At 62.4% G+C, this 54,147-nt stretch carries 60 protein-coding genes and 2 pseudogenes (1 of these 62 only partly in view); 21 read left to right on the top strand and 41 right to left on the bottom strand.

Annotated elements, in window-relative coordinates; all coding sequences use genetic code 11:
• The 11 genes from argS to ACQKJZ_RS01680 all read right to left on the bottom strand — a co-directional run.
• Positions 1 to 1,356, bottom strand: the 5' portion of a protein-coding gene (argS, locus tag ACQKJZ_RS01730; RefSeq protein ID WP_029548034.1) for an arginine--tRNA ligase. Its footprint begins 390 nt before the window's first position; the window shows 1,356 of its 1,746 coding nt (coding positions 1-1,356); the start codon lies at positions 1,354 to 1,356; its stop codon lies beyond the left edge, outside the window.
• A gap of 27 nt (positions 1,357 to 1,383) precedes the next feature.
• Entirely contained in the window at positions 1,384 to 1,665 is a 282-nt protein-coding gene (locus ACQKJZ_RS01725; RefSeq protein WP_010339825.1) for a DUF427 domain-containing protein, read from the bottom strand.
• A 39-nt stretch (positions 1,666 to 1,704) separates the two neighbouring features.
• Entirely contained in the window at positions 1,705 to 1,980 is a 276-nt protein-coding gene (gene grxC, locus ACQKJZ_RS01720; RefSeq protein WP_010339824.1) for a glutaredoxin 3, read from the bottom strand.
• A 59-nt stretch (positions 1,981 to 2,039) separates the two neighbouring features.
• Positions 2,040 to 3,773: a cytochrome c biogenesis protein DipZ gene (locus ACQKJZ_RS01715; RefSeq protein WP_010339823.1), complete on the bottom strand. Its 1,734-nt coding sequence runs from the start codon at positions 3,771 to 3,773 to the stop codon at positions 2,040 to 2,042.
• Positions 3,774 to 3,891: 118 nt separating this feature from the next.
• Entirely contained in the window at positions 3,892 to 4,251 is a 360-nt protein-coding gene (locus ACQKJZ_RS01710) for a response regulator (protein ID WP_037525908.1), read from the bottom strand.
• A 16-nt stretch (positions 4,252 to 4,267) separates the two neighbouring features.
• Complete coding sequence (locus tag ACQKJZ_RS01705; RefSeq protein WP_010339821.1) at positions 4,268 to 5,872, bottom strand: sensor histidine kinase; 1,605 nt, start codon at positions 5,870 to 5,872, stop codon at positions 4,268 to 4,270.
• 129 nt (positions 5,873 to 6,001) lie between these two features.
• A complete protein-coding gene (locus tag ACQKJZ_RS01700; RefSeq protein ID WP_010339820.1) occupies positions 6,002 to 7,066 on the bottom strand; it encodes an NADP-dependent oxidoreductase in 1,065 nt (354 codons plus the stop codon).
• A gap of 12 nt (positions 7,067 to 7,078) precedes the next feature.
• Positions 7,079 to 8,344 carry a thiolase family protein gene (locus ACQKJZ_RS01695; protein WP_010339819.1) on the bottom strand — a complete coding sequence of 422 codons (1,266 nt, stop codon included), beginning with the start codon at positions 8,342 to 8,344 and terminating at the stop codon, positions 7,079 to 7,081.
• A gap of 333 nt (positions 8,345 to 8,677) precedes the next feature.
• Positions 8,678 to 9,424, bottom strand: coding sequence for a ferredoxin reductase (locus tag ACQKJZ_RS01690; protein WP_010339818.1), 747 nt, complete (start codon positions 9,422 to 9,424; stop codon positions 8,678 to 8,680).
• Positions 9,417 to 10,022: a sulfite oxidase-like oxidoreductase gene (locus tag ACQKJZ_RS01685; RefSeq protein ID WP_010339817.1), complete on the bottom strand. Its 606-nt coding sequence runs from the start codon at positions 10,020 to 10,022 to the stop codon at positions 9,417 to 9,419. Before ACQKJZ_RS01685 ends, ACQKJZ_RS01690 begins: the two co-directional genes overlap by 8 nt.
• A gap of 472 nt (positions 10,023 to 10,494) precedes the next feature.
• Positions 10,495 to 11,430 (bottom strand): VPGUxxT family thioredoxin-like (seleno)protein, type 2, encoded by a 936-nt coding sequence (locus ACQKJZ_RS01680; RefSeq protein ID WP_037525888.1) that lies wholly within the window; start codon positions 11,428 to 11,430, stop codon positions 10,495 to 10,497.
• A 263-nt stretch (positions 11,431 to 11,693) separates the two neighbouring features.
• Between ACQKJZ_RS01680 and ACQKJZ_RS01675 the strand changes: the two genes are divergently transcribed.
• The 4 genes from ACQKJZ_RS01675 to ACQKJZ_RS01660 all read left to right on the top strand — a co-directional run bounded on the left by ACQKJZ_RS01675 (position 11,694) and on the right by ACQKJZ_RS01660 (position 14,290).
• Complete coding sequence (locus ACQKJZ_RS01675; protein WP_010339815.1) at positions 11,694 to 12,167, top strand: TlpA family protein disulfide reductase; 474 nt, start codon at positions 11,694 to 11,696, stop codon at positions 12,165 to 12,167.
• Between the two features lie 3 nt (positions 12,168 to 12,170).
• On the top strand, positions 12,171 to 12,659 hold the full coding sequence (locus tag ACQKJZ_RS01670; RefSeq protein WP_010339814.1) for a DM13 domain-containing protein: 489 nt from the start codon (positions 12,171 to 12,173) through the stop codon (positions 12,657 to 12,659).
• Entirely contained in the window at positions 12,656 to 12,928 is a 273-nt protein-coding gene (locus ACQKJZ_RS01665) for a hypothetical protein (RefSeq protein ID WP_010339813.1), read from the top strand. The genes ACQKJZ_RS01670 and ACQKJZ_RS01665 overlap by 4 nt, the downstream gene beginning before the upstream one ends.
• An 81-nt stretch (positions 12,929 to 13,009) precedes the next feature.
• Complete coding sequence (locus ACQKJZ_RS01660) at positions 13,010 to 14,290, top strand: MFS transporter (protein WP_010339812.1); 1,281 nt, start codon at positions 13,010 to 13,012, stop codon at positions 14,288 to 14,290.
• Between the two features lie 18 nt (positions 14,291 to 14,308).
• Here ACQKJZ_RS01660 and ACQKJZ_RS01655 read toward each other — a convergent pair whose 3' ends face one another.
• From ACQKJZ_RS01655 to ACQKJZ_RS01625, 7 genes are all read right to left on the bottom strand, one after another.
• Positions 14,309 to 14,758, bottom strand: a complete 450-nt coding sequence (locus ACQKJZ_RS01655) for a hypothetical protein (protein ID WP_069335904.1) — start codon at positions 14,756 to 14,758, stop codon at positions 14,309 to 14,311.
• A 77-nt stretch (positions 14,759 to 14,835) separates the two neighbouring features.
• On the bottom strand, positions 14,836 to 15,408 hold the full coding sequence (locus ACQKJZ_RS01650) for a hypothetical protein (RefSeq protein WP_010339810.1): 573 nt from the start codon (positions 15,406 to 15,408) through the stop codon (positions 14,836 to 14,838).
• Positions 15,409 to 15,502: 94 nt separating this feature from the next.
• Positions 15,503 to 16,471 carry a magnesium and cobalt transport protein CorA gene (locus ACQKJZ_RS01645; RefSeq protein ID WP_069335905.1) on the bottom strand — a complete coding sequence of 323 codons (969 nt, stop codon included), beginning with the start codon at positions 16,469 to 16,471 and terminating at the stop codon, positions 15,503 to 15,505.
• Positions 16,468 to 17,172 (bottom strand): glutathione S-transferase N-terminal domain-containing protein, encoded by a 705-nt coding sequence (locus ACQKJZ_RS01640; protein ID WP_010339808.1) that lies wholly within the window; start codon positions 17,170 to 17,172, stop codon positions 16,468 to 16,470. Before ACQKJZ_RS01640 ends, ACQKJZ_RS01645 begins: the two co-directional genes overlap by 4 nt.
• A gap of 168 nt (positions 17,173 to 17,340) precedes the next feature.
• On the bottom strand, positions 17,341 to 17,844 hold the full coding sequence (gene msrA, locus ACQKJZ_RS01635) for a peptide-methionine (S)-S-oxide reductase MsrA (protein WP_010339807.1): 504 nt from the start codon (positions 17,842 to 17,844) through the stop codon (positions 17,341 to 17,343).
• 1 nt (position 17,845) lies between these two features.
• Positions 17,846 to 18,289, bottom strand: coding sequence for a peptide-methionine (R)-S-oxide reductase MsrB (gene msrB, locus ACQKJZ_RS01630; protein WP_010339806.1), 444 nt, complete (start codon positions 18,287 to 18,289; stop codon positions 17,846 to 17,848).
• A gap of 151 nt (positions 18,290 to 18,440) precedes the next feature.
• Positions 18,441 to 19,316 (bottom strand): LysR family transcriptional regulator, encoded by an 876-nt coding sequence (locus ACQKJZ_RS01625; protein ID WP_010339805.1) that lies wholly within the window; start codon positions 19,314 to 19,316, stop codon positions 18,441 to 18,443.
• A gap of 193 nt (positions 19,317 to 19,509) precedes the next feature.
• Here ACQKJZ_RS01625 and ACQKJZ_RS01620 point away from each other — a divergent pair, with 193 nt between their 5' ends.
• From ACQKJZ_RS01620 to ACQKJZ_RS01610, 3 genes are all read left to right on the top strand, one after another.
• Positions 19,510 to 20,841: a bifunctional alpha/beta hydrolase/OsmC family protein gene (locus tag ACQKJZ_RS01620; RefSeq protein ID WP_427729751.1), complete on the top strand. Its 1,332-nt coding sequence runs from the start codon at positions 19,510 to 19,512 to the stop codon at positions 20,839 to 20,841.
• A gap of 2 nt (positions 20,842 to 20,843) precedes the next feature.
• Complete coding sequence (gene msrA / locus ACQKJZ_RS01615; RefSeq protein ID WP_051125456.1) at positions 20,844 to 21,383, top strand: peptide-methionine (S)-S-oxide reductase MsrA; 540 nt, start codon at positions 20,844 to 20,846, stop codon at positions 21,381 to 21,383.
• 101 nt (positions 21,384 to 21,484) lie between these two features.
• The gene (locus tag ACQKJZ_RS01610; protein ID WP_010339802.1) at positions 21,485 to 22,264 is read left to right on the top strand and encodes a ZIP family metal transporter; all 780 of its coding nucleotides are present in this window, start codon (positions 21,485 to 21,487) and stop codon (positions 22,262 to 22,264) included.
• A 33-nt stretch (positions 22,265 to 22,297) separates the two neighbouring features.
• On the opposite strand, the gene ACQKJZ_RS01605 is transcribed toward ACQKJZ_RS01610, so the two are convergent.
• Together ACQKJZ_RS01605 and rpiA are read right to left on the bottom strand one after the other, a co-directional pair.
• A complete protein-coding gene (locus ACQKJZ_RS01605; protein ID WP_234791931.1) occupies positions 22,298 to 22,798 on the bottom strand; it encodes a MarR family winged helix-turn-helix transcriptional regulator in 501 nt (166 codons plus the stop codon).
• Between the two features lie 288 nt (positions 22,799 to 23,086).
• On the bottom strand, positions 23,087 to 23,773 hold the full coding sequence (gene rpiA, locus ACQKJZ_RS01600) for a ribose-5-phosphate isomerase RpiA (protein ID WP_029548028.1): 687 nt from the start codon (positions 23,771 to 23,773) through the stop codon (positions 23,087 to 23,089).
• Between the two features lie 255 nt (positions 23,774 to 24,028).
• Between rpiA and gap the strand changes: the two genes are divergently transcribed.
• From gap to ACQKJZ_RS01570, 6 genes and pseudogenes are all read left to right on the top strand, one after another.
• Positions 24,029 to 25,039 (top strand): type I glyceraldehyde-3-phosphate dehydrogenase, encoded by a 1,011-nt coding sequence (gap, locus tag ACQKJZ_RS01595; protein ID WP_010339799.1) that lies wholly within the window; start codon positions 24,029 to 24,031, stop codon positions 25,037 to 25,039.
• A gap of 191 nt (positions 25,040 to 25,230) precedes the next feature.
• Positions 25,231 to 25,749, top strand: coding sequence for a MarR family winged helix-turn-helix transcriptional regulator (locus tag ACQKJZ_RS01590; protein ID WP_051125455.1), 519 nt, complete (start codon positions 25,231 to 25,233; stop codon positions 25,747 to 25,749).
• A gap of 47 nt (positions 25,750 to 25,796) precedes the next feature.
• Complete coding sequence (locus ACQKJZ_RS01585; RefSeq protein WP_010339797.1) at positions 25,797 to 26,282, top strand: YkgB family protein; 486 nt, start codon at positions 25,797 to 25,799, stop codon at positions 26,280 to 26,282.
• A gap of 130 nt (positions 26,283 to 26,412) precedes the next feature.
• Positions 26,413 to 27,360 carry a TraV family lipoprotein gene (locus ACQKJZ_RS01580; protein WP_427729750.1) on the top strand — a complete coding sequence of 316 codons (948 nt, stop codon included), beginning with the start codon at positions 26,413 to 26,415 and terminating at the stop codon, positions 27,358 to 27,360.
• Position 27,361: 1 nt separating this feature from the next.
• Positions 27,362 to 27,859 (top strand): annotated as a pseudogene (locus ACQKJZ_RS01575) (conjugal transfer protein TraC); the annotation flags it as partial.
• Positions 27,859 to 29,121 (top strand): annotated as a pseudogene (locus ACQKJZ_RS01570) (conjugal transfer protein TraG N-terminal domain-containing protein); the annotation flags it as partial. The pseudogenes ACQKJZ_RS01575 and ACQKJZ_RS01570, both read left to right, overlap by 1 nt.
• 8 nt (positions 29,122 to 29,129) lie before the next feature.
• Here the strand turns inward: ACQKJZ_RS01570 and ACQKJZ_RS01565 are convergent.
• A complete protein-coding gene (locus ACQKJZ_RS01565) occupies positions 29,130 to 29,333 on the bottom strand; it encodes a hypothetical protein (RefSeq protein WP_010339768.1) in 204 nt (67 codons plus the stop codon).
• 69 nt (positions 29,334 to 29,402) lie between these two features.
• Between ACQKJZ_RS01565 and ACQKJZ_RS01560 the strand changes: the two genes are divergently transcribed.
• On the top strand, positions 29,403 to 29,723 hold the full coding sequence (locus ACQKJZ_RS01560) for a hypothetical protein (RefSeq protein ID WP_010339767.1): 321 nt from the start codon (positions 29,403 to 29,405) through the stop codon (positions 29,721 to 29,723).
• Positions 29,724 to 29,750: 27 nt separating this feature from the next.
• Here the strand turns inward: ACQKJZ_RS01560 and ACQKJZ_RS01555 are convergent, their stop codons facing one another.
• From ACQKJZ_RS01555 to ACQKJZ_RS01540, 4 genes are read right to left on the bottom strand one after another with little or no spacing between them, the layout of a single operon-like run.
• Entirely contained in the window at positions 29,751 to 30,617 is an 867-nt protein-coding gene (locus ACQKJZ_RS01555; RefSeq protein ID WP_010339766.1) for a restriction endonuclease, read from the bottom strand.
• A complete protein-coding gene (locus ACQKJZ_RS01550) occupies positions 30,614 to 31,498 on the bottom strand; it encodes a Shedu immune nuclease family protein (RefSeq protein ID WP_288806343.1) in 885 nt (294 codons plus the stop codon). The genes ACQKJZ_RS01555 and ACQKJZ_RS01550 overlap by 4 nt, the downstream gene beginning before the upstream one ends.
• 45 nt (positions 31,499 to 31,543) lie before the next feature.
• Complete coding sequence (locus ACQKJZ_RS01545; protein ID WP_010339764.1) at positions 31,544 to 31,933, bottom strand: type II toxin-antitoxin system VapC family toxin; 390 nt, start codon at positions 31,931 to 31,933, stop codon at positions 31,544 to 31,546.
• Entirely contained in the window at positions 31,930 to 32,172 is a 243-nt protein-coding gene (locus ACQKJZ_RS01540) for an AbrB/MazE/SpoVT family DNA-binding domain-containing protein (RefSeq protein ID WP_010339763.1), read from the bottom strand. Before ACQKJZ_RS01540 ends, ACQKJZ_RS01545 begins: the two co-directional genes overlap by 4 nt.
• 180 nt (positions 32,173 to 32,352) lie before the next feature.
• Here ACQKJZ_RS01540 and ACQKJZ_RS01535 point away from each other — a divergent pair, with 180 nt between their 5' ends.
• The 3 genes from ACQKJZ_RS01535 to ACQKJZ_RS01525 all read left to right on the top strand — a co-directional run bounded on the left by ACQKJZ_RS01535 (position 32,353) and on the right by ACQKJZ_RS01525 (position 35,383).
• Positions 32,353 to 33,618, top strand: a complete 1,266-nt coding sequence (locus tag ACQKJZ_RS01535) for a hypothetical protein (RefSeq protein WP_010339762.1) — start codon at positions 32,353 to 32,355, stop codon at positions 33,616 to 33,618.
• Positions 33,615 to 34,709, top strand: a complete 1,095-nt coding sequence (locus tag ACQKJZ_RS01530; RefSeq protein WP_010339761.1) for a tyrosine-type recombinase/integrase — start codon at positions 33,615 to 33,617, stop codon at positions 34,707 to 34,709. The genes ACQKJZ_RS01535 and ACQKJZ_RS01530 overlap by 4 nt, the downstream gene beginning before the upstream one ends.
• Positions 34,710 to 34,804: 95 nt before the next feature.
• Complete coding sequence (locus ACQKJZ_RS01525; RefSeq protein ID WP_010339760.1) at positions 34,805 to 35,383, top strand: hypothetical protein; 579 nt, start codon at positions 34,805 to 34,807, stop codon at positions 35,381 to 35,383.
• Here ACQKJZ_RS01525 and ACQKJZ_RS01520 read toward each other — a convergent pair.
• Entirely contained in the window at positions 35,358 to 35,855 is a 498-nt protein-coding gene (locus tag ACQKJZ_RS01520) for a DUF4411 family protein (protein ID WP_010339759.1), read from the bottom strand. The genes ACQKJZ_RS01525 and ACQKJZ_RS01520 overlap by 26 nt on opposite strands.
• Before the next feature lie 10 nt (positions 35,856 to 35,865).
• Positions 35,866 to 37,017, bottom strand: a complete 1,152-nt coding sequence (locus tag ACQKJZ_RS01515) for an ImmA/IrrE family metallo-endopeptidase (protein WP_010339758.1) — start codon at positions 37,015 to 37,017, stop codon at positions 35,866 to 35,868.
• Positions 37,018 to 37,138: 121 nt separating this feature from the next.
• On the opposite strand from ACQKJZ_RS01515, the gene ACQKJZ_RS01510 reads away from it, so the two are divergent.
• Entirely contained in the window at positions 37,139 to 37,999 is an 861-nt protein-coding gene (locus tag ACQKJZ_RS01510) for a hypothetical protein (RefSeq protein WP_010339757.1), read from the top strand.
• 32 nt (positions 38,000 to 38,031) lie between these two features.
• On the opposite strand, the gene ACQKJZ_RS01505 is transcribed toward ACQKJZ_RS01510, so the two are convergent.
• A complete protein-coding gene (locus tag ACQKJZ_RS01505; protein WP_010339756.1) occupies positions 38,032 to 38,562 on the bottom strand; it encodes a hypothetical protein in 531 nt (176 codons plus the stop codon).
• A gap of 104 nt (positions 38,563 to 38,666) precedes the next feature.
• On the opposite strand from ACQKJZ_RS01505, the gene ACQKJZ_RS01500 reads away from it, so the two are divergent.
• Positions 38,667 to 39,503, top strand: coding sequence for a GIY-YIG nuclease family protein (locus ACQKJZ_RS01500; protein ID WP_010339755.1), 837 nt, complete (start codon positions 38,667 to 38,669; stop codon positions 39,501 to 39,503).
• A 7-nt stretch (positions 39,504 to 39,510) separates the two neighbouring features.
• On the opposite strand, the gene ACQKJZ_RS01495 is transcribed toward ACQKJZ_RS01500, so the two are convergent.
• Entirely contained in the window at positions 39,511 to 40,068 is a 558-nt protein-coding gene (locus ACQKJZ_RS01495; RefSeq protein WP_010339754.1) for a hypothetical protein, read from the bottom strand.
• Positions 40,069 to 40,219: 151 nt separating this feature from the next.
• Here ACQKJZ_RS01495 and ACQKJZ_RS01490 point away from each other — a divergent pair, with 151 nt between their 5' ends.
• Entirely contained in the window at positions 40,220 to 41,626 is a 1,407-nt protein-coding gene (locus tag ACQKJZ_RS01490; RefSeq protein WP_037525882.1) for a hypothetical protein, read from the top strand.
• On the opposite strand, the gene ACQKJZ_RS01485 is transcribed toward ACQKJZ_RS01490, so the two are convergent.
• The 3 genes from ACQKJZ_RS01485 to ACQKJZ_RS01475 form a co-directional block, all read right to left on the bottom strand.
• Positions 41,594 to 41,980 carry an HNH endonuclease gene (locus tag ACQKJZ_RS01485; protein WP_394854293.1) on the bottom strand — a complete coding sequence of 129 codons (387 nt, stop codon included), beginning with the start codon at positions 41,978 to 41,980 and terminating at the stop codon, positions 41,594 to 41,596. The two genes, ACQKJZ_RS01490 and ACQKJZ_RS01485, sit on opposite strands and share 33 nt — an antisense overlap.
• Before the next feature lie 705 nt (positions 41,981 to 42,685).
• Complete coding sequence (locus ACQKJZ_RS01480; RefSeq protein WP_010339747.1) at positions 42,686 to 43,264, bottom strand: hypothetical protein; 579 nt, start codon at positions 43,262 to 43,264, stop codon at positions 42,686 to 42,688.
• A gap of 18 nt (positions 43,265 to 43,282) precedes the next feature.
• A complete protein-coding gene (locus ACQKJZ_RS01475; RefSeq protein WP_037525897.1) occupies positions 43,283 to 44,893 on the bottom strand; it encodes a hypothetical protein in 1,611 nt (536 codons plus the stop codon).
• A gap of 168 nt (positions 44,894 to 45,061) precedes the next feature.
• Here ACQKJZ_RS01475 and ACQKJZ_RS01470 point away from each other — a divergent pair, with 168 nt between their 5' ends.
• On the top strand, positions 45,062 to 45,484 hold the full coding sequence (locus ACQKJZ_RS01470) for a hypothetical protein (protein ID WP_010339745.1): 423 nt from the start codon (positions 45,062 to 45,064) through the stop codon (positions 45,482 to 45,484).
• 47 nt (positions 45,485 to 45,531) lie between these two features.
• On the opposite strand, the gene ACQKJZ_RS01465 is transcribed toward ACQKJZ_RS01470, so the two are convergent.
• From ACQKJZ_RS01465 to ACQKJZ_RS01425, 9 genes are read right to left on the bottom strand one after another with little or no spacing between them, the layout of a single operon-like run.
• Positions 45,532 to 45,990: a hypothetical protein gene (locus tag ACQKJZ_RS01465; protein WP_427729749.1), complete on the bottom strand. Its 459-nt coding sequence runs from the start codon at positions 45,988 to 45,990 to the stop codon at positions 45,532 to 45,534.
• Positions 45,984 to 46,199 (bottom strand): DUF5818 domain-containing protein, encoded by a 216-nt coding sequence (locus ACQKJZ_RS01460; RefSeq protein ID WP_126002492.1) that lies wholly within the window; start codon positions 46,197 to 46,199, stop codon positions 45,984 to 45,986. The genes ACQKJZ_RS01465 and ACQKJZ_RS01460 overlap by 7 nt, the downstream gene beginning before the upstream one ends.
• Positions 46,196 to 46,699, bottom strand: a complete 504-nt coding sequence (locus ACQKJZ_RS01455) for a hypothetical protein (RefSeq protein WP_046408775.1) — start codon at positions 46,697 to 46,699, stop codon at positions 46,196 to 46,198. Before ACQKJZ_RS01455 ends, ACQKJZ_RS01460 begins: the two co-directional genes overlap by 4 nt.
• On the bottom strand, positions 46,699 to 47,019 hold the full coding sequence (locus ACQKJZ_RS01450) for a hypothetical protein (protein WP_126002491.1): 321 nt from the start codon (positions 47,017 to 47,019) through the stop codon (positions 46,699 to 46,701). The genes ACQKJZ_RS01455 and ACQKJZ_RS01450 overlap by 1 nt, the downstream gene beginning before the upstream one ends.
• Complete coding sequence (locus ACQKJZ_RS01445) at positions 47,012 to 47,545, bottom strand: DUF2726 domain-containing protein (protein WP_126002490.1); 534 nt, start codon at positions 47,543 to 47,545, stop codon at positions 47,012 to 47,014. The genes ACQKJZ_RS01450 and ACQKJZ_RS01445 overlap by 8 nt, the downstream gene beginning before the upstream one ends.
• Before the next feature lie 59 nt (positions 47,546 to 47,604).
• Entirely contained in the window at positions 47,605 to 47,805 is a 201-nt protein-coding gene (locus ACQKJZ_RS01440) for a hypothetical protein (protein WP_046408815.1), read from the bottom strand.
• A 39-nt stretch (positions 47,806 to 47,844) separates the two neighbouring features.
• Positions 47,845 to 50,895: a MobF family relaxase gene (mobF, locus tag ACQKJZ_RS01435; RefSeq protein ID WP_126002489.1), complete on the bottom strand. Its 3,051-nt coding sequence runs from the start codon at positions 50,893 to 50,895 to the stop codon at positions 47,845 to 47,847.
• Positions 50,896 to 50,898: 3 nt separating this feature from the next.
• On the bottom strand, positions 50,899 to 53,202 hold the full coding sequence (locus ACQKJZ_RS01430; RefSeq protein ID WP_288806340.1) for a type IV secretion system DNA-binding domain-containing protein: 2,304 nt from the start codon (positions 53,200 to 53,202) through the stop codon (positions 50,899 to 50,901).
• The gene (locus tag ACQKJZ_RS01425; protein ID WP_010339736.1) at positions 53,192 to 53,482 is read right to left on the bottom strand and encodes a hypothetical protein; all 291 of its coding nucleotides are present in this window, start codon (positions 53,480 to 53,482) and stop codon (positions 53,192 to 53,194) included. Before ACQKJZ_RS01425 ends, ACQKJZ_RS01430 begins: the two co-directional genes overlap by 11 nt.
• Between the last annotated feature and the right edge of the window lie 665 nt (positions 53,483 to 54,147).

Genomic DNA, 54,147 nt, shown 5'->3' with positions numbered 1-54,147 from the left:
ATAGAAGACCGGGTTATCCCGTGAAGCCTCGACCGCCTTCGCGAAGTCGAAATCCATCGGCGCCTCTGCCTTGCGGGTCAACATGGTGAAGCGGACGGCATCCTTGCCGACCTCGCGCACGACGTCGGCGAGCGTCACGAAGTTGCCGGCACGCTTCGACATCTTGACCGGGGTGCCGTCGCGAAGCAGCCGGACGATCTGCACCAACTTGACATCAAAGCGGCTGCGGCCCTCGGTAAGGGCCGCGGTGGCCGCAACAATGCGCTTCACCGTGCCTGCGTGATCCGCACCCCAGATGTTGACCATCTCATCGGCATCGCGGGCTTTCTCGAAGTGATAGGCCAGATCGGTGCCGAAGTAGGTCCAGCTACCGTCCGCCTTGCGGATGGGTCTGTCCTGGTCGTCGCCGAAGCTAGTGGAGCGGAAAAGCGGCAGCTCGATCGGTTGCCATCCTTCCGGCGCGTCTCCCTTGGGCGGTTCAAGGACGCCGTCATAGATCAGGCCGCGCTCGCGCAGCCAACGCTCAGCGGCGGCGGGCTTCCCTGCAGCGAGGAGCTCGGCTTCTGACGCGAAGCGATCATGATGAATGCCGAGCAGAGCAAGATCGTCGCGGATAATCTCCATCATCGCGGCGACGGCGCGCGAGCGGAAAGTTACCAGCCAAGCAGCCTCCGGAGCATCTCGGTAACGGTCGCCGTAGTCCGCCGCCAGGGAGTAGCCAACGGACTTGAGGTAGTCGCCGGGATAAAGGCCCTCCGGAATATCGACGACGCTGTCGCCGAGCGCCTCGAGGTAGCGAAGATGCACCGAGCGGGCGAGGACGTCCACCTGGCCGCCAGCGTCGTTGACATAGTACTCGCGGATCACGCGGTGTCCGGTGAAAGCCAGCAGGTTCGCCAGCGCGTCCCCAACGACCGCACCGCGGCAATGGCCCATGTGCATCGGGCCTGTCGGATTGGCCGACACATATTCGACGTTCACCGTCTTGCCAGCGCCGGAGGCGGATCCTCCATATCGTTCGCCCGCTTCCACGATCGCCGCGAGCTCGTCGCGCCACGCGTCGTCGGTAAGGCGCAGATTGATGAAGCCCGGCCCAGCGACCTCGACACTGGCAACCTCGTTGATCGCTGCCATCCGGTGCGCCAGCTTTTCGGCGAGCTGCCGGGGGGCGACGCCTGCATCCTTGGCCAGCACCATAGCGGCATTGGTCGACAGATCGCCGTGAGCGGCGCTGTACGGCGTTTCCAGCGTCAAGCCGGTCCGTGCTAGCCCGGCCGGAAGGTCGCCAGACCTCTCCAGCGCATCGAGCGCGCGCTCAATTTGTCCGTAGACGCGAGCGTGAAGCGTCGCCGGCATCAAACGCCGCGCCCTGCGCGGAGCGGGCTACGCAACCTCGACGCCTTTCCAGAATGCGACATGATCTCTGATCGCTTCGGCTTTCGTGGTCGGGTTCGGGTACGTCCAAGCCGCGTTCGGATTGCGCTCTCCGCCCACCAGAACGTGATAATACCGCGCCCGACCCTTTATCGGACAGACGGACGAATGCTCGCTTTCCTCTAGCCGGCTATGATCGACCGTCTCAGGCGGGAAGTAGTGATTGCCCTCGACAATCACGGTCTTGTCGCTCGCTGCGATAGTGGCGTCGTTCCATACTGCCGAGACCATAATGTGCTCCTTCGCTCTCTGATTTGGCTGAGCGGTCCGTCATTCAGGTGCCGAGGCCTCGCCGGCGAGAAGCTTGTCGAGCCCGCCTCGGGCATCGAGCTCCAAGAGGTCATCCGAGCCCCCGATGTGCTCGCCGTTGATGAAAATCTGCGGAACGGTGCTTCTGCCTGACGCGTCCACCATCGCCTGCCGTTGAGCAGGGTCGTCCTCGATGTTGTGTTCAGTCCATTTCAGGCCCTTTTCGGTGAACAGAGCCTTCGCGCGCCTGCAGAAGGGGCACCAGCTGGTTGTGTAGAGGAGAATCTCAGGTGTCACGGCAAGTGTTTCCGATCGTTTGTGGACGAGGTAGATTGCGAGGATTCCTGCACCTCATCTCAGCCGAAGGTGAAGGCAAAAGCTTGAGCGCCGGGGTCAAGGAACTCAATCGCGAAGGTGCGCTCACGAACAGCGCTCTTCTGCCGCACTAGCTGATAGAGACGCTGCCCTTCGATCATGCCGTTCCCGGCGTCATTGATGTCCGTGCCGTGATCTCCCGCCGGTGGCTTGCCATCGATCGTCACCCGGAACCGTACCCGCCGGCCCGTCGCGGATGGGCCAAGCACGAGATGAAGGTCGCGGGCATGAAAGCGATAGACGATGCGAGCACCGGTGGATTGGGCCGTGGCATATTCCGATCCTACAAGCCAGCGGCCGGCCAAGGCCCAGGCATTCAGAGGCAGTCGCGGCGGTGCGACATACTCGTGTCCCGTGTCGCGTACGAAGCCGCCCGGCGACGCGAAACGCTCAGCTCGCAGATGCCCCAGATAAGTCTCGGCCGAGCGTACGTCGTTCCAGCTCGCTGCCGCGGAGGCTCCCTTAGTGCGTACAGTGACGGTCCGCATGTCGCCGACGGCACGACCATTCTCGGCCAAAAGCCTTTGGATGACCTTCTCGGACTCGGCGTAATTTCCCTCACCGAAATGATGATATCGGATGCGTCCCCGCGCATCGATGAAGTAGTGGGCTGGCCAATAGCTATTGTTGAAGCCGCGCCAGATCGCATGATTGTTATCGAGCGCGACAGGATAGGTGACGCCAAGATCACGCACGGCCTTCGCGACGTTTTCGGGATCCCTTTCGAAGGCGAACTCGGGCGCGTGAACGCCGATCACGACAAGGCCGGCCGCCCGGTACTTCGCTTCCCAGGCTCTGACATAGGGCAAGGTTCGCAGACAGTTGATGCAGCTGTATGTCCAGAAGTCGACCAGCACGACCTTGCCGCGCAATGCCTCACGCGAGAGTGGCGGGGAGTTCAGCCAAGCCGTCGCGCCGGAAAGCGAGGCTAATTCTCCCTCGAAGCCGAGCGGCCCGTCTCCCAGGGTGCTGGTCTGCTCCGAGCGATCGTCCGGCCGCAGGCTGTCCAGCAGCCTCTGTTCGACAGTCGATGTGCCGGCGAGCGAGAGCTTGGTCAGGAGGCCGGTATCGAGCCCCAGCGCGATGGCGGCCACGGCGAGAAGCACGAGCGCGCCAAGGGAGCGGCGGAACCACTCTCCGACACGGATCGACCGTTTCATTGCGGCGAACACGCGTCCGCCGATGAGCAGCGCAAATGCGAGCGATGTTGCTGCGCCGGCGGCGTAGGCCAGCAGCAGTAGCGATGTGCCGATGGTGGCGCCCTGTAACGCGGCCCCAGTTAGCACCAACCCCAGGATAGGCCCGGCGCACGGCGCCCAAAGAAGACCGGTAGCTACGCCCAGGAGCAGTGATGGCCAAAAGCTGGCGCCAGTCCGCTCGGGGCCGGCCGCTTCCGTAATCCGTGCGCCCAGACCGACGATCGGTCTCGTGGCTCGGTCGGCGAGCGCGGGGAACACCAGCAGCAGACCGAACAGCCCCAGTATCAGCAGAGCCACCGCTCTTCCGAGGCTGTTCGCCTGCACGGCCCAGCTGCCTCCAACGGCCGCCAGTGTTGCCACTCCGGCGAACGTCACCGCCATTCCCAACAGAAGCGGCAGACCGCTACGAATGAATGGTTGGCCCGCTCGCGCGAACACGAAGGGGAGCACCGGCAGGATGCACGGGCTGATGATGGTCAGCACGCCGGCAAGGTAAGATAGGATCAGCAGCAGCATGGCGAGGGATCCCTCTCCGACGACCGGAGTAGCTGAGGTTTGCGGTTACGAGCGGCCCGTCCCGTCATACGATTCGAGCTTGCGTCGGCGTTGATGCAGAGTGCGCAGGCGCGGACCATCATGCGGCCATTTTCCGGACCGTCTCCAGCACCCGGTCCTGACGATACGGCTTCGAGAAGAAGACCATGTCGTTGGGCAGCTTGGTTTCCGCTGGCCACGGCCTGCCTGACGTGATGATGATCTGGATGTCGGGCCAGCGCTCGCGAATGCAGAGAGCCAGCATGATGCCATCGATTCCGCCTGGCATATCCACGTCGGTAAAGACGACACGGACATCCAGGCGTGCTTCCAGAGTGACGATCGCTTCGGTGGCATCAGCCGCCTGAAGGACTTCGAAGCCGTCCTCTTCGATTATTTCTGAAGCGAACAGCCGAACAAGTGGCTCATCTTCCACGACGAGAACCACGGGGCTCACCATTATGCGCATTTCTCTGTCAGCCCCTCGTCAGATGGCGCATCTGGGCTTGCAAATCGGCCTCAAAGCCAGCCGGATCGTAGCGAACGTCCACGCCGCCAGTGCCGACTAGACCGATGCTGATGAGCTTCGAGCCGAAGCCGCGTCGCGCCGGTGGGATGACGAGAGGTCCACCCCATTCGCGCCATTTGACCGTGAGGCGCTCGTCGCCATTATTGCTTTCTATATCCCACGTCAGCGAGACGTTGCCGCTCTCGCCTTTTAGGGATCCGTATTTGCAGGCGTTTGTCAGAAGCTCATGCACAATCAGCGAGAAGGACATCGCGGCTTGTGGCCACAGCGCGACCGGTGGGCCGTCTATCTTGACGCGGTCCGTGAACCCGACCGCCTCAATGACGGTTGCCGCAATCGATGCAAGGTCGGCCTGCGCCCAGCTATTTTGGAGCAGAGCGTCGTGAGCGGCGCTCAAAGCCATCAGACGGCGTTCGAAGGCGTAAACGGACTCGCGGTCACTCGCTGATCGGAGCGTCTGACTCGCAATCGCTTGAACCATGGTCAGCATGTTCTTGAGCCGGTGCGCGATCTCACCATTTACAATGCGCTGCTGCTCCTCTGAGCGATGGCGTGCCACGCCGGCCTCGAGGCGATCAGCGACGGTGCGGAGAAACGCGATCTCTTCTGCGAGCCAATGCCTCGGGTTTGCCGAGTGGACAAAGAACAGAGCAGTCGTCCTGCCAGGGTCCCGCACCGGCACATCGACAAGCGCACGCACCCCATTGCGCATTGCGAGCGCTAGGTTGGGGGACGTGCGTTCGTCCGCGAGCGCGTCTGATACGACAAGCGGATCGCCATCGGAGAGAGGCTCTTGCAAGCCGTCATAATCGTCAAGCGCGTGACGGCCGGCGACGCTGAGGACGCCGGGAGCGGTCCAGTCTGTTTCGACTTCGAGCATCTCCACAGCGTCATCGATCAGGCCCAAGCCAGCGCGATCTGCACTCAGCACCCGCCCGACGATGGCGGCGGTAGCTGATGCCATCTGCCCGGCATCGTCACTATTGCGAATAGCCTCGCCGATATCGACCAAAGCGGCTTGCAACTCCGTCAGACGATCACTTGCCTTTGCGGTACGGCGAAGTTCGAGATTTTCGCTCGCGAGGCGGGCGAGCGCTCGCAGCATCGCTCGTTCCAACTCGTTCAGCCCTTCCGGCCGCGGCTCGGTGTCGATAACGCACAAGCGGCCGACGATTGCCCCTGAGCGTAGTATCAGCGGTGCTCCGGCATACGAGCGAAAGCGTCGGCCGCCGGTGACGAGCGGGTTGCGCTTGGTGCGCTGATCGGCGGTCAGGTCCGTGATTTCCAGCATGTCTCCATGATCGATCTCGATCTGACATACGGAGTGATCGATCTCGGTCTCGCGGACGTCCAGGCCGTACTTGGCTTTGAACCATTGCCGATCGACGTCGAGCAGGGTGATGAGCGCGATCGGGACGTTGCAAGCCTTTGCGGCCATAAAGACGAGGTCGTCAAAGGCTGGTTCCTCAGGTGTGTCGAGAACCATCAGGTCAGCAAGGGCGCTGGCGCGTTGAGCACCCCGGGCGATTGCGGTGTCGGCCCTCACGATCATTGGTCTGCTCTGAACAAAGCTTGCTGCGCTGGTGCGGCGCCGATCGGGGTACGGGCGACGCACCGCATGTTCAGCGCGCGTGCGAGCCGGCGGTGTGGCCGAGGAAGAAGCTGGTCAAAGGTCACAGCTTCAATGTCCGTGGATGCGCGGAGGCCAGTTTGTCGTGGCGTCCGCCTGCTTATGTCCCTGCTCTGCATCATCGACGGTGAGCACGATCTTGCCTTGAATGTGCCCGGCAGCAGCACGCTCGTGGGCCGCCGCCGCCTGGCCGAGCGGGAACGTGCTATCTACGGCGACACGTATCGTGCCATCACCGAGCAAGCGGCCGAGTTCGGCGAGTTGTCCGCCATTCGAGCGCACCTGCGTCGCGGATACCGTGATGCCAAGGGCGACCGCCTCGTCGTGACCGGCAAATCCCAGAGGGAAGATGGGAAATAGCGCACCGCCGTGCCGGATGGTCTGCAGAAAGCGATCGGCGGTGGGGCCGCCCACGGCATCGACAACCAGGTCCACGTCGCGCACGACGTTCTCGGGTGCGGTCTTTGTGTAATCGATGAACTCGTCTGCGCCGAGATCGTGCAGGAAAGCCTCGTGACGGCCGGACGCACTGGCGATGACGCGCGCTCCCCGGTATTTCGCCAGCTGAACCGCGAGATGACCAACTCCACCCGCCGCGCCATTGACGAGAACGGTTCGTCCCTCGAGGGGAACCGGCTCGTGCCTGACTGGCTGCAACGGATTGGCCTCGTCGTGCCCCAAGGCGATCAGGAATTGCCACGCCGTCAGCCCTGACATCGGTGCGGCGGCGGCGTGGATGTGATCTATCCCAAGAGGCTTGATGGCGAGATCGCCGGCAGGCGCAGAGACGTACTCGGCATATCCCAGGCTGTCGCCGAAGCTGGGAAAACGGATCATTCCGAATACACTGTCGCCGCGTGCAAAACCTGTGACGCCATCGGCGACGGCTTCGACGACGCCGGAGACGTCCGACCCGGGAATGACAGGAAATGCGACCTTCGGCCGCCACTCCGGTGGCAAAGCCTTATACCCTTCTCTTAGATACCAGTCTGGCGGGTTGATCCCTGCGGCGAGGACGCGGACCAGTACCTCTCCTGGCTTGATGTCTGGCATTGGGGCATCTTCGTATCGAAGCACGTCCGGGGTGCCGAATTCGTGGAATCGGATGGCTTTCATAGCTGAACTCTTTCAGACGCGTTCGAGAAGCGCGACGGTGCCTTGCCCGCCGTCGGCGCAGATGCTGACGATCGCACGTGATCCGACCGGCAGCGCCCACAGCTCTTTCACCGCCTGACTAAGGTCGCGGGCGCCGGTGGCGCCGAACGGATGCCCGATCGCCACCGAGCCGCCCATTGGATTGACGCGATCCCAGTCGAACGGGCCCAGGTCTTCCTCGACGCCGGCCTTGGCACGCACCCAGTCCGGATCGGTGATGGCCGCAACGTTCGCCAGCACCTGCGCTGCGAACGCCTCGTGAATTTCCCATAGCGCGATGTCGGGGTAGGCGAGCTGATGCCGTGCGAGCAGGCGCGGAATGCCATAGGATGGCGCCATCAGCAGGCCCTCGGTATGAAGATCAACGGCCGACACTTCATAATCAACAAGCCGGACGTGCGGCGTACCGGTCGGCAGTCTGCTTACGCCTGCCTCATTGGCGACCCAGCAGCCGGCCGCGCCATCGGTGATCGGCGAGCTGTTGCCGGCCGTAATGCTTCCCAGCCCGCTGTCCCGGTCAAAAGCCGGTTTCAGCGCGGCAAGCCGCTCGGCCGACGTATCGGCACGCGGATTGGCGTCGCGCGCCAGCTCAGGAAGCGAGATCACGAGATTGTCAAAGAAGCCGTCATTCCAGCCGTCGACCGCACGCCGATGGCTCTTGAGCGCCCATTCGTCCTGAGCCGCGCGCGAGATATTCCACGCCTTCGCAGTCTCCTCCATGTGATCGCCCATGGTTCTTCCGGTGATACGGTTCGCCCAACCCTTGGTCGGCAGAACAAAGTCCCGTGGCGTGAGCGACTGCAGCTCGGCCAGCGCAGCGGCGGCATCCTTCGCGAACAGGTCTGTAAGCCGCTTTGAAGATGCGGCCGTCAGCGCGAGCGACGGTCGGCTCATGACCTCGGCCCCACCGACTAGCGTCAGGTCGGCTCCGGCGCCCAGCATTCCCGCCGCAGCAAAGGTCGCTGTCATGCTGGTCGAGCATGCGAGAACTATCGAGAAAGCCGGGACGCTCGGATTGAGCTTGGCGTCGAGCCAGACCTCGCGCGCGATGTTGCTCCAGCCCAAGTTGGGGATCACGGTTCCCCAGACGAAGAGGTCGGGTTCTGCTTGCTGAGCCATCGCTTGCACCACCGGGACAGACAGCGAGACCGCGTCATAGGCCGCCAGCGCTCCGCCTCCGCGTCCAAAGGGCGTCCGAAGACCGGCAGCCAAGAAGACTGGTTTGGCGAAGCGACTCATGATGGTCTCCCGGAATTCTGGGATTGGATTGGGAAAGTTGCACCACGCAGCAGCCGGCCTGGCTCGAAAGGCGGCCTGTGCCTTTTGCCCCGGGCGATATGCTGACGCATGCAGGGAAGCACTGGAAACCGACTGTGGCGGACGAGGAGTTGCCTGACATGCAGAGCATTGAGAGAACGCTCGACAGCCTGAAATGTGGAGCGCAGGGGCAGCCTGTCAGGGCAGGTTTCTAGCTGAAGCTGTCGTGCGACGATCGTCATGGCGACAGCCCCAGCCCGGCGGGCGCCGCGGCATCGGGTCCTCGGCCCGTGGGGCAGGGCGGGATCTGCGCCGTTAGCCACCGTAGCGCTCGGTCTTGATTGCCGCGGTGCCCAGACCGGCGAGCAGCACGCCATCGGTCGCTATGTTGACAAAGCCGTTCGACCCACAGACGAAGACATGCGCCGGCGCGCGGGGAAGCCGACCGATGACCTCCTGGACCATTGTCCCATCGATCCGTCGCGCGAAGTCGGTCTCGCGTCTGGGCGCTTCACGCGTGATTGCCAACGACAGCACGAAGCCGGGATCATCGAACTCAATTGCTTGCAGCTCGTCGGCGAACAGGACGTCGTGAGAAGTGCGGGACGAAAGAAGCAGCGCGGTCGGCACAGTCTGTGCCGATGCGCGGCGTTGCCGGATCATCGCCATTAGCGGCACCAGGCCCGATCCTGCGCCGATCAAGAGCACTGGTTCGGCGACGTCCCCCGGCCAGAGAAAGTGTCCGCCGAGCGGGCCGCGAACCTGGATCTCGTCACCGACCGCCGCAACGTCGTGAAAGAAGGGCGATACCTCCCCATCGGTCAAGCGTTCGATGGCGAGTTCAAGAATGCCGGATTCATCGGGCGGCGAAGCGATCGAATAGCTGCGCATCGCCTTGTAGCCGTCAGGGGCCGTCAAACGCACGTCGACGTGCTGGCCCGCCACATGCGTGAATGGATCGCGCAACCGTAGGAAGAAGCTCTTGATGCCCGGTGTCTGCTGGACGATCCGATCAATCACCGACAGTTGCCACGACGCGGCTTGCACGGCGCTATCAATCATGAGTGTATCGTTGCTCGCGCCAGGGATCGCCGTAGATGTGGTAGCCGCGCAGTTCCCAGAAGCCGGCTTCATCGCGCATTGTGAACTGCAGCGCCTTTACCCACTTGGCCGATTTCCAGAAATACAGGTGGGGGACGAGCAGTCTTGCCGGGCCGCCGTGATCACGCGCAAGCGGCTGGCCCGCATATTTGAGCGCCACCATCGCCTTATCTGAGAGGAGATCCGCCAGCGGGACGTTCGTTGAGTAGCCGTCGTAGGAATGGGCCAGGACAAAATCGGTTGGGTGCTCGAGCCCGGCATCGGCCAGGATATCCTCGATCAACACGCCCTCCCATGCCGTATCAAGCTTAGACCAGGAAGTAACGCAGTGGATGTCTTTCTTTACCTTGGTCTGCGGCAGAGCGTTGAATTGGCTCCAGTTCCAGACCTTGACGGGCTTCGGTCCGATCTTAACCGTGAAATTCCACTTCGATGTGTCGACATCCGGAGTCGGCCCCGCCGTCAGAACCGGGAAATTCTCAACGAGATGCTGCCCAGGGGGGATCCGGCTGGACTGGTCGCCGCCGGATCCGCGTCCGGTAAAACCTCTTGTGACCATCCAGACCCTCCTTTTCGTCGCGACAGCACGGGCCTGGCTTTCCGTTCACTCTCCTGCGTTACAAGCCTTTCGCACGCGGATCCGTCCGACGACGAGTTGAGAGGAGACTCGGTACCTGAGCTCTGCCAAAGTAAATCAAACTTGTTTCGTCATGAATCGTGACGACTGCGCTATGACTATACCTCTGTGACAACGCCCATTCCAAATACCCGGTGGCTATAGTTTCAATAGCCGCGCGGGCGATCAGATCGCAGCAGATTGTCGTCCCCGGCGCGGGCTCGCTCGGGCAAAGGCCTAGGGGATCGAGCGACGGGCTTGGCTCTTTACGCTCGGAAATACGGGCTATTTTGACGTGTTTGCCGACGCGCCTGGCCTAAGCGGCAGCGCCTTGATCGACGCACAGCAGCCCGCTCGACGGCCAACGGCAACCGAAGCCAATCAAGCTTCTGAGGTTCGATGTGAGCCTTCCGCATCAGTCCACTTTGCGAGCCGCGCCAAGCTGCGCCCTCAGCGTTGACCAGCTATGGCGAATATCTCGGCCGTAAGTTTCTCCATCGCTCACACGCTGCAAGAGCGGGTCTGCGAGCCAAGCGGACTGCTGCGGGCTGAGCAAGTCGGTGATCGGGGTGCGATACGGGACGGCTAGGTTGATCTGAGTTCGCTGCGCCGCCGTCAGCGGGAGATGGCGCACGGGGTTCTTGCGCAGGTAGAATTGCGGCTCGCGATCCAAGCTGAAGCTGCCACGCTCTGCCGGAGCAAAGCCTTCCGCACGAGCATAAGCGTTCAGATCGGCAAGCGTGACCGCTTGCGGATCGAATCGAACCTGCACTGCTTCCTCGCCATCGACCCACCCCGCATCGGTCGTGATCACCGCCGGATGCTGAGCAAGGCTCGTCTCGCCCGACCAGAAACATGGCGTCGTGTAGATGGTCTCCTCGCTGAGGCCGGCCTCAGTGAGCAAGTCGCGCCCGAGCAGGTCGAAATACGCGGGAACGTTGCCGTCGAGCGTCCGCAGAGCGGCGCTGAGACTTTCGTGAAGGGCGAGCGCGTCGTAGCGATCGGCCAATCGGGGCAGCAGCTCGGTTCCGTCGGGTCGAAGAAAGTGCACAACCGGGTTGTTCCAGGATCGCTCGCCATAAAGGCGTAGGATATGGGCATCCGCACCGGGATGATTGTTGAAGATCGCCACCGGGACGAACCGATCGGTGATTAGCTCTACCATCAGCGGATGCGTCAGAACGTCCTGTCCGAAATGCACGCAGGTCGAACACCCTGGCACCTCCTGGAACAGTAACAGCACTGGTTTGCGCTGCGCGGCGGCCAGCGCTTTGCCGCAGTCATAGTCGCGCAGCCACGCGACATCGCCGAGCTCGCGATGCTGGCGATACGAAACTCCAGTGTCTGTCATGCCAACTATGTAGTGAAGCAAAACGGAAAACCATCGGCTGACGGTTTCGGCTATAGAAACTATAGCCGGGCGCTATTGGTAAAGAAAATGCACAGGCGGCATTGTAGAGACGCCCCAGTCAGCCTCGATGCCGAAAAAGGTGATGCAATGATCCCAGGTGCGATAGGTCATATGCAATAGCCGAGCAAACACAATTGCGGCCGCGTGAGGCGAAAACAACTTGTGAGTCTCAACCGGTAAACCGAAGGACAATGACGGTTACAATGACCTCTGCCGAACAACCCGCCCCCGAACTCCGTGTCAGGCAATGGATAGACGTTGACGGCACGCCGCTGGACGTCCCCGTCACGCTATCCGATCTGGGGGAAGGGCCGAAGATTCTCTTCGCGTTTCAGCACTGGTGCCGTGGCTGCCACCTGCACGGTTTCCCTACGTTACAGCGGCTCCATGCCAGTCTGGCCACAAGGGGAGTCGGCTTTGCAGTGATCCAGACGGTGTTCGAGGGCGAGCATGAGAACACCTTCGAAAAGCTTCGAGTGAACCAGGTGAAATATGATCTGCCTGTCTCGTTTGGCCATGATCCGATCCCGGAGGGAACGCGTCTTCCGACTTTTATGGAGGATTACCGCACACGTGGGACGCCCTGGTTCAGCGTGATAGACGCCGGCGGAGCAGTCATATTCTCAGATTTTCATCTCGATGCTGACAAGCTGGTGGCGCATCTGGAACGAGTTTGAGCGATGCGCCAAGGGCTCATCCTTGCCGCTACCCATGTTGCGACGCTGTCGCTGGGATTTGCTGCGGGCATCTACGCTCTTCCGATCCTGACGGCCCCGCCGCCGCCTGATGCAGCAGCTCTCGCATCGACCGAGAAAGAGGCCCTCTACACCGGGCGGTTCGAGCGTCGTCTGAAGGGCAGCGACTTCGTCCATTGGGGCGACGGGAACGTGATGGTGTTGCGCGACCGGGTAGCGCACATCGGCCACCTCTCCCCTGGCCCGGATTACAAGCTCTATCTCGCTCCGCGCTTCGCGGGCACGAAGGACGAGTTCCTTGCGATCAAGCACCTTTCGCGCCGTGTCGGTGACGTGAAAACCTTCGATGGCTTCATCGTTCCGGTCCCGCCCGACATCGATGTCGCCGCATACACTACTGTCGTGATCTGGTGCGAGGCGTTCGACCAGTTCATCAGTGCCGCCGAATACCAGCGACGCGCGAAAAGCTCATGAAGTCCAAAGCGACGCCGATGTCACGAGCTCAGAACCGCTATCTCCCTCTCGCTGTAATGAAAGGCGGAGCAGCACATAAGATCGGCATCGTTGAGCTCGACCGTAAGGGCGTCAACATCGCGCGGCGACTGATCCGGCACAGCCATCGGACCGTCGTCATCCACCGCTCGCCTAAGCTTCTGGCCGATTTCGTCCGGAAGGGTGCGGTAGGCGCCACGGGACCGATCGACGTGCGCAACAAGTTCGAGAATCGGAGATCTTCTGGGTGATGTCTCCAACCGGAAGGCGGGCGAGGGGATGATCGCCGGGGTCGCCCATCGGCCTGAGCGGGTCATCCGGCGGGGTGGGACATGACCCACTTGATGGATACGATGAAGGCGGCGGGCACCCGCGGGCTCGCTCTTGCGCCAGTGGCGGCTCTGCTGCTGAGCGTCGCCTTCCTCCTGCTGGGCAACGGGTTGCTCAGCACCCTGCTGATCGTCCGGGCGGGGCAGGCGGGATTCTCCAGTGGTAGTATTGCCGCGATGACGTCCGCCTACTTCTCGGGTTTCACCATCGGTGCGCTACTGCTGCCGCGCGTTATCACGTCCGTTGGCCATGTGAGGACGTTCGCCGGCTTCGCAGCCATCGCTTCGATGACGGCCCTCCTTCATGCCGGGCTGGTCGAGTCGTTTGCCTGGATGTCGCTGCGCATGATCACCGGCCTTGCTTACGCCGGCATGATCCTGTCGACCGAAAGCTGGCTCAATGCTCATGCGCTGCCGTCGACGCGCGGGCAGCTCCTCTCGATTTTCGGCGTGGTTTCCATGGGCTCCTGGGCCCTCGGGCAAGCGCTCCTCAATATCGCGCCCCCTGCCGGTATGACGTTGTTCCTGATCGGGTCTGTGCTGATATCGGCGGCCGTGGTGCCAATCACCCTGCTGCCCGGTCATCCGCCGACCGAGGTTGAACAGGATTTCGTCGCTTTCCGGGATCTCCTGAGGATCTCTCCTCTTGCGACAGTCGGCGTTTTCCTGGCGGGACTGGCCATCGGCGGGTTCTGGGGGATGGGTCCGACTTTCGCCCAAAGGATCGGCCTCGACGTCGGCGGCATCTCCGCCTTCATGGCCGCTGTCCTTGGGGGAACCATCGCGTTGCAATGGCCACTTGGCTGGCTCTCTGACCGGGTACCACGCAATCTGATCATCGCCGGAGCTGCCCTGGCGTCTGCGGCGGCTGCCATAGGCATAGTGTTTGCGGCCTCCGCTCCGCTACCTCTGCTACTCGCTGCAGGCGCGCTCTTTGGCGGATTCGGCATTCCAATCTACTCGTTATGCGCAGCCATCGCGAACGACGATCTCCCGGCCAGTCGGCTGCTGGGCACCGCGCGCGGTCTTCTGCTGCTCAACGGTGTCGGAACTGCGATAGGGCCCTTGGTCGGTGGGGCCGCAATGAATTTTGCGGGTCCCGGCGGTCTGTTCTTGTACGCTGCAGCGCTGCTGGCCATTCTCTCGGCGCTAGCCGTTGTCCGTAGATGCCCGGAGCACTCCGTGGAGGCGAGGGCCACCCGCTGCCCGAGCACGCCGATGATCACGGCGTCGCTCGACGCGATGATTCAAACCAGAGACAGTGGCCAGAGCGCGTCGCGCTAAGAATGCCGGGGTGGCGTCCTAAGCGACTTCCTCCACCAGAAGGTCCCGACCATTGAACTGTACGGTTTCTCCAGCTCGCGCGCCCTCGATGGCTTGATAGATCGGTGCCATCGTCGAGATCCCCATGAGCTCTTGCCCGTGGCACACGAATTTGCTCGTCGAGACGGCGATCACGAAGTAGCGGCCCGACAGCTTGACCAGAGCGCCTTCTGCGACAGTGGACTTCGGTCCGAAGTCGATCAACCTGAGCCTGTCGAGCTTGTCGGCATAATCGTCGAGTGTGTCATCGAGCGCTTCCGCTAGGTCGCTCGCGACTTCGGCTTGCGCCTGTTCGTCGTTTTCGATCGTCTCAGTCCGGTCGAGACGAGCGGTGGCAACATAGTCCAAGTAGTGATCGCGTGCACTGTGCAAGGCAGCCGTTTCAAGCGAGAGCATCGTTTCCCGGACGTGACCCTTATTCCAATCCATTATCACCTCGTCGAGTTTCGTTTAAATTCACTGGAAGACCATCCACAGCCACGATGGTGCGCTGCGTGCCGTCCGCACTATTCGTCTGTGATGACGTCTTCGCCCTGATAGGGGATGCGGATGAGTCGGGGGTCGCGAATGATGCTCGTGACCAGCCAGACGTAGGTCTGTTCTGCGGTGTCGAACCCAAGGATGCTGAAGGCCCCGCCAAACGGACAGTCTGGAAAATCCGGGAAGCCTTCGCGCAGGACGTAACGCTCGGGATCGCTGTCGAACTCGGCTTTGTAAACCTTGCGCAGGCCGTGCTTGCTCGGAACATCCTCATCACCGGTCGGCATCGTTTCGCGGCGCTCAAGGAGACGTTCGGCCAGATCGCGGTGACATGTCTCATCGAAAACGTCGAAAGCATCGATCAGCAGTCCCTTATGTTGAGTTGCGGGATCGGTGATCGCGTAAATGTTCGAGGCGTCTTCCGCATCGTCGCCACTTTCCAGGCGCAGAGCGGCATCCACCTGTACGGCGCAGGCATCCAGCGTCGATCCAAGCTCGAGGTCAAACAGGCGCCCGTCTTTCACACGATATTCGCGATCATAGCCCTTTGCGACGAAGGCCTGCACGGCCTCTAGGACGTCGGTCACTTGGCTTGTCATGGATGCACCTCTGTTTCTCGTTTGACCCGATCACTCTCAGCGGGGTCTGCGCTGTCGATTCGCTCGTGCTCGCGAGAGGTGCCGGACGCGGTCCTCACAGCCATTTTGCTTTCTTGAAGCGCATGAAAAGGAAGAGGCAGATCAACGTCATGGCACCGAGCACGACGAAGTAGCCGTAAGCCGTGTCGAGTTCCGGCATGTGTTTGAAGTTCATGCCGTATATGCCGGCGATTGCCGTGGGGACGGCGAGGATCGCGGCCCAGGCAGCGAGTTGCCGGGTGATGACTCCGATCCGCTGCGCCTCCAGCAGGCTGCTGAATTCAAAGACGGTGGATAGAACCTGCAGGAGGCCATCAATCATCGCCTGCACACGCGAAACATGGTCCGCGACATCGTTGAAATACGGTCGAACCTCGGCACTGATGCAGGGATAGTGTCCCCGCACGAGCTTGCGAACCAATTCCGCCATTGCGCCCAGCGTTCGCTGGAACCTCGTCAGCTCGCACCTCAGGCCGAAGATACGAGCGACCTCTTCACGGCCGAGGAAGTCGTCCAATGATCGACGTTCCATCGCCAGGACGTCGTCTTCGATCATTTCGAAGATCGGCAGGTACTGATCGACGATGCGATGCAGGATGGCGTGCAGGACGTAGTCAACGCCTTTGCCAAATTGCGCTGGCGCCGCCTCAAGCTGCTCCCGGAGATTCCCCAATGCGCCAGGCGTGCCGTGCCGCACGGTAATCAGATGATTATGGCCAGTGAAGATCGCTGTTTTGCCGTAGCGTATCCGGTCACCATCCAGCTCGGCCGTATTGGCGACCACATAGAGTTCGTCGTTGTAGACTTCGAGCTTCGGGGGACATTGCGGATGCATCGCATTGTCGACGGCCAGCGGGTGAAGGCCGTAAGTTTTCTGAAGCGAGTGAAGCTCATCCTTTGTCGGTTCAGTCAGGCCGATCCAGCAAAAGCCTGAGCGGCTCTTTTCAGCCGCGACGCGCTCATCGATCGCCACCTCTCTTACGCGCTTCCCCTCGTTGTAATAATAGCTTGCGATGACGGTCATGCAGTTCTCTCCGGAACGAGAAGACCGCGTTGCACCGCCGGTCGCGCGAGCCCGCGCTTGAGCCAGGCTGATATGTTGGAGAAGGTCTCGAACTCAAGCAGTCCGCCGACGTCATATGATGTGACGAGCGCGTTCACCCAGCCAAGCGTCGCGACATCGGCGATGGAATAGTCGCCAACGATCCAGTCGCGCCGATCCAGCTGGCGATCCAGAACCGTGAGTAGCCGCTTTGCCTCGCCCGCGAAGCGTTGCACAGGGCGCTCGTTTTCGGAAGCTTGGCCCCCCGACCGCAGGAAGAAGCCTAGCTGACCGAACATCGGACCGACCGCCGACACCTGGAAAAACACCCAGGCCAGCGTCTCGTATCGACTTTCAGGTGCGGTCGGAATGAGTTGGCCGGTCTTCTCCGCCAGATAGACCAGAATCGCTCCCGACTCCCACACGCCGATCGGCCTGCCGCCTGGCCCGTGGGGGTCGATGATCGCTGGTATGCGGCCGTTCGGATTGAGCGATACGAAGGCGGGGTCCTTCGACTCGTTCTTCGAGATGTCGACGAAATGCGGCTCGTAGGTCAGGCCGACCTCTTCGAGCATGATCGAGATTTTGACGCCATTTGGCGTCGGCGCCGCGTAAAGCTGCAGGCGATCTGGATGCGCGGCTGGCCATCGCCGCGCGATCGGGAACGAGGAGAGGTCTGGCATCCGGCTGCGATCCTCGGGGCAATTCGATTCTGACAGCATGCCAGATCATACTTCCCTCCGTGCCCGGATCGAACAGCGACGCGGCCACGAAGGGAACAGCTTAGTTTTCTGAAGGCGTGCGGGCTGCGCGTTCATTCCGCTCGTGCAGCAACTTGCGCCTCGCATGCGCTAGGCATCCTGGCGCTTCGGAAGCACCCAATCAGGTCGCGCGAAGTGACAGGTGTAACCGCCCGGCCGCTTCTCGAGATAATCCTGATGCTCAGGCTCTGCTTCCCAGAAGTCGCCGACGGGCTCGACCTCCGTGACAACCTTGCCATTCCAAAGCCCCGATGCATCCACGTCGGCGATCGTGTCTTCGGCGATGCGCTTCTGCTCCTCGTCGACGTAATAGATTCCAGACCTGTAGGAGAGCCCGCGGTCGTTGCCTTGACGGTCCTTCGTGGTCGGGTCATGAATCTGGAAGAAATACTCCAGAATGTTTCGGTAGCTCGTCACCTCGGGATCGAAGATGATTTCGATTCCTTCGGCGTGCGTGCCGTGATTTCGATACGTGGCATTGGGGACATCGCCGCCGGTGTAGCCCACGCGGGTCGAGACGATGCCCGGCTGCTTGCGGATTAGATCCTGCATACCCCAGAAGCAGCCGCCAGCGAGAACTGCGCGCTGATGCATGTTAAGCCTCCTCTACCTGATCGAGATATTCACCGTATCCCTCGGCTTCCATCTCATCGCGTGGAATGAACCGAAGCGCCGCCGAGTTGATGCAGTATCGCAGGCCGCCACGGTCGGCTGGACCATCGGGGAAAACGTGGCCGAGATGGCTGTCGCCATGAACCGACCTGACCTCCGTCCGCACCATCCCGTGCGAGCTGTCCCGGACTTCGTTTACGTGTGCCGGGATGATGGGCTTGGTGAAGCTTGGCCAGCCGGAGCCCGAATCGAACTTGTCAGTGGAAGCAAACAGCGGCTCACCCGACACGACGTCGACGTAGATGCCTGGCGCCTTGTTGTCATTGTACTCGCCCGTGAAGGGCCGTTCGGTACCATGTTCCTGGGTGATGCGACGCTGCTCAGGGGTAAGGCGATCGATCGCGGTCTGTGTTTTCTCGAACTTCATGATTAGACCTCCAATGCTAAGTCTAGAGTATTAGGCGCAATACGATCAGCCTGACTGAACTGTCACAAGTCGACTATCGCAGCCGCGCTCTCACTTATCCAATACGCCGTGAGCATAGTTTCCATAGCTCTGACGCTTGGCTCGATGTGGCTCACTGCCACTCATGTCGCGCTGCAAGCTGCGCGATTTTCCGGATTTCGACCGGAGCCGTCGATCCGGAGACCGTCACGATCACCACCTCCCTCTCCAACGTGAAGCCTTCGATAGGCCGCGTAACGAGGCCGGTCTCTGCGGCAGATCGTTCCGGGACGATGCATATCGCGCGACCTTCAGCGACGATGCGATGAACCCAATCTTCTCTTTCGGAACGAAAGCGGGGGCGCATCACGACGTCGCGGCGCGCAAAGTGCTCTTGTATCTGGCTGCGAAACTCGCACTTCAGGCGATCGACCAGCGGGTATCTGGCCAAGTCCTCTCCACAAACAATAGCTGCCGTTGCCAATGGGTGCTCACTTGCGCAGGCGAGTAAGAAGCGCTCTCGAAAAAGAGGACGGACATCCAGCTTTCGGTCGGGGCGGACCTCCCTCGGGAGGATGCAAGCGTGATACTTGCCGGATAACACCTCCGATGAATCCTCGCCTGATTGCAGCGAATGCAACCTGATCTCTATGGATGGGACCTTGTCCAAGGCACTTTCGAAAAAGGTGCCGAACGCTTTCGGACTGATCGTCGGCGCGACGGCGATGTCCAGCACTCGGTGCCGCCCCATCGTCCAGTTCTCCGAGTGATCACGCACGCTCCTCAACGCCAAAAGCATTCGGCGAAATTCTGCTTCAACGTCCTGGCCGAGACCGGTCAACCGGCTGTTCTTCCCGTCCCGATAGATCAGCGCACCGCCGAGTTCGTCTTCCAGGCGACGGATGGCACGAGTCAGGCTCGGCTGTGACACGCCGCTCAACCGAGCCGCCTCGGTGAAGTTCAGCGTCTCAGCCAAGTTTATGAAATAGCTGACCTGATTGAGTTCCATCACCCCTCGGCCCGTGAGTTTGTCGCACGCTATCCCGCGGACCGTCTTCGACAGACACGCTGGAGAAGTATGCACGACGCATATAGTTTTCGAGTTTGGACTTGTCTATATGCGTGACGCATATAAAAGCACGGGATCGTGGTGATGGGCGCCGATGCCTGATGCTGCCTGGCTCACGATAGCGTGCGAGGCGATGACAATCGTCTTGCTACCGGGCCGGCGGAGATCGTTGATCGGCGAAGGTGAGCGCCGGTTCTCGTCGAAACGGCGCTCATGGATGTTGGGAGGTATCGACGTGCGGGGTACTTCGTTCACATTTGACGGCGGAGAGGGCAAGCTTCTCTCCGGGGTTCTAGAGGCGCCGGAAGGCACCCCTCGTGGATGGGCGATCTTCGCTCACTGTTTCACGTGCGGTAAGGACAGCCTAGCGGCTGTCCATATATCCCGCGCGCTGTCGCGGGCCGGCATTGGCGTCCTGAGATTTGACTTTGCTGGTACCGGGATCGGCGGGTCCGAGGGTGAGGCAGTCGATTTCGCCTCGGACGTGACGGACCTGAAATCCGCCGCGAAGGCCATGACGGCGGCGGGAATGACACCCTCTCTTCTCGTGGGGCATAGCCTCGGTGGAACTGCCGCACTCGTAGCGGCGGTCGACCTGCCAGATATCGTAGCCGTAGCTAGCATCGGGGCGCCGGCGGAGCTCCAGCATATCCTGAAAATCTTCGACGCCAACGATCTCGATACGATCAGGCGTGAAGGCGAAGCGTCGGTCGAGATCGCCGGCCGGCCATTTCTCATCCGTCGCAGCTTCATCGACGCCGTTGAGGAGGTGGATGTGGAGAAGGCAGTTGCTGCGCTGCGTCGTCCCTTGCTCGTTCTCCACTCCCCCCTCGATCAGGTTGTCGCGATCGAGCATGCGTCGCGTATTTTCGGCGCTGCCCGCCACCCGAAAAGCTTCGTCTCGCTCGACTCGGCCGATCACCTTCTCGCCGAGGCCGCCGACGCGAACTTCGCTTCTGCGATGGTGGCGGCCTGGGCAAATCGCTACCTGCCGCCCCTTATGCCCGACCTTTCCCAGGTCGAGGCTGCGGACGGGGTCGAAGCCACCGAAACGTTGGCAGGCAAGTTTCAACTCAAGGTCCGCAGCGGCGAGCATTCGATTTTTTCAGACGAGCCAACATCCGTAGGCGGGCTCGGAAGCGGTTTGTCGCCATATGAGCTGGTCTCGGCCGGCTTGGCTGCCTGCACTGTGATGACGATGCGCCTGTATGCGAACCGAAAGGGCTTTCCGCTCGAACGAGCGAGCACGAGGGTCGAGCACAAGAAGGTGGCGGACATGATGCCGCCCGACCGGTTCACGCGAACGATTGTGCTCGAGGGGCCTCTGGATGACGAGCAGCGCGCGCGCATACTCGAAATCGCCGATCGCTGCCCCGTCGACCTTACGCTCATCCGCGGATCGGATGTTCAAACCGAGCTCGTTGACTCACCCGAATCCAAACCGGGTTCCGAGCCGGCAGCTTGATCATGGTGTCCAAACAGGGAGACCATGGTCGATTTACAAGTGAGCGAACGGAGCGAGCAATACTCGCCGGTGGCTGCTTTTGGGGCATGGAAGATCTGCTTCGCCAGCGAAGAGGGGTCATCTCGACAAGGGTCGGATACATCGGCGGTGAGACACCGGACCCGACCTACGATGATCATCATGGCCATGCGGAGGCGGTGGAGGTGGTCTTCGACCCCGCCGTTCTGAGCTATCGCTCCTTGCTCGAGCTTTTCTTTCAGATTCATGATCCCACGACGTATGAGCAACAGGGCAGCGATGTCGGCCCGAGCTACCGCTCCGCCATCTTCTACACCGACAAGCGTCAGATGGAGGTCGCGCTGGAGACGATCGCCGAGATCGAGGCGTCTGGTCGATGGCCTGGCCCGGTCTTGTCCGAGATCAACCCCGAAGAGCCGTTTTGGGAAGCGGAGCCGGAGCATCAGAAGTACCTGCTGCGGTATCCGAGGGGATACAGCTGTCACTTCGCACGTCCCGCTTGGCGCCTGGATAAAGATCGGTGAGGATGGGGCAACACCGAGAGACGCTCGCCCGTCTCACTGCCAACAGATGCGCAAGCAATCGATTGAGCGCGCCGACATCCTCAGAAAGGAGCTGAGCGCATATGGACCTTCCTGTTATCCCGATGCCGGCTTACGTCACAGCCGGACTGTGGGGCCTGGTGTCCGGAAGCGGCTTGCTCCTGGGCGCAATCGTGGCTGACGTTTTCTTCGGCAAGCTCAGCCATCGGATGGTTGCGGCTGTCATGGGCTTCGGTGGTGGCGTCTTGTTTGCCGTTATAGCCACTGAACTTGTCGTCCGACCAGATTCGGCCGGGGCGGCCTTATGGCCAACCGTTGCCTTGCCTGTAGGTGCTGCGGTTTTCAGCGGCATAAACTGGTATCTGGCGCGCCGTGGTGCGAAGAACCGGAAGCGCTGCGGCGAATGCGTCGAGCAGCCGGCCGAGGCGGAGCTTCACGGCAGTGGATCTGCAATCGCCGTCGGGAGTGTGCTTGACGGCATCCCTGAGGCTCTCGTGATCGGGATGTCGGTCGCCGGCGGCCGTGCGATCAGCCTGGCCGTGATCGCCGGCTTTTTCCTAGCGAACGTGCCACAGGGTCTGTCGAGTACCTCGGGCATGAAACAGGCCGGTCGTTCCCGTCGGTACGTCTATACGGTCTGGCTGGGGATACCGCTGCTCATTGGGGTCGCCGCTGGCATCGGCAACATTTTGCTCGGCCCGGCATCGGCGCAGGAGCCGGCGATCCTCTTGTTCGCGGCGGGTGCCGTACTAGCAATGCTGGCCGAAGCCATGATCCCCGAAGCGTTCGAGAATGCGCCCCCCTTCATAGGCCTGATTACGGTGCTCGGCTTTCTGGCCGCCTACCTTATCGCGCAGCACTGAGCCGGTATCGCCGGAGGAAGTTGAGCGTGGCTCTTACTCGCGATCCTGTCCTCGCTCGTGGAGCTCAGCGTCGATCGGACAGTCGGTGCAACCTTCATAGCAGCACAGGCGGCAGATGCGGTACGAGTGCTCAAGGTTCTCCAGGCGGTCGCGGAGGACGCGCTCGGCGATGTCGGTCAAGAACTTCATCTCGCCCTTGTTGAGGATCGACAACCCCTCGGCGATGACTTCATCCCTCGCTGCTAGGACCGCAGCACTGGCCTGCTGCCCTGCCGGTGTCAGATACAGGGAACGGACCCGCCCGTCGCTCGAGGTCGCCCGGCTCTCAACCAACCCCTGTGTAGTGAGGCGATCCGCAAGGCGGACCGTCGCCGCGTGCGACAAGCCCACCCCGACCGCAAGCATCCGCACCGAGAGTCCGGGCTTATGCGCGATCAGCGCTAGCGCCGAAGCGGCAGATCCTTCTTCTGGCGCCCGCGACGAACTAGCGCGAACGATGTTCTCGCTAATCATAAGCGCGAACGCACCGAACACGTTGCGGTCTCGACATTCATCCATTCGCACCGTTATATGTGCGTGGCGCATAGACAGCAAGCTTTGGCACACGCCAATCCACACAACAGGACACCGAGGAAGGTGCCCAATATCAGCGACTTACGCGATATATGCGACTTAGGGCGTGAGAGATTTTGCGACGAGCTGCCTAAAAGCACGATACGCTGTGGCTATGACAGCTATGTAATTGCTCCGCCTCGCACGGACTTGCCTCACCTCATCGAGACGCGGCGGTGAGAGCCTCCGACGGAAGCCGTGGGGCAGGGATCACGAACGATCCGTATGTCGGAACTCGACCGTGTCGGCGCGAGCGATGATCACGGTATCGATTTCGGAGGTGAAAAGGCCGTGCTCGGCAACGCCTGGAATGGCTGCGATTGCCAATGCGGTTTGCCGGATGTCCGTGATCGACCCAAACGCAACGTCCAGGATGTGGTTGGCCTGATCGGTCAAGAACGGCTGATCGCCCAACATCCGGAGGGAAACCGGAGCTCCGAGATCAGCGAGGCGCGCTCCTACGAAATCCGTCGCGAACGGGAACACCTCCACCGGCACCGGAAAGCGGCCGAGGCGCATTACAAACTTGCTGGAATCGACCACGGCTATGACGCGAGCCGATGCAGCAGCAATGACCTTTTCTCGCAGCAAGGCACCGCCTCCGCCCTTGATCGCGTGCAAACTTGGATCGATCTCGTCGGCGCCATCGATGGTGAGGTCGATTGAGCCGACACCTCCGAATGGGATAAGCGGTACAGACACCTTGAAGGCCACAGCTTCGGTCAGGCGCGAGGTCGCGACCGCTTTGATGCAGAGCCCGTTTGCGACCCGTTCGCCCAGGCATTTTACCGCGTAGGTCGCCGTGCTGCCTGTCCCCAAACCGACGATCATGCCGTCCTGGACCTCGTCGACCGCTCGTCTGGCCGCGAGTGCCTTTTCTGCTTCGAGGTCAGGCACCATCCAAGTTTCCCTTCTGCACTCGAGTGCCCACTTAGCGTACCGCATGCTCCCAGCGATGATATTGAAACAGCCGCCGAGCGGACGCCTGACGTGCTCTTTCCCCTTGGCACGTTGACCCGCTCGTCACCGGCCGATATGTATATGCGCCACGCATACATATCGCGGCGGTCTGAGTCTCGAACTTCTTGCAAACGGTGGCGAGGCTATGCCCGCTTCCAGCGATTATTCCTCGTCAACGGAAGGCAAATGCGCATGACAGTCAGGGTTGCGATCAACGGCTTCGGACGCATTGGTAGACTGACGTTGCGCTCTATTGTGGAACTTCGCCGTCAGGACATCCAAGTGGCTGCCATTAACGACCTCGCATCGGTTGGCACCTTGGCCCACCTTCTAAAATACGACTCCGTTCACGGCCCCTTTCCGGGTGAGATCGAAATTGGCGCCGACTGGATCGATGTCGGCTACGGAAGAATAGAAGTAACCAACCAGCGCGACCCTGCGAATTTGCCTCATCAGCGGTGCGGCGTCGAAATCGCCCTGGAGTGCTCCGGATTCTTCACTTCGAAGGAAAAGGCGAGCGCGCATCTTCGCGCCGGCGCCAAGCGCGTCCTTGTTTCTGCGCCCAGCGAAGGAGCCGACAAGACGATCGTTTTTAAGGTCAATCATGAGACGTTGACGTCCGAGGATGTAATCGTCTCGAACGGGTCCTGCACGACCAACGTGCTAGCACCTGTGGCTAAAGTCCTGAACGATCTGTTTCGTATCGAGCGTGGCTACATGACGACGGTCCACGCCTACACCGGTGACCAGCCCACGCTAGATGCCGTCCACACCGACCCATATCGAGGACGCGCAGCCGCACTCTCGATGATACCGACGTCGACAGGCGCGGCGAATGCCATTGGCCGTGTATTGCCGGAGTTGAAGGGCAAGCTGCACGGATCCTCGATCCGTGTTCCCACGCCTAATGTGTCGGTCATTGATCTGGCTGTCTCATCCATGCGCGACGTCACCGTGGAGGAAGTAAACGAGGCCATTCGGCATGCTGCTGATGGGCCAATGCAGGGCGTGCTCGCCGTCACCACCGAGCCGCTGGTTTCAATCGATTTGAGCCATCGGACCGAATCGTCGATCGTCGCGCTGCCACAGACCGACGTTGTCGACCGGAGATTGGTTCGCGTTCTCGCTTGGTACGATAATGAGTGGAGCTTCGCGACCCGCATGGCGGATACGGCACTTGAGTTGGCCAAACTGGACAGCTGACTTCTACGACAACGCGCTGAGGTAAGAACTGCCAACATTAGGCTCGGGCGTCGTCACGGCCGCAGCAGCTTTGCGACCTTACAGCCCGATCGGCGGTGACGCGGTCCGCGCAGCCGGAGAAACAAGCACGCGTCAAACCTCGACAGCGATCAGTTGAATGTGTATGCGTGACGCATATACCTTGTCGAGTCATGATGATGATGGACGAGCCTTCAGATCGACTGATTAACGTCTTCGGCGCACTCGCTCAGGCCGTCTCTGATCGGGTGCGGATTGCGATCGCCCAAGCGTTTACCGCGGGAGGGGAAACTGCCGCCGCGCTGATAGCGATCGGTCATGAGCCAGGGATGTCGATAGATCAGATCAGCCGGATTCTACGGCTCTCGCATGCCGGGGCGGTCCGCGTCGTTGAGCGGCTAGATGACCAAGGTTTTGTGGGAAAGTCGCAGTCGCCGTCTGACCGCCGCGTGGCACATATCACGCTAACGAGGCGCGGCCAGGCTGAACGAAGCAAGCTTCTGGGCCTGAGGAATGCAGCGGTGGCCGGCTTGTTGGTTCGGGTCACTGCCAGCGACCGCGTCATTCTGGAGCGGATCGCGGACACCATCCTCACTTCCTTGCTCGAAGATCCACAGAGCGCCGTGTCGACGTGTCGTTTTTGTGATCAGGCACGGTGCCTAGGCTGCCCGATGGGCACGCGACGCCATTGATTCTCTCGTCTTTTCCGTAATCGGCATTATTTCCCAAGGAGTTTCGAATGCAATTTCTGAACCGCTATCGCTTTCATGTTGCCGAGGAGAATCGAAGGGATTTGGCGCTGCTGCGGTGGGCGCTCGTCCTGATCTTTCTATGGTTCGGTGGCATGAAGTTCACCATCTACGAGGCTGAGGGGATCGCCCCGTTTATCGGCCACAGCCCGCTGATGAGCTGGCTTGGTATGTTCGGAACGCAGGGGCAGAGCTACTTCGTCGGTGTCATTGAGCTTTCGACGGCCGCGGCCCTCACCCTCGGCGCGTTTCGGCCGATTTTCTCCGCACTTGGTGCCCTGATGTCCGCCGCCACCTACCTCACTACGCTAACATTTTTCGTAACCACGCCGGGGGTCGCGGAAGCAAGCGCCGGAGGTTTCCCTGCCATTTCGGCAGCACCGGGCCAGTTCCTGCTCAAGGATGCCGTTCTCCTAGCAGCATCGCTTGTGCTGCTCTTGAACTCGGTGGACCGGCGGCCAGCGAAGTTGGCGTAATCCAATGTTTGGCGATGATGTGCGCAATGAGACCGTGATGAGCGTCAGCGTCTGCTTGCCACACAGGGCATCGGATCGCCGGTGATCACAGGATCGACAGTCCTATGCGCACCCATGTCGCACCAACCCAATGCGGCAGGGGACCGAAGGCGTATGCGCGCCGTCGTCGACGATCGACGATCGTGCGCTGGCGATCATCTCGGGCGACGCCGGCGATGTGATGATACCGGCCGGTCCCTATCAGGCGCCGCAGCCGGAGCGGCAGCCGCGCGCTGCCCGCACGGCGCTGGTTCCGCCCCGTGTCAGCCTCACGGAAGCGGCAGCGCCGCGGACGCGTGAAAAGGTGCTTAGAATAGTATTCCAGCCTTACATCGACGACCGCGGCCGCCTCCACGAGGCCAGCGCGGTTCGCGCGGTGGTTCAGTCGGAATGGCAAGCGCAGGCGCTCGCGGACGCCACGCCGATTCCGGACAAGAATTCGGCTGGGCCACAGTCTGCCGAGATGAGCCTCTCCGATGCTGTCGACCGTGCGGCACCAGGTGTCGTCGACGTGGCGGCCTTCGACCCGAACCTGCCGGATCCCGCTATCGTCGCGGCCGCGCGGGCCCGGGCGGTCGATCCGATAGCAGAGATAAAGGCGGACGTTGCGAAACGGCTGACCCCGCGAGCCGAGCAGGCCGCCTCGAGCGCGAAGGCTTCCGCTTCAAAGACGGGACGTGCTGCGGCGGGCGCTCCGGTGAGCGGGCCGACCGCTTCGGAGCCGGTGCTAGCGGATGGGCGCCGTGGCGGCACAGTTTCTCAAGGCGACACCATGCCGGGCGCCGCCAGCGACGGCGAGACGACATCGTCGGAATCGGCGGTGAAGCAAAGCGGGCTGTCGGTCGAGAGCAAAGCCAGCATGGGTGCTCAAGCGGCGGCGCAGGTTAAGGTGAGCGAGGCCTACCGCGACAGCGCAGCCAAGGTTCAAGCGGAGGCGAAGAACGCCGCGAAAGCCGCAGCCGTGCCCGGCCTTCAGCCCCTGACCAACCCCACTCTACGCGCCGCAGGTTTTCCGGCGGCGGTCCCAGAGGACAAGTGAGATGAGCGCCAAGAACGGCTTCTTCGACAATCTGCTCTCAGGGGTGTTCGGCGACAGCAAGCGGCCTGATGGGCAGCGGCCCGACCTCGCCGTGCCGATGCTCGCTCATTGGCTGCCGTATCGAAGCTACGACCCCAAGACGGCAATCTTTTACAACTCCGCCTCACGCGGGTTCGTGATCGAGGTCTCGCCGTTGGTGGGCGCCGACGAACGCACGGGAGAGATCCTGACCCAGTTCCTGTCGGAGGGCATTCCCGCGCCAGGGTGCCTCCAGTTTCACGACTGGATGAGCCCGCGAATCAGCGAGCGGCTCTCCCGGTGGTACCTGCCGCGCTACTCTGCGAGCGGCGTCTACGAGCGCATGGCCAAGCACCGCGTGGACTTTCTGACGGATGGCGTCTGGAACTCTCTCTCGGCGGATGCGCCGTTCTGTCTACGCAACCACCGCGTCGCGATTTCCTACTCGACCCCCGAGAGCTCGAGCGTATCGAACGAGGAGAGGTGTTCGATACCGGCGGCGCGATCTCGCGGCTCTCGTTCACTCCGACGGCCACGTCCGGCACGGTTGCCGAATGGCGGGAGATGGCGAGCGAGGCCCACCGGCAATCCCAGGCGTACGACAACGCGGCGCAGGAGATGCTCACCTGGACCAAAACCGACCGCAGCGCCTACGGCACGTCCAGCGAGCGATCGTCGGGATGGGATTCGAGCAGTGGCCGGGTGGCGAACACGTCGATTGAGCAGTTCGACCGCACGACGGGCAGTAACTCGCAAGGTCTTGAGGATAGGTCGTCGACCGGCCAGAGCCTGACCGTGTCGAACGGCCATGATCGGTCCGCGGGCACCCTCAACCAAGTGACGGGATCGTTGTCGGCGGGAATAGGCGGCGGTGGGGGTTCTACAGGTGGCGGTGGCAGCCGGAGCGGAATCGGCAAGGTTCTCGGGCGCCTTCCAGGAGTTGGCGGCAGCGTTTCGGCGCAGGGTCAGCAGAACGACTTCCTACGCCATGGCACGTCAGACACCCGATCATCGGACAGCTCGAGCACGGCAAGCAGTGGGGTGCGGGACGAGCACGCTAACGGGACGGGCGCAACATCTTCTGACGGCACCTATGATCGCTCGGGCGTGTTCAGCCGTGCGTCGACCTCATCTAGTTCCTCGCTGACCCACGAGCAGGCACTAGCGCGGGCCCGGTCTTACACGGAAACTGCGCGCAAGCTCGAGGAACTGTCGCAGCAGCTGTCGCGCGACGCCAGCTACGCCGAAACACATGGCATGCAGCTGAGTGAGAATATGAGTCAGGATCTCGCGCAATGGTATCGCGCGCAGCAGGCCTCCAACCCAGGCCTCGACGCTCCCGAACTCTGGGCGACCGATCTCAGCGACCATCAGCGCGCCGTCCGGCAGGAGATGGTGACGCGCTGGATTCGCGAGAAGCAGGATGACATTCGCGAGGAGATTGCCGGTAAGTTGCATGAGCCGGATCTCGTTCAGGTCGACCGGCCAGGTGTCGACAGCGCAGCGGATGTCACCGGCTCCTATCGCCCGCATGGAGTATCAGGCATTCCCACAGGCCCGACCGGAGGCGATCCCCGCGCGGCACAGGCGGTCATCGAGCGTGGAGAAGCAAATCTCGCCGATGATCGGGCCGCGGCGCAGGCCGCCCGGGCCAACTCAGTGCAAGGGTCTCTAGGCGTCCAGCAGGAGGTCCACCGCGACCACGATCGCGGCTTTTTCAGTGACCCGAAGCTGCGGGAGTGATCGCGATGCTAGAAAGCGAGAAAGAGGTAGCCCACGAAGCCGGCCAAGATCGCGTAAGCCACCAAGTAAGCGGCGGCGCTCGCTTTGCTCACGTTGCCGGCAGCATCGGCCACGGGGCCGTGCGGCTCGACGCCATCGTCTACAAGGAGCATCACGGGGCCACCAGGGTTGTCCTTGGTTGCCGCGAATGTCGCAGTGTCGAGCGTCAGCATAAAAACCTCCGAACCTTTCAAAGATACAAGGTTCGAGATTTGTTCGCAAGTGACTGAGGACACGGCTGAATGACAAGAAGTCAGCTTGGTCGAAAAGAGGAGACGAGCGCCGCGCCTGAGTTGGACATGGCCGACCGGGCTGTGTTCGGCTTTTCGTGGGTGCTTGTGATGGCGGTCGGGTTGATGCCGATCGTCGAGACGAGCCTGAGGCGATCGCCTTCCATTTCAATGCCGGTCGTGATCGCCTTCTTTGTAGCGGTCGCAAGCGGCCTTGCTCTCCGACGGCGCTATAGCTGGCTCGGGTTCGTGCTTCACATCACCGGTCGCGTCGCAATCTGGCTGTCGATCTTCTGCATGTCCTTGGCGGCCGTCCTGTTTGTGTCCGGCTAAAAAGGGCGCTCCACAGTCGGCAAGTTTTCAGGGTGTAAGCGCATCGACCGGAACGAACACCTCCCCGGTCTCGGCCGCGCGGCGCACCTTCAGCGCGAGCAGCCGATCGATGCCGATGCCGCGATCCAGCGCATCGTGCAGGTCCTTGCCTTCAACCCCGATCACGCGCTTGCCGCGACCGAACGCACGAAGCCCCTCGTCGGTGAAACCGCCAAAGCTGATGAACACGCCCCGGGCCCAGGATGCCTTCTGCTCGACCTTGCCGTGGAAGGTATGAAGCTCGGCGACGCCGATCTTGCGGTTGAGCCATTTGGCTTCGACCAGGTAGGTCTCGTCAGCGAGCTCGAAGCTGCCGTCGATCTGCTCGCCGTCTAGCCGAAACGGCTCGCGCGCCTTGAGCCGGAAGGCATCGAAAAGGTCAGTGAGGAAGCGCTCGAAATCATAGCCGCGACGATGCGGTTCCAGGTCACGGATTGCGAGTAGTCGGTCTCGCAAACGGGCAAAGTCGATCGCGTCGAGCATCGGCGCCGGCACGACGTTCGCGGGGATGGGCGGAGCGGTGCCTTCGAGTTTGGCGATCAACCCGGCGATCTGAGCGGCTGCCCTAGGTATGGTGTCCGGTGTGCCGGGCCCACGGAACGCCTCACGCTGCTCCCACAGAACGCGCAGCGTCCGGGCCGCGGTGCCATCGTCGACCTGCGCCAGAAAGCAGCGCAACCGCTTCGCTTTCGACGTCCCGTCGGTGGCATATTGCGGGGCGTCGATGTCGATATCGAGCTCGCGGACGAAAAACTCGCTGAAGGTCCGGTTAGAAAAATCGAGCACATAGCCCTTCTCGCCGCCGCGGAAGACCTCGTCGACCAGACCGAGCTCGATCGAGCGCAGGCTGCTCACCGCCGCTTCGCCTTGGACGGACGCGCTCGGTCGGCTGCGCGTATGACGCTTAGCACTGCCGGGTGTACGTCGCCGGCTTCCTCGTCGGTCGGCTCGGTTGCCCATTTCTCATTGAAGCGCAGCAGCTGATTGTTGCGCCACGCATCCATCTGGTAGCCGTCCGCCTTCAACCGTGTCTCGATCGATGCCGGCACCGAGAGGTGCTCGGGCAGGACATAAGCGAAGAGCAGCTTGGGGAAACCGTCCAGGCGCTTGATGGCATAGCCAGTCGAGCGAGGCGACAGCACGCACTTCTTCTCGCCCCATCCGGAGCGGTAGCTGCGCAGGAGCGAGTCATAGGTCAGGATCTTGATCTTCTGGTCGTCCTCGATGCTGGAGATACGGTCACGCTGTGCCTGGCTGAAATCCTTGCCGGTCGAGCGGCCGATGATCAGCACCCGGCGCAGCTGGATGCGATTGCGCGCCATGGGCGAAGGAACGAGCAGCGGCAGAAGACGCTCGCGCACCTCGGATTGGTGCTGCTCCCAATAGTCGCGCCACACCGCCGTCTGGGCAAGCGCTTCGTTGAACGCGGAGGAGCTGCCAACGTGTTTGCTGCTGGTCGTGAACAGCGGCTTGTTGGCGCGCTCGATCTCGACCAGCACCAGAATCCAGCGATCGGACGATTTCGTGAGATAGGCGAAGTCGGCGGTGCGCCCGGCGATCGGGAACTTCGCAACGACGCAGTTCATGTGGAGGCGGTGGTTTAGTAGCCAGGCGCTCGTGTCGAGCAGCTCGGTATTCTGCTCGAGGAACGCCTGGATGTCGTTCTCGTCCTTGCCGTCATCGGCAAGCAATTGCTCGAACGCGGAGGCGAGCGCTTCGTCCGGCGGTTGTCGCATGGGTGACCTTTGTCTCTCCGTGTTCGTTGATCGGATCGCTCGCGTTCAGCGGATCGCCACCACTTTCGCGCCGACGTCTGTAGCCACATCCTTCCACGCGCGGTCTGCGGTATAGGCCGGCACGCCAAGCCGCTTTGCGAGCGCCAGGCAGAAGCGGTCGCCGAGCGACAGCCCGGCCGCGCTGGTCGCAGCGCGCAGCGCGCCCGCCTCCCAGCCCAGCGCCTCGTCCGCGGGCACGACGGTGTAGGGCAAGGCACCCAGCATCGCCCTGATCTCCTCGGGCGGAGCGCCGAGGTGAACGAAATGGCTCACCACTTCAGCCTGATTGAAAACCCCCACCGCCGCGTCACTCACCACGCCGGCGACCTTGCTCCCTCCGCGCTCCCCCTTCAGCAGGGCAAGGATGGCGGAGGCATCGAGAACCGCCTCCGTCACTCGCCGCTGTCCGTCCGTCGTTTGGTGAGGAAAGCGTCCACGGATGCGTCTGGATGGCCGGCATATTTCTTTGCGATGGCCTGCGCCCGCGCCACGGCCTGATGGACGGTCCTGAGCACCACCCCATCGTCGGTTTCTTCCAGCAGCACGGCGCCGCCGCTTTCGAGACCCAGCCGCTTGCGGATGTTCGCCGGCAGGCTCATGCGCCCGTTGGGCGTGATGTTCACTTGCACTGTCATGAGTCGCATGATCCTAAACGTGGCATACGACAGACTCTGTACCAGATTGCTCCGCTTAGGGCCAGCGCTGCCAAACGTGACACGTTTTGCACGGGCGGCCACTGTTATAATTAGCGATAAATGTGATTCCCGCTAAAAACATGCTGGCCGAAATTCGGGGGTGTCGATACGATCCTGACCATGATCATCGACATCCCGACCGCCGACGAATTTCATGCCGCCGGCCTCAAGCAGGTTCACCTGGCGTGGCAGATTGCGATGGACTCGGTGCATGATTACGACGGTGCAACGTACTACAAGCTGGCCGACGAAACGCCCGAGGAAGCGGTTGAGGAATTTTGGCAGCGCTCGCAGCCCGCGCTCGCCAACGCATACAGCCTCATCCAGCAAGGCATGGAGCTGGCGCTCAAGGGTCGGATTGCGGCGGTATCGCCCTATCTCCTGATTGGTGGACCGAAGGATTGGCCGAAGGGCACCGCTACTGGGCCGGTCTCGTTCGGTGAATTCCGCACGCTCGACGCCACGGACCTCATACCCGTCCATAACAGTGTGGTTGCCGCTCCCTTGGGCGAGCCGTTCAAGACGTTTTGGGAACAGGTCAGGCGCGATCGCAACAAGATCATGCATTCATCGGCGCCGGGCACGTTCACGCCCGAGCAGGTGGTGAGGACGCTGCTGACAGCGATCGAAGCGCTCTTTGCGGAGGTCCCGTGGGCGCAACGGTTGATCGAATTGGAGGACGAGAGCAAATTCGCCTCGCTCGGCTTCGTCGACAATGCCCGAAACCACGTCCTGCGACAGATCGCCACCGCCATCCGTCATCTGAAGCCCGCTGAGGCGAAGCGCTTCTTCGGCTATGATGACGATCGGCGGGGCTATGTGTGCCCGCACTGCTATTTCGCGTCGAACCGCGATTGGCAGGACGACTGGCCCCGCCTTGCTCAGTTGACGACCAAAACGCCTGGGGCAACCGAGCTCTACTGCCCAGTGTGCGAGGAGATGACCTTTACCGAGCGCGCGCCGTGCGGTCAGACCGAATGCAAGGGCGACGTCATCGCCGAAGGGATCTGCCTGACGTGCACACATAGCCAGGACGAGTGTTTCGACGTCGCATCCGGCTTGGTGGATTCGACGCTCTCCAAGGCCGATCACTGCTACGATTTCGTGTTTGGCTACGGCACTGCTGGCGCGGGTGGCTACTTCGCAGGCGATGAGCAGACCCTTGCCAATGACGCGGACGCTAAAGAGCATGGCAGATTTGCCATGAGCGAGAAGCATCTTCAGCGGTGGAACACGGTCTCGATCATGCATGTGCAGCGGCGCAACTTCCCCGATCTCACCGATACAGATCGGGTGCTAGGTCACTGGAGCCGAAATGGCGACAATCTCGATTGGATCGACGGTGTTCGTGCCGATCGCCCAGATATGGGAGGCCTATCGGGATGAGCCAGAACGACGGCGAAAACCTCGAAGCGATCATGGCGGGCGCCGTCGTGGTGCTCGACCAGGTAACTTCCCTAAAGCCGTTTCTTCCCGACCTTTCGCCTGACGATCGCGAGCGGGTTGACGCTTATGTCGCGCGGGCCTCGGCCGAGGCGACGTTGCGCGCCTACAAATCCGACTGGCGGCTTTTTTGTGCGTGGTGCGGGGAGAATGGATACCGGCCCCTTCCGGCGGCACCCGCAACCGTTGCGGCCTTTTTGACCCTGCTTGCCGAACGCGGGTTCGTGCCAGCCGAGCCGCGGCGAACGAAGCGTGGCACTGTCCTCGAGCGCAGAGATCCCGTGCCGTTGGGCCGTGCCACTATCGGCCGTCGCTTGGCCGCGATCGTCTTCGCTCATCGCGCAGCGGACATGGCGCCTCCGACTACTCAGCCTGACGCCGCCCGCCTCGAGAAAGCCGTACGCGGCATTCGTAAGGACAAAAAGGGAGAGCTCCCCGGAAAGAAGCGCGCGGCTGATGGGGACGTCCTTCGTGACATGCTCCGCAGTATCACAGGCGAGGATCTCCGCGCCTATCGCGACAGGGCGCTGCTCGCCATCGGAATGGCCGGTGCAATGCGTCGCTCCGAATTGGTCGCGGTGACGGTCGGGCGGGTATCCGAAGATGGTCGAGGCCTGCTGATCCGCATTCCCTCCTCGAAAACCGATCAGGAAGGTCAAGGGCACACGGTCGCGATTCCAGACGGTCAGCGTCTCGAGCCGGTGCAGCATTATCGTGCATGGCTTGCTAAAGCTGGAATCGATAGCGGGCCAATCTTTCGCAAGCTGACACCGCAGGGTCGACTGACCGAGAAGGCAATGAGCGCGCAGGGCGTAGCACTGGTCGTCAAGGCGGCGGCTGTGGCTGCCGGCTATCCGCCGGAGCTCTTCGCAGGTCATAGCCTCCGAGCCGGTTTCCTGACCGAAGCAGGACGCCAGAACGCAAACCTCTTCAAGATGAAAGAGCATAGCCGGCACGCTTCGCTCGAGATGGTCGCGGAATATGTCCGCGATCATGAGCGGTTCCGAGAGCATGCAGGTGAGGGCTTCCTTTGAAGTCACGCGGAGCCGCGATCTCCGCTGCCGCGCGTGCGATTAGCGTCCGCGCGCGGGCGGCAGGTGTAGCTGTGCGCGGTTGGGGTAGCGAAAAAATGGCCCTGGTGCGTCGGCCAGTCCGCCGGCGCATCGCGCGAGCCAGGCGATACGCGCGCCGCACCTTCCTGCTTGGGTGGGGCGCAGCCGGATTGGCCATTATCGTTCAGCTCCTGACGCCCATGGCTCTGCTGTATCTGTGGTTGAGCTCGCCGACGGCATCGAGCCATCTACCAAGTGCCGTCCTGCCATATGCGACCGTCCTGGTATTTATGGCCGGATATGTGTGCATCATGGTGCTGGGGACCGCGGCAAGCATTATCCTGAAGGCCGCGATCAAGGGCTACAGCTCCGGCACACGCAGCCTCGTTATCTTCCTGATGAGTATCGGACTTTATCTCTTCGTCGCATTCATGGGTGCCGTGGTGGGGCGTGAGGCGCCGAAACTTCCGGGGCAGGTCCCTGTGCTGCTGACGTTCTACATTGCGCTCTACGTGATGTTTTCTGGTTGGACCACCAAGCACATCTGGGACCGGATTACCGACGACGGTCGGGACAGGCTGCACCTCTTCTTGGCTGGTCGCGCGATGCGACGCCGAGCGCAATCACGCCTTACGGCCGTTGCCAGGCGGTCGTGAAGTCGAGAGCCTCGATCATGTCGAAAAGAGAGCAGCACGGGACCCCGAAGTCACGACAGACATCAGGCACCTTCCGGTTGGCACCTTGCTTGCCGGGTTTCGATACCTCGAAGCTTACGACCGTGCGTTCACCCGGCTCGACGCGTCCGTAGGCCACCAGAAAGGGATCGCGCCCGACTAGCTCGACGCCGTTCTCGTCGAGGGGACCATAGCCTTGCAGGGTTGTATCGGCGACCAGCGCGGGGTCGAGATCCTCGGCCAGGATCAGCGCCGCGCGGCAATCTTCGGTGCAGAGCCAGTCCACGATGTCGCCCCGACCGGAGGTGACCTCCTCGAATTGCTCCAATGGAATTTTGACGTTGCCGAGGGTGCCTTGGTGTCGCAGCCACTCCCAAAACACGGGAAAGCGCCGGAGCGGATAGGCTCTGCGATCTCCAGTTATGAGCGTGTCGGCATCGAGCAGGTAGAGCAAGCGACCCTCGCTATGCCATCTGTTCGGTCATGCGACCGATCGCCGTGGGTTTTACGCCGAGCACCTTGCCCGCCTTGGTCGTCGTCAAGGCGCCACCCGCGACCATCCGATCAACAAGCGCGAGGAGACCCTGTCCAACCCGGTGGCGCCTTACGACATAATAGTCAGGCGCGCCTTTCGCTGGCTTTCGCGGAAACTCGAGACGGTCCTCATCGAACCGGGCGGCGAGCTGCCGGTACATGGCCGCATCGATGAGGCGCTCCCGTAAGAGGTTGTAGGCGACCATCTTGCGGCTGACTTTGCGAGCGTTTGCAAAGACTCCGATTTGGTCGATCAATCCGTCTAGGTCGGCGACACCGGCGAGCTCCTGCAGCTCCTCGCGGCCAAGAAGGAATTTTGCCGCCGCGTCATCGCACAGCCGCTCGATCACCTGTTCGCTGTCATATCCGCTGATACCGCTCTGCCCCAAAAGGATGTGGCCGAGCTCATGAAGAAGCGTGAACGGCCAAGCTGCCTTGGAGTCCGTTTCATTGACGACGATGAACGGCGCGACCTCGTCCGCGAGAGCCATTCCCCGGAAAACACCTGGGCTGAGATTGCTCGTCCAGTGGCCGAGATTGCCGATGAGCAGCACATAGACGCCCGCGGCCTCGACCGCATCGCGCAAGATCCGGAAGGCTTGCTCGATCGTCCGGGCCTGGCGGTAACCAGCTCGATCAAGGTTCAGCAGTTCACCCATCGCCTGGGCAAGGGCATCCGCACCCGCCCGTGGGTCAATGGACCCGACGAACGTCCGGATTTCAGCCTCTTCGGCGTCTTCCAATGCACCACGGACGAGGGACTGGCGGGTGCGAACGTCACGGACTAGCGCACCGACGGTCGCCTCCGCTCCGGCCTCCCGATCCGGAAGCGTCCGAAAGTCATGGGTTCGGGGGGCCGCTGCCGGTGGTTCGGGTAGGTAGAACGTGAGCAGTGGACGACGATAGCGATCCGCCATTTTGAGCAATTGCGGGCGGCTGGGCTCGCGATCGCCCGCCTCCATCTCCGCCAGGCGTGCAGCGGCGCTTTCACCGCCAAGACCGATCCCTTTGGCGGCATCCTCAAGCGTCAGGCCCGCGCTCTCGCGCGCCCATGACAGGATCTGAGGATTGACCTTCGGCATGCTTGGTGGGGCTACTCCGCTGATGATGTCCCCTTGCTATATGCCTATGGTGCAGGCCTCTGTCATCGCCGAAGCGCGGCGCGGACGCTAAAACCGTTGAAACAGCAGGAGTAATGTCGAGATGGGGCAGGCGAAGCAGCGAGCAGCCGCGCGTTCAGGAGCTCATGCGGAAATCGATGCTCGGCTGCGGGGGCTCGGCATCGACACCACCCAGTTCGGCTTTTTCGATCAGCCAGCCTTTGCGGCGGAGGAAGGTCGCGACGGCACCTTCCTCGATCAATATGCCTTGTGGGTGCAATCCCGCCCCCGCACCACCGAATATGATGAGCGGGTCCGTGCGATCGTGCCCCGGCTTGCCGAATTCCTGGCCGATCTGTTCGAACGTGAGAGTATGCAGCGTAGCTGTGTTCATGTCTCGTCGATGATGCAGCGTATCCTCGATCGGCTCGGCGTGTGGAGTTTCGGGCTGAAAGGCTCGATGATTGCCGAAGTAGCCAGCGCGGATCTCTGGCGCGGACAGTCGATGTGTGACCTCTCCGATTTCCCTGGCGCCGAATTGGGCCACGCCTGGGTCGTTGCGCCGCCATTCATGATCGTCGACGGAACGGTCCGGCTGCAAAATCCCGCCGGCGACCCGATGAACAGGTACACCCCAGCCATCGTCGCGGTGGAGCATACGACGATGGTGAAGCCGACCGTCGACGACGTCGTTTCCGCTCAGCTTCGCGCCCGGATCGCTCGTGATGAAGGACGAGAAGACCCCCAACTCCATCACCGCCTGGTCCCAAACCTAAAGGATTTCAGTCGCAATTTCCCAAGCAGTGAGATTCGCTACGGCGAACTGGTACTCCGCTACGTCCCCGCTGGCGTGCGGATCAGCGATGTCGGGCTGGAGCAGATAAACGGCGCGGGCGAGAAACTTCGGGGTGATGAGGTTTGGAACGACCATGTCGCACCCGCCTTCGCCGACTTCATCGTTTGATCCGGTTGGCTCGCACGGGTCGCGCTAGCTTTTTAGGCGGTGCCGGCGGGAGCGAGCGTCTCGGCGCTGATCATCCTGACCGCGAGCTCGCTATGTTCAGCAAGCTGTTCGAGCAGCAAAAGGCTGTGAGCCTCGGCATCGTCCGCGCTGGTGAACATCTCCGTTGTGTAACGCCCACGCGCCATGCTGCAGCCTGGTCTATCCTGAACTACCGAGACGTAGCTGTCCGGCCAGCGACAGACGATAAGCCAGGGCCAGCCGGTGGTGGGTGGTTCATAGCGAGAAATCAGCACATTGTCTGAGACCAGGGCCGATGGACGGTGGTCGAAAAAGTCTGGAGCCACGGGGCCCGGCCGGGGAAGGTCCAGAAGGCGTTCCGCTTCGGCTTGCTCGTGGTCGGTCTCCAAAATCATCGCGTAATAGCGTCCGAGCCCGAGACCGTCGCCGCGCAGCGGTGCGGGCACATCGATTAGGAGAACGCTTGGCGCTGAGATGATCGTCGAGGGATAGAGCGTTCTTCGTCGTGCAAGGTCATCGGACAGGCGGTAGGTCGCAAGGGTCATCTTTTCGTCCGTCGGTCGGAGCCATCGGCATCGGCTCATTGAAGCCGCCACCACCCTGCTTCACAAGCATCTGCAGATTCCGGCAAGAGGCAGACTATGATCATATGGCGCTGACTTTCAACGCGGTCCTCGACGGCGCGGGCATAAGGCCTGATTCCGTTCGTCTCCTGCGGCATCAAATGCATTCTGCGGGCCGGACGCCTTATTTGCTCTGGCGCGACGATCGGGCGGGCTTCCTCGTGTACCAAAGCCTTCAGACGGGCCAGAACCGCGCTCGGCTCGCCGCGCAATATTGGGCGAGCTTCGTGGTGACGCCGGCGGCCGCGACCCTGTTCGTGGGGCTTTACGAGATCTCGCTTATTGGAGATGCGCCCGACGACCTTGTCGACCCATTGCGTCACAAGTTGGCAACGGAGGGCGGTACTCGGCCGCTCGACCTCTACGCGCAGACGTCGGTTGGCGCGCTGGAGGACATGAGCGGCCGCCTGACCATCGACTGGGGTGCCGGTACGCGGAGTTGGATCCAGCGTGCCGGGAGCCAGTCAAAGGCTATACTCGAATTGAGCCGCACGTTTCAGGAGGAAGCGTTCCCAGGCTACGTGCGGTTCATCGGCAACCTCTCGGCGCTGGAAGCACTGCCAAAGGGCTGGATCGCCGCGCTTACCGCCGCGCGAGGCGTATACCTTCTGACCTGCCCGCGCACGCGCGAGCAATATGTCGGTTCGGCGACAGGCGAGAGCGGCTTCTTCGGCCGCTGGCTCACCTACGTCCGAGACGGTCACGGCGGCAATCTGGGTTTGAAAAGCCGCGATCCGAGTGACTATCAGGCCAGCATCCTCGAAGTGAGCGGTTCAAGCGCCACCGTCGAGGAGATCATCGCTGCAGAGCAGCTTTGGAAAGCGAAGCTACAAAGCCGGGAGATGGGCCTCAACCGAAATTGAGGCTGTTTCACCGACCGGCGTGAAGTGCCCGACGTGCCTCCTCGGTGATCGTGTAAACCGCTTGCCGCTGAGCGCCCCGATTTTGGTGATCCACCCGGTAGCCCTGATAATGCCGCCTGACGAAGCCGGCGCGAACCAACTCGGAAACGGCGCGGCTGACATTTGTGCGGCCGGACTGACGAACCCGCTTGCGAACCTGAGCGTCGACGATCCTGTTTGCCGCCACCGGATCGACCGGAAGGGCACACCTAGCCTCAAGGTCTTGTCGCACCTTGTTTGCGATCGCGAGACGACGGGGGTCGCGCTGAGCGACGGGAACCAGTGCGTCGCATAGCCAATCCCGGACGGGAATCCGGCGGTCACCCTCGCGGATGTACGGTCCCGCCGATCCCGTCTGAGCACTCGCCTGGGCGATCAAGTTGAGCACCATGAAGCTGTAACGCGGTCGCTCGCATACGATCGTCAGCCGCTCCAGAATGGCCGGTAGGTCAAGCGGGCGCGTAGGCTCTCCGGCTTCCACCGGCCGAGCACACTCCTCAAGGGAGAAGAGATCGGGCTGAAACATGGAACATTACAAGCACAGAGTGCCGGCAAAGTGAATCCCGCACAGGAGGGCCACAAAGACTTTGACCGCTCGTGGCACTTCACCGAGCGAGGTAAAGTGCCGCGAGCGGTACGGATTTTTGACGGCGGGGCGCGGCTAGAGGGTGATGAGGATGCGGCTCTTAAACAACTTACGCAATTGGATAGCCAACGCGCTCCGTGTTGAGGAGCCGGCCGAGACCGCCGCGCTCCAAGAAACCAGCGAGCGTGATCTCCATACACTCGACAGCTGGCGACAGATGTTGTCGGGTCTGCCGCGAACGATCGAGTGCCCGCAAATGACGTTGTTCGGGCGCGACGAGGAAGGCGCGATCTTCAAGGGTTCGGGTCGCATCGAAATCGTCAGCACGACCAAGATGCGGTTCTATATGCATGCGGCGCCTTCGGTAGATTTGCGGCAGGCACTGGAGGTGTTCAACCGGCAGAAGTCGCAGCCGTATGACGCCCGTGACCTCCTCCGCTTGTTTGCGACGGACTATCGCGGGGTCGAATGGGTGGGCGGCTATACCCAGGTGGACTTCTTCGCCGACCACAATAACGGGTGGCCGCTGAGCGGCGAAATCGACGCACTGCACGCGCTGGCTAACGGCTACTGGGTATCGAAGCGGAGCAATGTCGAGCTGTTGCTCGTGCCGCCAATTGACCTGCCAATGAGCGAGCCGCTGACAACCACGGCATTCATCGGCGAGCGTCGTATCTTGGCGAGCCGCGGGCCGGGCCAACACGTGATTGAGGTCCTCGGGACTAGCATCACCTTTTCGTATGAGCCGTCAGGCGAGGCGTTGTGGATCACTGCCGACGCGGGCGGGGCTCTCTCTCATCCGTTCTTGGAGAATTGGCTGACAGAGCCGCTGCGTATTCTGCTCGGCGTGCCGGTCTATCCGCGCATGGTCGCGCGCAACCTCGGTGACGGCACTGCGCATGTGTGGCTGCGGCCATCGCCGCGCCATCGGGAGCCGTCTGCGATCGGCTTGCTGCAGCCCTTCGCGATCGAACACGGACGGGCGGAAGCCTTTTGGAAGCTCTACGCCGACATTCTCACGTTCATCGTCAAGGCCGGATCTTTCGAAGCGAATCCGCTGACACGTTATTACGATGAGCTCGCCGAAGCCCAGCTCGGTTCGCGCTGGGTGCTCACGCTGACGCTCGCCGGCGCGGCTGAGGCACTGGCGAACGAGTTGATGACCGACGACGACAGACGGTCAGAATTCTCCGATGAACTTCTTGCGTCAATGAAAAAGCAGATCGAGGCGTGGAAGGACGACCCCGCCTTGCGCGGCCGAATGCTCTCCAACCTTGGGATGGTGAGCAAGCGCAGCGTCGTCGCCTTCATGCGCCAGCTCGGCAAGGCGGGCACGCTGGAGGCGGCGCACGTGCAGACTTGGTACGAGATTCGCAACTCGGTGATGCATGGCAATCTCGTCGAGCCGTGGTCCAGCGAGGAAGGCGACGCCCGGCTGCACCAGATGCTCGATCTCCTCCACGCGCTAACCCGCGCCCGGATCGCCGCTGGCCGGTGATGCATCCCGTGGCTTATTCTGGGCTCGGCCTCTGTCGACGGGTCCTGCCTGCCTCGGCAGGGGGAAAGTGCGATCACTGATGTAGTCGCTCAACGGCCAGAAGCCGTGCCACACCTTGAGAGCGCGCCGGGTCTGGACGTGGTCACGGTGCTCCGCCGGCGATCGAACCTTCGATCGGCGGACACCGTGGCGCTTCTGGTTACAATACCGACAGGCGGCCGCGATATTGGCGGCCTCATTGCCGCCTCCCTCGCATCTTGAACGTAGATGCTCTGTCGTAGCTTGATGGCGGGAGGATCGTCTCAGGGATAGGCCATACCGCCTCGCGAAAGCGCTTTGATCTGTGAGCCACATGGGCTGATCGCAGTAAATGCACCGCTCGCGCTGGCGATTGAAACTGACGGCGCGAAGTTTCCGAACGTTGGTCAACACCTGTCTCCTTTGCGGATCGAGGTGGTGCGCCGCGGCAGTGTGCCGGTCGGGAGTGAGCTGCCGCTCGCGCACAGACGGCCTTCGGCTCGTCCCACAGTCCCGTGACCGAGGCTCTTGCCGTCGATCGCGGAGATAATGCCATGCCGCCCTGCAACGGGCAAGAATCGCGTGGGCGTGAATGACGGCAGCTGAGGACAACCCCGCCTGAGACAACGCCGGGGCGTACAGATCGCTGCGACAGCTTGCCCAAAGGACCGGCCCTGCGCTGATTGCAGCTTCCCGTGCGGCTATACCGCACAAAAACAGGGTCACCGCCGCATCGTCAACGAGCGAGCATGAATGGGCGGTCGCCTCATGGAGCGCTCCCGCTCTCAGCCCCCCGCTGGCAAGCCGCTGGTCGATCTCGGGCACCCCGAAGGGCATCGTCCGGTACTCGGCGATGGGTGTCACGATGGAGCGAAGCTGGGCTATGTTCGCAAGGCGGGAATCGACGGAAGGCATAAAAACAAAGACTCGGAACGTTCCCTTTATGTTCCGCCATCCTTGTCTTTGGGTCAAGAGTTCGATCGTGTCGAGCTCCCGTCCGAGGACGACCCTTTCAGACCGCGCATCGCCTCGGCGGCAGCCCTAGTCCGTCCACTCGAAACAGCGACTACGCTCGATGAACATCCGCAGGATACGATCGGATCGCCGCACCAAGTCACGATCGCGACCGTGCTGGGGCGATTTCGCACCGTGAAACAGATTGCAGCGAACGCAATATATGGTCCGTAAGAGCTGCGGCCAGGTTGGAACATCTCCGTTTGTCCAGCCCACTGGTTGCATCCGGACGCCCTCGAGTCGACAGCGGTCGAACAGCTCGTCGCGGTCCTCCGCCCAGAAGGCATCACGACCGAGCTTCTGCCGCACGTCCCGGACGTTGAGCACCGGCCATAATTGCGAGAAGGCCATCACGCGTCGTTGAAAATCGTCATCCTGCATCAGCTCTTCATAGGCATCGGTAGCCCGCCGGTTTTCGGCAATCGCGGTGATCATGGCCGCGTCATGGTCCGCGCCGGTCACCGATTCCATCCAGCCGTTGAAGCCCATCCAAAGGCTCATAAATGACATGAAGGCTGAGCGTTGCCGGTCAGCGTTATCGATCAGCTCGTGTGCAAGATCCGCCGTTTCCGGATCGAGCGATCGAAAATTGCTGAAGTTCACCATCGTCGATATCCTTCCCGATTAGGCGATCGCCGCCGATATCTGGCGAAGCGTAGCCACGAAGGTATCCAGTAGCTGACGACCTTGCATCGCTGCAGGCGCGGTATCATCGACCCCTGCCCGCTCCTTGCCGCTGGCGATGTTGCTCGAACCAAGATGTGCGTCGGCGAGCCGAAGATCGTAGATCCCGAAGAGCGGCGCCATCATCGTGCTCGCGTCGTTCCCAGGCATTAGGCTGCCGAGGAGTTTCTCCAGCGCCTTATTCGAACCCGGCTTCCGACCATCCTTGGGTTTGGGCAGGTTAAGAGGCGCAAGGACGGCATCGACGTCGACCCGCTCCATGAAAAGGCGAGTGACCTCCTTGGCTAGCTCCAGCAAACCGTCTGCTTCAGCCGCCTGGAAGCGGTGCGCGCGGCGCAACAGCCGAGGCACGGCCTGGTCGTCGCGGAGGAGCGGGACGCCATATTTGCCGCTGAAAGCCGCGTCGATCTCCGCAAGCGCCGCGGCCAGCTGCGATTCTGGTGCGATCGTACTGGCCGGTGTCACATCCATCTGAGCGGCGAACAACTCCTCTGCCACGCCGCCGTCGGGCGTTACGTTATGAGCGCTCCACAGCCGCTGCTCCCAAGGATCGAGTGCTCCGATGTCTTTTGCGAAGACCGTGATCAGGCCGAGCCGGTTGACCCCGAAGTGGACACCGGTGCTGGCGCCCAGGCCTCCGGTTTCCGCGCTGTACCAATGCAGGCTCGCGCCGCGATGGCGCATCAAGGTGGACACGACGGTGGGATCGAAATATAACCATGTCGACACCCCAGCCAGACTATCGCCCGACCTGCGGGCGCCGTCATTCTCCAGTATGAAGCTCGTGGTATGGGGATCCTTGTCGCCACGGATGCGTGTACTCAGCCCGCTTGGCTGGACCCATTCCGTTCGCCACATGGCGCCCATCGTGCGGTACTGATCACTGGGGGTCGGCCAGCGCCCCGGTCCGGTTCGACCCTCCCGCTCGTCCCTGCCCCTGACTTCGGCGAAAGCGTCGCCTGGCCAGTCATAGACTGGCTTGTCGATGGTGGTGGCGGTCCGCTGGTGATAGCTCGAACAATACAGGGCCATGCCGCGGGCGCTGAGGTAGTCGCCAAGGAACTCCGGCCTGATCTCAAGCAGGATCGGGCGGTCCTCAGCATCTTGTTTCAATCGCGCGACCTCGGCCCAGCCCTCCTCCGGTCGAAACCAGCAATCACCTTCACGTAGAAGGCGGAGGGCCACGACCAGGTCGGGATGCAGGTGCCAGATGTGAAGGTGTTCGTCCTCGAGATACTGGTCGATCACGAGATTGAGACCGATCGGCTGAGTGGGCCTGCCATAGAACAGGTCGGAAGCGCGATAGCCCCACGGTTCCATGCCGCCCCGGTGTGGGCCGACCCCCAAGTCGCTCCAGACGACCTTGTCGCCCTCTGATCGATGGGTGTCGAAGATCGCGGCAGTGGCGATGCCCGTATATTCCCGCAGCTCGACGATACCGGCCTCAGGTGGGACGATCACGACATCAGCATCGTGGCGGAGCGGTATCCATGGCCGCCCTTGCAGCGGCAGCACATCACGCAACTCAAAATATCTCTGTACGATCGGCATAGGCACCCCCGGGTAGCGGAGCATGACTACCCCTGATTGCAGAGACCTTGAATCAGCTTTTTGCGATATTCTACCGTGCAGCAGGCGCCGTCGCGGAAGTCGCCGGTATTGGCTTGGTGATAGCTGCCACAAAGCACGGGACCATGTGGGCGAACGGTATCAGGAGGGATGATGAAGCTTACCAGCGACGCTGTTGAAGTAGTGAACCGCAATGCGCTCGTCACCGTGGCACTGAACCAAGGCTACAACGCCTATCTGCCGGTCTACGACAATGGCATCGATCTGATCCTGTTGAACGAGGCGACTGGCGATACCAAACTGGTGCAGCTCAAAGGCCGGTGGACCATCGATAAGAAATATATCGGCCGAAACATCTGGATCGCGTTCCCCGACCGCGGTGTCTGGTACGTCGCACCGCACGACGAGATGCTGCGGTTAGGGGAAAGGCACACCGCAACAAGCAGCTGGGCTCGAGGCACCTACAGCAAGAGTCCTCTCAGCAGGAGCGATTGCGAAGAATTGGCGTCCTATCGCTTCGGCGATCCGGACACGGTCATGGATGATGCCGCGGCTTTGAGCGCGGGCGGATAACATCCACTTTGGTGCAAAGCGCCGCAAGCTCTCGTGCACAACCTTACTCAGAGGGTGAGACCGATGCACAAAAGCAGGATCGCCGCCGCGCCCGCAGCGAGCTTCCCGCCGGCAACGACGCGCGCCGATCGCCCCAAGCGAAGCCGCTTGCCCGTCCTGTCCATTCCGGAGCGGAGCCCGAGCACGCCGTCGGTCGCCAATACGGTGCCGATGATGAAGAGCAGAACCGAGATTGCCTTGGCAAAGCCGTGAGGTGACAGCCCGGTGACGATGAAGACCGCAACGAGCCCGATCGTGAGCAGGCCGTACAGTGCAAATCCGATGTCGAGCAGCCCGCGCAGCCGCTTCGGCCCGTTCCAGTCCGTAGGCCGTCGAAGGAGGATCATCGGGCGCAGGCAGAGCTGGCAGCTCTCGAGATTGCTGTCGTGCGGCCAGTGATTGATCAGATGGCCGCAATGCGGGCACCCCGGTCGACGGTATGGGAATGCGGTCGCCCGGATCAGCATGGCGAAGTCTCCGGCGCCGGTGCCAGATAATAGGCCGTGATGGCCGCCCCGATGATCATTCCCTCGACGGTGACCGACTTACCGATCAGGTGTCCGGCGATCACGTCCCCAACGAGCCGCCAGCGCATCCCGTCTCCCTCGATCAGCATCAGCCCACGTGGCGTCATGTCCACCACGCCGGTTAACCGGACAGGGCTGCTGGCCGTCATTCTGCTGCCTCGGCATAGACCCGGGTTTCCTCGGCCGAGGCGCCATTGAAGCATACCAAGGGACAGTGGAGGAGAAGCCGGCCGTGATAGTGCAGCGTGCGCCCGTCCAGCCTGATCGGATCGCGAGCGAGGCGTTGGCAGGATTTGTTCGATCGGTTCCTGAAAGCGCAGGGCGCGGCGAGCGGGGAGAGGGGCACCTTGGTCACTTCTTCCGCTTGGGATTGAGGCGGCGGTTCGCCGAAGAGGTCGCACTGTTCCATTACGGGTTCCGTTCTCCCCCCGAGTGGTGGCCGCGGTTGCCAGCGCTGGACCATGGCGGCGTGAAGTCGTCGCGAGATTTTCCGTCGATTCAACGAAGCGCTGCCAAGCGGCGTTGACTTCGTCTTCGGCGCGTTTGCGTCCCTCGCTGCCTTGCCGAAGCCCCAGCGGAGCTTGCCGGGATCAACCTTCTGCCGCTGGCGATACCGCTCGCGCGTATAGTCGCGGTCGTCGATCGCCACTACGCAGCCCCTTCGACGCTGGATTGATAGTAGACGCCTTGGTCGCGGTGCATCGCGATCTTCAGAAAGGCGGGGCACTCGACAAGCACCGCCAACCACGCCGCGCACTCGGCCCTTCCGAGCGCCGACGAGTGACTGGCCAGTTCCACCCAGACGAGGAGGGCGAGGCCGGCGATAGTCCCGATGCGGACGTCCCGCCGAAGGCCGGCAGGAAGCTTTAGAATGCTCGGTAGGCGCACCCATGCCGGGCTGGCGAGATCACCCCTGAGGTACAGCGGCGATGCGGCGTAGATCGCCAGTATGATCTGGGTCTCAAGCATGGTTCGCCCCCCGATCCGCGATCGCGCCCGCAGATCGATCCGAATGAAGCAACGGTGCGAGCGCCTCACGGACATTCGCCAGCGTCGGCTTGGTCTTTGCCGCGATGCGGATCGTCGTGTAGCCAGCGCCCGATGTCATCGCATCACGCTTTGCGTCGGTCGCGGCGTTATGGGTATAGTCGTCGACCTCGATCAAGGCGACGATCGTTCCAGTCTCCCGGTCCTGCACTACGAAGTCGATGATCTTCTGCGAGAAGCTGTTTCGATCAGCGGGGGACACCTTGCGCCCGAGCCGACGTGGAACCTGCAGGAGAGCCCCCATTGCCACCTGCGCGTGGATGCGGTGTGCGGGCAGGGCGCGCTCGATCGCCGCGAGCATGGCCAGCTCGCGGTCGGTAAGAAAGCGCTTGGCCACCGGCGCGGGCGGTCCACTCGGTGCCGCCGCGCTTTTCACCAGCGCAAGTATAATGACCGCGCAGACGATAAGAAATACGGTCGCGATTGGCGATCCGAACAGTTGTGTCATTGCGTCACCCCTCGGAATGGAAGGCGCGGCCAACAACCGGGGCCGCGCCGGTCTGCCGGTTACCAGCCGTCGCGGCGCCCCTCGCCGCTGTCCTTGAGCCCACGCCGGTCCAGACTGGAGCGCCGGATCTCCAGTTCAACGCCATCGCCCTTGTCGCGGGTTCGGATGTCGCGGGGATCCACATTGTTGCGCTTGGCGAAGTCCTCGGCTGCCTTGTCGCTGCCGAACTTGCCGACGTCGTCGAAATCCCATCCACTCATCGTCGTCTCCTTCAATCCGGCGGTCCGGCCGGTCGGTCGTCACAGATCGAGCCCCAGGCTGCGTTCCGGCAGCGGCGGCAGCACGTCGCTGCGGTCGGGCTTGAGCTCGGGCGGTGATTTGAGGGGATCGCCCGGTGCAGACGCAGCCTGGCCCTTCCCGGCAGTCGGAAGCGGCGGGTCGCCTGGCAAAGGCGGCAAGTCCGACAGATCGACAGGGCCGGGATCGAATTTTTCGCGCGGGCTGGTGCCCGTGCCGCGTTCCCGGTCGACGTCGAGCCGACCCACCGTTTCGAGCGCCGAGGTCTTGTTTCCGGGGTTGTTGTCGAGCTGGCGCTCGAGCTTCGCTTTATCGTCCACCACCATCGTCATTTCGTCGCGAACGCGGGTGACGCCGACGTTGAACAGGCGCTGGTTGGACAGGTTGCGCTCCTGGCTCGACATGACGGTGATCGCCTTGTCGGTGGTGATGCCCTGCGCCATGTGCATGTTCAGCGAGTAAGCGAGGTCGAGCCGCGACAGCATCGGATCGCCCAGGTCGAGCGTCAGCCGCTCCTTGCTCGCGGTTTCGACGGTGACGCCGCTCGCATCGATGGTGAGGACGCGTGCGAGGGCGGCGTTGTGGAGCCCCCTCCCCTTGTCGTTGGCGGTCCAGCGAATGCGATCGCCTTCGCGCAGATGAAGATCTTTCTTCTCGCTGAGCTGAAGGCGGTCGCGCTTCTCGGTTGGCGAGAGTTTCTGTGGGTCGAACCGGATGCGCCGGCGACCGTCGAGAAGATCGACCTTGCCGTTGGGGTGGACCTTGTCGACGTCGTAGCGGCCGGCGGCGAGGCCGACGTCCTGACCGCCTCCCCTGCCTACCTCGAGGGTTTGTCCGGGCCGGTAGGTGGATGCGTACCGCAACTCCTCGCGCGTGGTATTCACCCGCTCGTAGACGGTGAGGTGAATCCCCTCGCCGCGCACGGTCTTCTCGGCCGCAAGCCCGTCCTGAATGCGTTGATTGATGATCGCGCGCGAGGCGCGGCCCGACGCGAACACCGCCGTCGACTCCCGATCGGCGCTCGAGAGTCCGAGCCACATTTCGGCTGCGTGCAAGGCCGGGCTATTGTGCTCGATGACGCTGTCGCCAAGCACCTTCATGGCCTTGCCCGCTTCGCCGACATTGGCCAGGGCCGCGACGGTGCGCAGCTGATCGGTGCGCTGGCGGATGTTCTCGTCCATGCGCGCCATGGTTCCCCCGCCGGCCTGGATGAGCGCGAACGACTTTCCGGCATCGATCGAGGAGAGCTGCTGCCGGTCGCCAACGAGAACGAGTTTGTCGACGCCCAGCGCGGCCGAGATTTGATGGAGCTTCAGCATGTCGTCGCTCGACACCATCGAGGTCTCGTCGACGACGAGCATCTGGCCGCCGAACACGGCCCGCGCCTGCTCATAGGCGTCGCCCTGCCGGTTCGTGACGTGCCGCTCGTTGGCAAGAATGAAGGAGGCGATGGTCTGGGACTTGATTCCGGCGCCCTCTGCGAGGTCCGCCACCATCTTGTTCTGGAAGGCGAGGCCCGTGACGGCCCGCCCCTCCGCCTCGGCGACCCGCGCGACGGACTGCAGCATGGTCGACTTGCCGGCGCCGGCTATGCCCTGCACCACCACCGTCCGGTCCTCCGAAGAGACAATCAGTGTGGCGGCGGCGAGCTGCCCGGCGTTGAGCTCGCGATCCGCATGTGCCTGCAAGCGCTCGGGAGCCTCGCTGGCCGCAATCATCGGAGTGGAAGCGCCCTTCCCCTGCTCCACCGCCTTGAGAATGCGCTCCTCGGTCCTGAGGGCCTCCTGCGTGGTCACCATGCGGGGCCGGGTGTCGCCCACGCGCGCCTCGCCCGCGATCAGCTGGCCGCGTTCCACAAGCTGAGCGATCCGCCGCTCGACATGGTCGACCGTGACGCCCTTCAGACCGAGATCCAGAGCGGTCTTGCCGAGCTGGTTGACGTTGAAGGCGGCTTCACGCTCGGAAAGCATGCGCACGGCGGACGCAACAGCCAGCTGCGCACGAGCTTCTGCCGGCGAGTGGGTCACCCGAGCCAGGCCCCGATCGACGAGAGGATCGTGCGGCTTGAGGACGTCGCCAAGCTTTTCCCAGGCGTTCGTAAGCGCCTCGGAGACGGCGCGATAGCCGCGCTCGAGAGCGCTTCCCGGCTCGCGCTGTTCGGATCTTGCAAGCGCCGCCTCGAGCAGGGCCTTGCCATCGAAGCCGAGGGCCGCCGCCTTCTCGATCCACTCGCGTCGGAGGCCGTCGCGGTCCTCAACATTCAGCTTGGGATCGCGCGTATTGGTGGTGACGCTGTCGCGCCCTTTGGGAGAGGTAATGCCGAGCTCGGCCGCCTTCTCGAGAATGGCTTCGCGGCGCTGGCTGAACGCCTCCAGCACCGCCTTGGGGACACCGGCTACCTCGAACGTCCCGTGCTTGCCCTTGAGCTCTAGCCTGTAGCCCAGCTTCTCCATCTCCTCGCGCAGGAAGGCGTGGTAGATCGAGCCGATCACCGTGTTGTTGCTCCAGATCTTGTCGGCATGGAGCGCCTGCCATTTGCCGTCGGGCATCTTGGTCAGGTTGGCGATTACTGCGTGGACGTGCGCCTGAGGATCGAGGGCGCGGCTCGTGTCATGCTGGAACAAGGCGAAGACGAGGTTGCCGGTCTGCACCGGAACCTTGCGCCCTTCCACGTCCTTGCGCCCTTCGGCGAGGTTCTTCTCGACCCAGGCCATCGCCCGCGCGACCGCCTTCATGTTGGCGCCGTTCTCGCCGAGGATCCGCTTGTCGCCGGTGACATAGGCGAGCAGCGACACCGACTTCGGAGCCGAGAAGGTGAGGTCGACGCCCGATCGCCGGTTCTCGACCTGTGCCACGCCCTCCCCGCTCGGCAGAATACCGTTCAGGATGCCTTCGAAGGCATCCTTCGCCACCTCGCCGGACAAGCCCAGGTCGGAGGCGCCCTCGCCGCCCCAGGCACTGACCTCCGAGCTGTCGTCGACGGTGTAATAGTCGTCCTTGGCGAAGTAGCCGGCGGCGCCGGAGGCGGAACGGACGGAGGCGACCGAGAGCACTGGCTAGATCCCCATGTCCATGCCGTCAGGCTCGCGGCCGGCGGAGAAATCCTGGCGTAGCTCGACGATCGTCTGATCCTCGACCCGCGGCGCGCTGTGATGGCTGCGACCGTCCTTTCGATCATCACGTTCTCGGGCCTGCGCTGCCTCCTGCTCTGCTGCCGCGCGCGCAGTCTGTGCGATGTCGGCCGCATGTTGACGGGGTGCCTGTCCGTCGCGGTCGGCGTTGTTTTCGTGAACCGCCTTGCTGGTCGATTCCTTCTCCGCATCGACCTCGGCAGACAGGATGCGCGCGGCCATTTCCTTCGCCACGTTGACCGGCTCTACCACCTCCTGGATCACCTGGCCGGCACCATCACGCCCACCGGCTTCACCACCCCCTTCTCCGTCGAACACTTCCTCTCCGCGCTTCGATCGCACCGGCTTCATGTCGGGGCGGGGCAGGAAGCCGTCCGCGACCTGGGGATAGTCCTTCCAGACGAGCTTGATCCGAGCGGCCGGGAAGCCGTCGGGGAACTTCACGAAGCCATGCATCGAGGGCAGGTTCGTGATGTCGTCGGCGATCACGAGCGGTTCGACCTGCTTGCGCGGAGTCAGCGTCGAGGCGTCGCGCGTGTTGTTGTAGCCGTAGCTGTAGGCCTCATCCATCTGGCGGACTTCGCGGTTGCCGATATAGCGGGCGCACTGCTCGGCGGTGTCGAGATCGGCGGTCGCGAGGATGAGCTTGGAGCGGGCAAGCGAGGCGAGATTGCGGGCGCCCTGCTCGCCATAGACCTCGACCAGCTTTTCGAAGCTGTGGATGCCGAGGATCATTGCGCCGCCGAAGGCGCGGGCCGTCTGAAGGCCATTCTCGATCGCAGGCAGGCGGTGCAGCGCGCCGACCTCATCGAACATGAACCAGGTCCGCAAGCTGCGCGTGCGCGGCAGCGTCATGAGGCTGGTGATGGCGATGTTCATCCAGAGCGTCAGCAGCGGCCGGTTCATCTCCAGATCGTCGTAGTCGGAGGTGACGAACAGGATCGATCCGGGCGCGCGCTCGGTGGTCATCCAGTGCCGGATCGAGAACGGCTCTCCTTCGTCGGGCAGGAAACGCAGGACCTGCGCATTGGTGTTGAAGACGGCGCGGATCGATTCCGCCATGCGGGCCGCTTCCGGGGCGGTCAGCGGGTCGGCGATGGTGTTCGCGAGGAAGCGATGCACCCGCTTCAAATCGGCGGTCATCAGGTTCTCGGCGAGCGCCAGGTTGGTGGTCTGGCCGCGCTCCTGAAGCCGGACGCACATCTCGATGAACAGGGTGCGGGCCGCGAGCGCCCAGAAGGGCTCGGACGAGCCGCCATCGGAGGGAATGAGCGCCGCGGCGGCCGACGTGAAATGGCTGTAGGTCGAGCAGTCGTTGAAGATCGACCAGGCCGGGCAGCGCTGGTCCATCGGGTTCAGGATCGTGTCGCGCATGGGATCGTAGAAGGCTTCGACATAGGCGCCGGTGAGATCGAAGATCACGGCGCTGTCCTGGCGCTGGCGCATCTGGCTGACCAGACTCCTGAGCTCGGTGGTCTTGCCCGCGCCGGTGGTGCCGATCAGCATGGAATGGGACTGCTCGAGGCGGTGCGGATAGGGGATGCCGGCGAGCGTATAGGGATGGTGGATGCCGCCCGCCTTCCGTGTCGCGAACGGCAATTTGAGCACGGCGGCGGACGAGCGGCCGGGGAAGAACTCGCGCGCGTCCTCCGCGAATTTTTCCGCATTGTGCTGCGCGATTTCGGAGACCAGCACGGCGCGATCGACCAGCATGGCGCCGCGCTCATGGCGTTCCTGAAGGATCGAACGCCCACGCCTGCGCGAGATGTCGACGAACCAGATGGTGAGTGGCGCGACCACGAAAACCGAGACGAGGATCGAGCCGATCAGCGCCCGGATGGTGGTCTCCCAGGCCTGCTGCACGGCCGGGATATAGGGCACCACGGGCATGACCGTTTTGTAGATCTCGCCATTGGGCAGGGTGACGTTGACGCGCTTGTTGGGATTGAGGTCGACCCAGTTCCAGAGCGCCGAATAGATCTTCATGCAGACGAGCTGGAATCCGTGCTCGTCGAGGCGGATCGAGAGGATGACGAACCAGGCCGCGAGGAAGGCGAAGAACCAGACCATGATGGGCAGCCGCGCGCCCGAAAACCACATCAGCATCTCGTGGGTGAGAAGCTGGCTTCCGCGCGTGAAATTGCCGGCGTTGCGATGGACTTTGCCCCGCGCCGAATGATGGGTCAGGGGTATGGCGCGGCCATCGGTGCGGATGTCCTTACGCGCCATGGTATTGCTCCAGGCGCTTGTCCGCATTGGCGATGATCCGCTCGCGGAATTCGGGATATTGCTCGCTGATGATGACGTCGAGCGCGAGCTGCATGAACTCGCTGATCCGCGCCAATCGGCGGTGGCTGGACGTGATGACGCTCGCCGTGCCGAGATAGGCATCGACTGCCGCCCGGATGATCTCGGAGGGCTTGCATTCCTGGTCCGTCGCGAGGGCCAGAATGCGATCATACTGCTGGCGGTCGAGCCGGACCGTGCAGTGCCGTGTCGTCGAGGACAAACCAGCCTCCTAGCAGAGAGGCTGGTGGGGACCTGAGAAAGCGTGTGGAGATATAACCGATCGCGCGGTGGGCGGCAAAGAGAAATGGGGAACACAGAGCGCGTGGCACCACGTGGCACGGCTAAGTCACTGAAAGCTTGGGATAAACAGACTCCCTCGCGAACGTCCCACGCCGTGGCACGCTCTCCGGTCGCCCTAAGCTATTGAGGGAACACGGGAATCCTGCACCTTCAGGTGCGTAGGGTGTGCTAATCCCAAGAGCCCGATCCCCTGTCCCTGGGCCTGTTACGATGTCGTCGGAGAGGAGCCGGTTGCCGGGACCGGCGAGGTACGCGCCGCCGTGAGGCGGAACGCGCGAGGCCGGTGTCACCGATCCGATCAGGGCGCGAAAAGCCCCGATGCGCAGCATCAACGTCGGCCAAAGGGCCGCGTTGGAAAGGCGAGGATCGTGACCCGAAGGGCGGAGACAAGGCGCATGCCTTGGCTCCGTGAGGTTGGGCTCTCGTTGCCTGAAGGGCATCGGGAGCCCTAGCGAATAGAGCCGTCGTCGGGCGCAGGCCCGATGCGCCCTGGACTTGCCCCGCTTAAGTGGAGAGGCATTTGCTCAGCGTGACGCGGTTCGTTCGAACTGCGCGGGGCTGATGTAGTCGAGCGCGGAGTGACGC

This window comes from Sphingomonas sp. NPDC019816 (genome assembly GCF_050274375.1).
Lineage (GTDB): Bacteria > Pseudomonadota > Alphaproteobacteria > Sphingomonadales > Sphingomonadaceae > Sphingomonas.
The sequence above is the reverse complement of the archived record's forward strand: the minus strand, read 5'-3'. Positions and strand labels throughout refer to the sequence as shown.

Coding starts and splice junctions, on each gene's coding strand:
- ACQKJZ_RS01580 (WP_427729750.1), top strand. CDS start 26,413: ATGCGGCAGGGGACCGAAGGCGTATGCGCGCCGTCGTCGACGATCGAC.
- gap (WP_010339799.1), top strand. CDS start 24,029: ATGACAGTCAGGGTTGCGATCAACGGCTTCGGACGCATTGGTAGACTG.
- ACQKJZ_RS01625 (WP_010339805.1), bottom strand. CDS start 19,316: ATGGAACTCAATCAGGTCAGCTATTTCATAAACTTGGCTGAGACGCTG.
- ACQKJZ_RS01590 (WP_051125455.1), top strand. CDS start 25,231: ATGATGATGATGGACGAGCCTTCAGATCGACTGATTAACGTCTTCGGC.
- ACQKJZ_RS01660 (WP_010339812.1), top strand. CDS start 13,010: ATGACCCACTTGATGGATACGATGAAGGCGGCGGGCACCCGCGGGCTC.
- ACQKJZ_RS01585 (WP_010339797.1), top strand. CDS start 25,797: ATGCAATTTCTGAACCGCTATCGCTTTCATGTTGCCGAGGAGAATCGA.
- ACQKJZ_RS01560 (WP_010339767.1), top strand. CDS start 29,403: ATGACAAGAAGTCAGCTTGGTCGAAAAGAGGAGACGAGCGCCGCGCCT.
- ACQKJZ_RS01645 (WP_069335905.1), bottom strand. CDS start 16,471: ATGACCGTCATCGCAAGCTATTATTACAACGAGGGGAAGCGCGTAAGA.
- ACQKJZ_RS01620 (WP_427729751.1), top strand. CDS start 19,510: ATGACAATCGTCTTGCTACCGGGCCGGCGGAGATCGTTGATCGGCGAA.
- ACQKJZ_RS01505 (WP_010339756.1), bottom strand. CDS start 38,562: ATGACCCTTGCGACCTACCGCCTGTCCGATGACCTTGCACGACGAAGA.
- ACQKJZ_RS01475 (WP_037525897.1), bottom strand. CDS start 44,893: ATGCCGATCGTACAGAGATATTTTGAGTTGCGTGATGTGCTGCCGCTG.
- ACQKJZ_RS01705 (WP_010339821.1), bottom strand. CDS start 5,872: ATGATCGTGAGGGCCGACACCGCAATCGCCCGGGGTGCTCAACGCGCC.
- ACQKJZ_RS01640 (WP_010339808.1), bottom strand. CDS start 17,172: ATGCCAGACCTCTCCTCGTTCCCGATCGCGCGGCGATGGCCAGCCGCG.
- ACQKJZ_RS01430 (WP_288806340.1), bottom strand. CDS start 53,202: ATGGCGCGTAAGGACATCCGCACCGATGGCCGCGCCATACCCCTGACC.
- ACQKJZ_RS01700 (WP_010339820.1), bottom strand. CDS start 7,066: ATGAAAGCCATCCGATTCCACGAATTCGGCACCCCGGACGTGCTTCGA.
- ACQKJZ_RS01525 (WP_010339760.1), top strand. CDS start 34,805: ATGGCCCTGGTGCGTCGGCCAGTCCGCCGGCGCATCGCGCGAGCCAGG.
- ACQKJZ_RS01460 (WP_126002492.1), bottom strand. CDS start 46,199: ATGACGGCCAGCAGCCCTGTCCGGTTAACCGGCGTGGTGGACATGACG.
- ACQKJZ_RS01440 (WP_046408815.1), bottom strand. CDS start 47,805: ATGAGTGGATGGGATTTCGACGACGTCGGCAAGTTCGGCAGCGACAAG.
- ACQKJZ_RS01685 (WP_010339817.1), bottom strand. CDS start 10,022: ATGGTCACAAGAGGTTTTACCGGACGCGGATCCGGCGGCGACCAGTCC.
- ACQKJZ_RS01665 (WP_010339813.1), top strand. CDS start 12,656: ATGAAGTCCAAAGCGACGCCGATGTCACGAGCTCAGAACCGCTATCTC.
- ACQKJZ_RS01480 (WP_010339747.1), bottom strand. CDS start 43,264: ATGGTGAACTTCAGCAATTTTCGATCGCTCGATCCGGAAACGGCGGAT.
- ACQKJZ_RS01695 (WP_010339819.1), bottom strand. CDS start 8,344: ATGAGTCGCTTCGCCAAACCAGTCTTCTTGGCTGCCGGTCTTCGGACG.
- ACQKJZ_RS01670 (WP_010339814.1), top strand. CDS start 12,171: ATGCGCCAAGGGCTCATCCTTGCCGCTACCCATGTTGCGACGCTGTCG.
- ACQKJZ_RS01490 (WP_037525882.1), top strand. CDS start 40,220: ATGCGGCTCTTAAACAACTTACGCAATTGGATAGCCAACGCGCTCCGT.
- ACQKJZ_RS01715 (WP_010339823.1), bottom strand. CDS start 3,773: ATGCTGCTGCTGATCCTATCTTACCTTGCCGGCGTGCTGACCATCATC.
- ACQKJZ_RS01565 (WP_010339768.1), bottom strand. CDS start 29,333: ATGCTGACGCTCGACACTGCGACATTCGCGGCAACCAAGGACAACCCT.
- ACQKJZ_RS01445 (WP_126002490.1), bottom strand. CDS start 47,545: ATGACACAACTGTTCGGATCGCCAATCGCGACCGTATTTCTTATCGTC.
- ACQKJZ_RS01725 (WP_010339825.1), bottom strand. CDS start 1,665: ATGGTCTCGGCAGTATGGAACGACGCCACTATCGCAGCGAGCGACAAG.
- ACQKJZ_RS01675 (WP_010339815.1), top strand. CDS start 11,694: ATGACCTCTGCCGAACAACCCGCCCCCGAACTCCGTGTCAGGCAATGG.
- ACQKJZ_RS01535 (WP_010339762.1), top strand. CDS start 32,353: ATGATCATCGACATCCCGACCGCCGACGAATTTCATGCCGCCGGCCTC.
- ACQKJZ_RS01540 (WP_010339763.1), bottom strand. CDS start 32,172: ATGACAGTGCAAGTGAACATCACGCCCAACGGGCGCATGAGCCTGCCG.
- ACQKJZ_RS01450 (WP_126002491.1), bottom strand. CDS start 47,019: ATGCTTGAGACCCAGATCATACTGGCGATCTACGCCGCATCGCCGCTG.
- ACQKJZ_RS01515 (WP_010339758.1), bottom strand. CDS start 37,017: ATGCCGAAGGTCAATCCTCAGATCCTGTCATGGGCGCGCGAGAGCGCG.
- ACQKJZ_RS01650 (WP_010339810.1), bottom strand. CDS start 15,408: ATGACAAGCCAAGTGACCGACGTCCTAGAGGCCGTGCAGGCCTTCGTC.
- ACQKJZ_RS01610 (WP_010339802.1), top strand. CDS start 21,485: ATGGACCTTCCTGTTATCCCGATGCCGGCTTACGTCACAGCCGGACTG.
- ACQKJZ_RS01690 (WP_010339818.1), bottom strand. CDS start 9,424: ATGATTGATAGCGCCGTGCAAGCCGCGTCGTGGCAACTGTCGGTGATT.
- ACQKJZ_RS01510 (WP_010339757.1), top strand. CDS start 37,139: ATGGGGCAGGCGAAGCAGCGAGCAGCCGCGCGTTCAGGAGCTCATGCG.
- ACQKJZ_RS01710 (WP_037525908.1), bottom strand. CDS start 4,251: ATGGTGAGCCCCGTGGTTCTCGTCGTGGAAGATGAGCCACTTGTTCGG.
- ACQKJZ_RS01500 (WP_010339755.1), top strand. CDS start 38,667: ATGGCGCTGACTTTCAACGCGGTCCTCGACGGCGCGGGCATAAGGCCT.
- ACQKJZ_RS01485 (WP_394854293.1), bottom strand. CDS start 41,980: ATGTGGCTCACAGATCAAAGCGCTTTCGCGAGGCGGTATGGCCTATCC.
- ACQKJZ_RS01470 (WP_010339745.1), top strand. CDS start 45,062: ATGATGAAGCTTACCAGCGACGCTGTTGAAGTAGTGAACCGCAATGCG.
- msrB (WP_010339806.1), bottom strand. CDS start 18,289: ATGAAGTTCGAGAAAACACAGACCGCGATCGATCGCCTTACCCCTGAG.
- ACQKJZ_RS01465 (WP_427729749.1), bottom strand. CDS start 45,990: ATGCTGATCCGGGCGACCGCATTCCCATACCGTCGACCGGGGTGCCCG.
- ACQKJZ_RS01495 (WP_010339754.1), bottom strand. CDS start 40,068: ATGTTTCAGCCCGATCTCTTCTCCCTTGAGGAGTGTGCTCGGCCGGTG.
- ACQKJZ_RS01655 (WP_069335904.1), bottom strand. CDS start 14,758: ATGGATTGGAATAAGGGTCACGTCCGGGAAACGATGCTCTCGCTTGAA.
- ACQKJZ_RS01550 (WP_288806343.1), bottom strand. CDS start 31,498: ATGCGACAACCGCCGGACGAAGCGCTCGCCTCCGCGTTCGAGCAATTG.
- msrA (WP_010339807.1), bottom strand. CDS start 17,844: ATGCATCAGCGCGCAGTTCTCGCTGGCGGCTGCTTCTGGGGTATGCAG.
- ACQKJZ_RS01680 (WP_037525888.1), bottom strand. CDS start 11,430: ATGACAGACACTGGAGTTTCGTATCGCCAGCATCGCGAGCTCGGCGAT.
- msrA (WP_051125456.1), top strand. CDS start 20,844: ATGGTGTCCAAACAGGGAGACCATGGTCGATTTACAAGTGAGCGAACG.
- ACQKJZ_RS01530 (WP_010339761.1), top strand. CDS start 33,615: ATGAGCCAGAACGACGGCGAAAACCTCGAAGCGATCATGGCGGGCGCC.